Annotated in this window: 59 protein-coding genes and 1 other annotated feature (2 of these 60 running past the window's edge); of the genes, 29 read left to right on the top strand and 30 right to left on the bottom strand. The window is 53.9% G+C overall.

Annotation, left to right across the window (positions count from 1 at the left end):
* On the top strand, positions 1–881 hold the 3' portion of the coding sequence (oppF, locus tag RT644_RS03055; RefSeq protein ID WP_016495843.1) for a murein tripeptide/oligopeptide ABC transporter ATP binding protein OppF. 124 nt of this gene lie to the left of the window's left edge; only the last 881 of its 1,005 coding nucleotides appear in the window; its start codon lies beyond the left edge, outside the window; its stop codon occupies positions 879–881.
* Positions 882–939: 58 nt separating this feature from the next.
* Here the strand turns inward: oppF and RT644_RS03050 are convergent, their stop codons facing one another.
* Both RT644_RS03050 and cls read right to left on the bottom strand, forming a co-directional pair.
* Entirely contained in the window at positions 940–1,269 is a 330-nt protein-coding gene (locus RT644_RS03050; protein WP_016495844.1) for an HI1450 family dsDNA-mimic protein, read from the bottom strand.
* 30 nt (positions 1,270–1,299) lie between these two features.
* On the bottom strand, positions 1,300–2,760 hold the full coding sequence (gene cls / locus RT644_RS03045; protein ID WP_016495845.1) for a cardiolipin synthase: 1,461 nt from the start codon (positions 2,758–2,760) through the stop codon (positions 1,300–1,302).
* Between the two features lie 140 nt (positions 2,761–2,900).
* Here cls and RT644_RS03040 point away from each other — a divergent pair, with 140 nt between their 5' ends.
* The 3 genes from RT644_RS03040 to RT644_RS03030 all read left to right on the top strand — a co-directional run bounded on the left by RT644_RS03040 (position 2,901) and on the right by RT644_RS03030 (position 4,117).
* Positions 2,901–3,074, top strand: a complete 174-nt coding sequence (locus RT644_RS03040; protein ID WP_017457170.1) for a YciY family protein — start codon at positions 2,901–2,903, stop codon at positions 3,072–3,074.
* A 65-nt stretch (positions 3,075–3,139) separates the two neighbouring features.
* Positions 3,140–3,760 carry a LysE family translocator gene (locus RT644_RS03035; protein ID WP_045513480.1) on the top strand — a complete coding sequence of 207 codons (621 nt, stop codon included), beginning with the start codon at positions 3,140–3,142 and terminating at the stop codon, positions 3,758–3,760.
* Between the two features lie 18 nt (positions 3,761–3,778).
* Entirely contained in the window at positions 3,779–4,117 is a 339-nt protein-coding gene (locus RT644_RS03030) for an SMR family transporter (RefSeq protein ID WP_045513477.1), read from the top strand.
* 192 nt (positions 4,118–4,309) lie between these two features.
* On the opposite strand, the gene RT644_RS03025 is transcribed toward RT644_RS03030, so the two are convergent.
* Positions 4,310–4,606, bottom strand: coding sequence for a YciI family protein (locus tag RT644_RS03025; protein ID WP_016495849.1), 297 nt, complete (start codon positions 4,604–4,606; stop codon positions 4,310–4,312).
* Between the two features lie 219 nt (positions 4,607–4,825).
* Between RT644_RS03025 and tonB the strand changes: the two genes are divergently transcribed.
* A complete protein-coding gene (tonB, locus tag RT644_RS03020) occupies positions 4,826–5,545 on the top strand; it encodes a TonB system transport protein TonB (RefSeq protein ID WP_170956318.1) in 720 nt (239 codons plus the stop codon).
* A gap of 28 nt (positions 5,546–5,573) precedes the next feature.
* On the opposite strand, the gene yciA is transcribed toward tonB, so the two are convergent.
* The 4 genes from yciA to RT644_RS03000 form a co-directional block, all read right to left on the bottom strand.
* Positions 5,574–5,972: an acyl-CoA thioester hydrolase YciA gene (gene yciA, locus RT644_RS03015; RefSeq protein ID WP_017457174.1), complete on the bottom strand. Its 399-nt coding sequence runs from the start codon at positions 5,970–5,972 to the stop codon at positions 5,574–5,576.
* 100 nt (positions 5,973–6,072) lie between these two features.
* Complete coding sequence (locus tag RT644_RS03010) at positions 6,073–6,615, bottom strand: septation protein A (protein WP_016495852.1); 543 nt, start codon at positions 6,613–6,615, stop codon at positions 6,073–6,075.
* 51 nt (positions 6,616–6,666) lie between these two features.
* Positions 6,667–7,410 (bottom strand): YciC family protein, encoded by a 744-nt coding sequence (locus RT644_RS03005; protein ID WP_016495853.1) that lies wholly within the window; start codon positions 7,408–7,410, stop codon positions 6,667–6,669.
* A gap of 24 nt (positions 7,411–7,434) precedes the next feature.
* A complete protein-coding gene (locus RT644_RS03000; RefSeq protein ID WP_044489346.1) occupies positions 7,435–7,839 on the bottom strand; it encodes a YkgJ family cysteine cluster protein in 405 nt (134 codons plus the stop codon).
* Between the two features lie 281 nt (positions 7,840–8,120).
* On the opposite strand from RT644_RS03000, the gene ompW reads away from it, so the two are divergent.
* Entirely contained in the window at positions 8,121–8,756 is a 636-nt protein-coding gene (gene ompW, locus RT644_RS02995; protein ID WP_016495855.1) for an outer membrane protein OmpW, read from the top strand.
* A 259-nt stretch (positions 8,757–9,015) separates the two neighbouring features.
* On the opposite strand, the gene RT644_RS02990 is transcribed toward ompW, so the two are convergent.
* The 6 genes from RT644_RS02990 to RT644_RS02965 all read right to left on the bottom strand — a co-directional run bounded on the left by RT644_RS02990 (position 9,016) and on the right by RT644_RS02965 (position 16,945).
* Positions 9,016–10,278, bottom strand: coding sequence for a chloride channel protein (locus RT644_RS02990; RefSeq protein WP_044489638.1), 1,263 nt, complete (start codon positions 10,276–10,278; stop codon positions 9,016–9,018).
* A gap of 132 nt (positions 10,279–10,410) precedes the next feature.
* On the bottom strand, positions 10,411–11,220 hold the full coding sequence (gene trpA / locus RT644_RS02985) for a tryptophan synthase subunit alpha (RefSeq protein WP_313625564.1): 810 nt from the start codon (positions 11,218–11,220) through the stop codon (positions 10,411–10,413).
* On the bottom strand, positions 11,220–12,413 hold the full coding sequence (trpB, locus tag RT644_RS02980) for a tryptophan synthase subunit beta (RefSeq protein ID WP_016495858.1): 1,194 nt from the start codon (positions 12,411–12,413) through the stop codon (positions 11,220–11,222). Before trpB ends, trpA begins: the two co-directional genes overlap by 1 nt.
* A gap of 12 nt (positions 12,414–12,425) precedes the next feature.
* Entirely contained in the window at positions 12,426–13,784 is a 1,359-nt protein-coding gene (trpCF, locus tag RT644_RS02975) for a bifunctional indole-3-glycerol-phosphate synthase TrpC/phosphoribosylanthranilate isomerase TrpF (protein WP_160270038.1), read from the bottom strand.
* Between the two features lie 3 nt (positions 13,785–13,787).
* On the bottom strand, positions 13,788–15,383 hold the full coding sequence (trpD, locus tag RT644_RS02970; protein ID WP_313625561.1) for a bifunctional anthranilate synthase glutamate amidotransferase component TrpG/anthranilate phosphoribosyltransferase TrpD: 1,596 nt from the start codon (positions 15,381–15,383) through the stop codon (positions 13,788–13,790).
* Positions 15,383–16,945: an anthranilate synthase component 1 gene (locus RT644_RS02965; protein WP_045508047.1), complete on the bottom strand. Its 1,563-nt coding sequence runs from the start codon at positions 16,943–16,945 to the stop codon at positions 15,383–15,385. Before RT644_RS02965 ends, trpD begins: the two co-directional genes overlap by 1 nt.
* A 26-nt stretch (positions 16,946–16,971) precedes the next feature.
* Positions 16,972–17,066, bottom strand: a sequence feature (Trp leader region).
* Positions 17,067–17,226: 160 nt separating this feature from the next.
* On the opposite strand from RT644_RS02965, the gene rnm reads away from it, so the two are divergent.
* From rnm to rluB, 3 genes are all read left to right on the top strand, one after another.
* Positions 17,227–18,108: an RNase RNM gene (gene rnm, locus RT644_RS02960; protein ID WP_097405901.1), complete on the top strand. Its 882-nt coding sequence runs from the start codon at positions 17,227–17,229 to the stop codon at positions 18,106–18,108.
* Positions 18,105–18,725, top strand: a complete 621-nt coding sequence (locus RT644_RS02955) for an L-threonylcarbamoyladenylate synthase (RefSeq protein ID WP_313625556.1) — start codon at positions 18,105–18,107, stop codon at positions 18,723–18,725. The genes rnm and RT644_RS02955 overlap by 4 nt, the downstream gene beginning before the upstream one ends.
* 99 nt (positions 18,726–18,824) lie before the next feature.
* Positions 18,825–19,715 carry a 23S rRNA pseudouridine(2605) synthase RluB gene (rluB, locus tag RT644_RS02950; protein WP_016495864.1) on the top strand — a complete coding sequence of 297 codons (891 nt, stop codon included), beginning with the start codon at positions 18,825–18,827 and terminating at the stop codon, positions 19,713–19,715.
* A 206-nt stretch (positions 19,716–19,921) separates the two neighbouring features.
* On the opposite strand, the gene cobO is transcribed toward rluB, so the two are convergent.
* Together cobO and RT644_RS02940 are read right to left on the bottom strand one after the other, a co-directional pair.
* Positions 19,922–20,512: a cob(I)yrinic acid a,c-diamide adenosyltransferase gene (cobO, locus tag RT644_RS02945; protein WP_305735932.1), complete on the bottom strand. Its 591-nt coding sequence runs from the start codon at positions 20,510–20,512 to the stop codon at positions 19,922–19,924.
* A complete protein-coding gene (locus RT644_RS02940; RefSeq protein WP_269231087.1) occupies positions 20,509–21,264 on the bottom strand; it encodes a YciK family oxidoreductase in 756 nt (251 codons plus the stop codon). Before RT644_RS02940 ends, cobO begins: the two co-directional genes overlap by 4 nt.
* Positions 21,265–21,478: 214 nt before the next feature.
* On the opposite strand from RT644_RS02940, the gene sohB reads away from it, so the two are divergent.
* Positions 21,479–22,525 carry a protease SohB gene (gene sohB, locus RT644_RS02935; protein ID WP_313625552.1) on the top strand — a complete coding sequence of 349 codons (1,047 nt, stop codon included), beginning with the start codon at positions 21,479–21,481 and terminating at the stop codon, positions 22,523–22,525.
* A gap of 30 nt (positions 22,526–22,555) precedes the next feature.
* Here sohB and RT644_RS02930 read toward each other — a convergent pair whose 3' ends face one another.
* Positions 22,556–22,807 carry a YciN family protein gene (locus tag RT644_RS02930; protein WP_016495869.1) on the bottom strand — a complete coding sequence of 84 codons (252 nt, stop codon included), beginning with the start codon at positions 22,805–22,807 and terminating at the stop codon, positions 22,556–22,558.
* A gap of 397 nt (positions 22,808–23,204) precedes the next feature.
* Here RT644_RS02930 and topA point away from each other — a divergent pair, with 397 nt between their 5' ends.
* The 6 genes from topA (at position 23,205) to acnA (ending at position 30,694) form a co-directional block, all read left to right on the top strand.
* The gene (gene topA / locus RT644_RS02925) at positions 23,205–25,802 is read left to right on the top strand and encodes a type I DNA topoisomerase (RefSeq protein WP_045508058.1); all 2,598 of its coding nucleotides are present in this window, start codon (positions 23,205–23,207) and stop codon (positions 25,800–25,802) included.
* A 180-nt stretch (positions 25,803–25,982) separates the two neighbouring features.
* Positions 25,983–26,957 carry an HTH-type transcriptional regulator CysB gene (gene cysB, locus RT644_RS02920; protein ID WP_313625548.1) on the top strand — a complete coding sequence of 325 codons (975 nt, stop codon included), beginning with the start codon at positions 25,983–25,985 and terminating at the stop codon, positions 26,955–26,957.
* A 317-nt stretch (positions 26,958–27,274) separates the two neighbouring features.
* Positions 27,275–27,436, top strand: coding sequence for a YmiA family putative membrane protein (locus RT644_RS02915; protein WP_082071763.1), 162 nt, complete (start codon positions 27,275–27,277; stop codon positions 27,434–27,436).
* Between the two features lies 1 nt (position 27,437).
* A complete protein-coding gene (locus RT644_RS02910) occupies positions 27,438–27,608 on the top strand; it encodes a hypothetical protein (RefSeq protein ID WP_016495872.1) in 171 nt (56 codons plus the stop codon).
* 138 nt (positions 27,609–27,746) lie between these two features.
* A complete protein-coding gene (gene ymiC, locus RT644_RS02905; protein WP_228007861.1) occupies positions 27,747–27,845 on the top strand; it encodes a small membrane protein YmiC in 99 nt (32 codons plus the stop codon).
* Positions 27,846–28,018: 173 nt separating this feature from the next.
* Entirely contained in the window at positions 28,019–30,694 is a 2,676-nt protein-coding gene (gene acnA, locus RT644_RS02900; protein ID WP_313625545.1) for an aconitate hydratase AcnA, read from the top strand.
* Between the two features lie 46 nt (positions 30,695–30,740).
* Here acnA and ribA read toward each other — a convergent pair whose 3' ends face one another.
* Positions 30,741–31,328, bottom strand: coding sequence for a GTP cyclohydrolase II (gene ribA / locus RT644_RS02895; protein WP_016495874.1), 588 nt, complete (start codon positions 31,326–31,328; stop codon positions 30,741–30,743).
* 196 nt (positions 31,329–31,524) lie between these two features.
* On the opposite strand from ribA, the gene pgpB reads away from it, so the two are divergent.
* From pgpB to yciH, 5 genes are all read left to right on the top strand, one after another.
* Positions 31,525–32,289, top strand: a complete 765-nt coding sequence (pgpB, locus tag RT644_RS02890; protein WP_313625543.1) for a phosphatidylglycerophosphatase B — start codon at positions 31,525–31,527, stop codon at positions 32,287–32,289.
* A gap of 140 nt (positions 32,290–32,429) precedes the next feature.
* Positions 32,430–32,738 carry a LapA family protein gene (locus RT644_RS02885; RefSeq protein WP_016495876.1) on the top strand — a complete coding sequence of 103 codons (309 nt, stop codon included), beginning with the start codon at positions 32,430–32,432 and terminating at the stop codon, positions 32,736–32,738.
* A gap of 6 nt (positions 32,739–32,744) precedes the next feature.
* Positions 32,745–33,914, top strand: coding sequence for a lipopolysaccharide assembly protein LapB (lapB, locus tag RT644_RS02880; RefSeq protein WP_045508065.1), 1,170 nt, complete (start codon positions 32,745–32,747; stop codon positions 33,912–33,914).
* Positions 33,915–34,100: 186 nt separating this feature from the next.
* Entirely contained in the window at positions 34,101–34,838 is a 738-nt protein-coding gene (gene pyrF, locus RT644_RS02875) for an orotidine-5'-phosphate decarboxylase (RefSeq protein WP_313625540.1), read from the top strand.
* Positions 34,838–35,164, top strand: coding sequence for a stress response translation initiation inhibitor YciH (gene yciH / locus RT644_RS02870; protein WP_313625538.1), 327 nt, complete (start codon positions 34,838–34,840; stop codon positions 35,162–35,164). The genes pyrF and yciH overlap by 1 nt, the downstream gene beginning before the upstream one ends.
* A 111-nt stretch (positions 35,165–35,275) precedes the next feature.
* On the opposite strand, the gene osmB is transcribed toward yciH, so the two are convergent.
* From osmB to RT644_RS02855, 3 genes are all read right to left on the bottom strand, one after another.
* Positions 35,276–35,494, bottom strand: coding sequence for an osmotically-inducible lipoprotein OsmB (gene osmB, locus RT644_RS02865; protein ID WP_025263597.1), 219 nt, complete (start codon positions 35,492–35,494; stop codon positions 35,276–35,278).
* Positions 35,495–35,751: 257 nt separating this feature from the next.
* Positions 35,752–36,510: a DNA-binding transcriptional regulator YciT gene (locus tag RT644_RS02860; RefSeq protein ID WP_044489347.1), complete on the bottom strand. Its 759-nt coding sequence runs from the start codon at positions 36,508–36,510 to the stop codon at positions 35,752–35,754.
* Positions 36,511–36,603: 93 nt separating this feature from the next.
* Entirely contained in the window at positions 36,604–36,786 is a 183-nt protein-coding gene (locus RT644_RS02855) for a hypothetical protein (protein WP_097405909.1), read from the bottom strand.
* A gap of 193 nt (positions 36,787–36,979) precedes the next feature.
* Here RT644_RS02855 and RT644_RS02850 point away from each other — a divergent pair, with 193 nt between their 5' ends.
* A complete protein-coding gene (locus RT644_RS02850; RefSeq protein WP_313625536.1) occupies positions 36,980–37,846 on the top strand; it encodes a crotonase/enoyl-CoA hydratase family protein in 867 nt (288 codons plus the stop codon).
* Here the strand turns inward: RT644_RS02850 and pdeR are convergent.
* From pdeR to pspF, 10 genes are all read right to left on the bottom strand, one after another.
* Positions 37,843–39,834 carry a cyclic di-GMP phosphodiesterase gene (gene pdeR, locus RT644_RS02845; RefSeq protein WP_016495884.1) on the bottom strand — a complete coding sequence of 664 codons (1,992 nt, stop codon included), beginning with the start codon at positions 39,832–39,834 and terminating at the stop codon, positions 37,843–37,845. The two genes, RT644_RS02850 and pdeR, sit on opposite strands and share 4 nt — an antisense overlap.
* A 306-nt stretch (positions 39,835–40,140) precedes the next feature.
* Entirely contained in the window at positions 40,141–42,075 is a 1,935-nt protein-coding gene (locus tag RT644_RS02840) for an exoribonuclease II (RefSeq protein WP_313625533.1), read from the bottom strand.
* Positions 42,076–42,212: 137 nt separating this feature from the next.
* Positions 42,213–43,370: a CMD domain-containing protein gene (locus tag RT644_RS02835; RefSeq protein WP_313625531.1), complete on the bottom strand. Its 1,158-nt coding sequence runs from the start codon at positions 43,368–43,370 to the stop codon at positions 42,213–42,215.
* 177 nt (positions 43,371–43,547) lie between these two features.
* Complete coding sequence (gene fabI / locus RT644_RS02830) at positions 43,548–44,336, bottom strand: enoyl-ACP reductase FabI (RefSeq protein ID WP_016495887.1); 789 nt, start codon at positions 44,334–44,336, stop codon at positions 43,548–43,550.
* Between the two features lie 121 nt (positions 44,337–44,457).
* Positions 44,458–45,264 carry a putrescine export ABC transporter ATP-binding protein SapF gene (gene sapF / locus RT644_RS02825; protein WP_016495888.1) on the bottom strand — a complete coding sequence of 269 codons (807 nt, stop codon included), beginning with the start codon at positions 45,262–45,264 and terminating at the stop codon, positions 44,458–44,460.
* Position 45,265: 1 nt separating this feature from the next.
* On the bottom strand, positions 45,266–46,258 hold the full coding sequence (gene sapD / locus RT644_RS02820) for a putrescine export ABC transporter ATP-binding protein SapD (protein ID WP_016495889.1): 993 nt from the start codon (positions 46,256–46,258) through the stop codon (positions 45,266–45,268).
* The gene (gene sapC, locus RT644_RS02815) at positions 46,258–47,148 is read right to left on the bottom strand and encodes a putrescine export ABC transporter permease SapC (RefSeq protein ID WP_016495890.1); all 891 of its coding nucleotides are present in this window, start codon (positions 47,146–47,148) and stop codon (positions 46,258–46,260) included. Before sapC ends, sapD begins: the two co-directional genes overlap by 1 nt.
* Positions 47,135–48,100, bottom strand: a complete 966-nt coding sequence (gene sapB, locus RT644_RS02810) for a putrescine export ABC transporter permease SapB (RefSeq protein WP_269231082.1) — start codon at positions 48,098–48,100, stop codon at positions 47,135–47,137. The genes sapC and sapB overlap by 14 nt, the downstream gene beginning before the upstream one ends.
* Positions 48,097–49,737, bottom strand: a complete 1,641-nt coding sequence (gene sapA, locus RT644_RS02805; protein ID WP_016495892.1) for an ABC transporter substrate-binding protein SapA — start codon at positions 49,735–49,737, stop codon at positions 48,097–48,099. Before sapA ends, sapB begins: the two co-directional genes overlap by 4 nt.
* A gap of 98 nt (positions 49,738–49,835) precedes the next feature.
* Positions 49,836–50,831 (bottom strand): phage shock protein operon transcriptional activator, encoded by a 996-nt coding sequence (pspF, locus tag RT644_RS02800; protein ID WP_313625528.1) that lies wholly within the window; start codon positions 50,829–50,831, stop codon positions 49,836–49,838.
* 152 nt (positions 50,832–50,983) lie between these two features.
* On the opposite strand from pspF, the gene pspA reads away from it, so the two are divergent.
* The 7 genes from pspA to tyrR form a co-directional block, all read left to right on the top strand.
* Positions 50,984–51,652 carry a phage shock protein PspA gene (pspA, locus tag RT644_RS02795; RefSeq protein WP_016495894.1) on the top strand — a complete coding sequence of 223 codons (669 nt, stop codon included), beginning with the start codon at positions 50,984–50,986 and terminating at the stop codon, positions 51,650–51,652.
* Between the two features lie 53 nt (positions 51,653–51,705).
* Positions 51,706–51,930 carry an envelope stress response membrane protein PspB gene (gene pspB / locus RT644_RS02790; RefSeq protein ID WP_016495895.1) on the top strand — a complete coding sequence of 75 codons (225 nt, stop codon included), beginning with the start codon at positions 51,706–51,708 and terminating at the stop codon, positions 51,928–51,930.
* Entirely contained in the window at positions 51,930–52,289 is a 360-nt protein-coding gene (gene pspC / locus RT644_RS02785) for an envelope stress response membrane protein PspC (protein ID WP_160270064.1), read from the top strand. The genes pspB and pspC overlap by 1 nt, the downstream gene beginning before the upstream one ends.
* Positions 52,290–52,298: 9 nt before the next feature.
* Positions 52,299–52,535 (top strand): phage shock protein PspD, encoded by a 237-nt coding sequence (pspD, locus tag RT644_RS02780; protein ID WP_016495897.1) that lies wholly within the window; start codon positions 52,299–52,301, stop codon positions 52,533–52,535.
* A 39-nt stretch (positions 52,536–52,574) separates the two neighbouring features.
* Positions 52,575–53,972 carry a YcjX family protein gene (locus tag RT644_RS02775; RefSeq protein WP_313625592.1) on the top strand — a complete coding sequence of 466 codons (1,398 nt, stop codon included), beginning with the start codon at positions 52,575–52,577 and terminating at the stop codon, positions 53,970–53,972.
* Positions 53,969–55,018: a YcjF family protein gene (locus tag RT644_RS02770; protein WP_097405918.1), complete on the top strand. Its 1,050-nt coding sequence runs from the start codon at positions 53,969–53,971 to the stop codon at positions 55,016–55,018. The genes RT644_RS02775 and RT644_RS02770 overlap by 4 nt, the downstream gene beginning before the upstream one ends.
* 143 nt (positions 55,019–55,161) lie before the next feature.
* Positions 55,162–56,262: the 5' portion of a transcriptional regulator TyrR gene (gene tyrR / locus RT644_RS02765; RefSeq protein WP_097405919.1), read on the top strand. Its footprint extends 441 nt past the window's final position; 1,101 of the gene's 1,542 nt are visible here — the first part of the coding sequence; the start codon lies at positions 55,162–55,164; its stop codon lies off the right edge, out of view.

The following is a 56,262-nucleotide window of genomic DNA, read 5'->3' as shown; positions in this document are numbered from 1 at the left end:
GCGTTACGCTGCGTCTGTACGAAGGGGAAACCCTCGGTGTGGTGGGCGAATCCGGTTGCGGCAAGTCGACTTTCGCCCGTGCAATTATTGGCCTGGTGAAAGCCACCGACGGAAAAGTGGCCTGGCTGGGTAAAGATCTGCTGGGCATGAAGCAGGAAGAGTGGCGCGACGTGCGCAGCGATATCCAGATGATATTCCAGGATCCGCTGGCATCACTGAACCCACGTATGACTATCGGTGAAATCATCGCCGAACCGCTGCGCACCTATCATCCGAAAATGTCGCGCCAGGAAGTGCGCGATCGCGTTAAAACGATGATGATGAAAGTGGGACTGCTGCCGAACCTGATTAACCGCTATCCGCATGAGTTCTCCGGTGGCCAGTGTCAGCGTATCGGTATTGCCCGCGCGCTGATCCTCGAACCGAAACTGATCATTTGTGATGAGCCGGTTTCCGCGCTGGATGTTTCAATCCAGGCGCAGGTCGTTAACCTGCTGCAGCAACTGCAACGTGAAATGGGGCTGTCGCTAATCTTTATCGCCCACGACCTGGCGGTGGTTAAGCATATCTCCGACCGTGTGCTGGTGATGTATCTCGGCCATGCTGTAGAGCTTGGCACTTATGACGAGGTGTACCAGAACCCGCTGCATCCATATACCAAAGCGCTGATGTCGGCGGTGCCGGTTCCGGATCCGGATCGGGAAAAGAACAAGACGATACAGTTGCTGGAAGGGGATTTGCCGTCACCAATCAACCCGCCGTCGGGCTGCGTGTTCCGTACTCGCTGCCCGATTGCCGGGCCTGAGTGCGCGCAGACACGTCCGGTGCTGGAGGGCAGCTTCCGTCATGCGGTCTCCTGCCTGAAAGTCGACCCGCTATAATCCACACATATAAAAAGGGCTGACAACTGTCAGCCCTTTTTCTTTTCTCTTTCTGCGCTTATTCGCGCCAGAGAATATGGCAAAGTTTGTGATCTTTTTCGCGGCACAGTAAGACGCGTGCGAAGATGTCATTGATTTCGCCGCCATCGGTATCCGCAAGGCCAATGACCACCTCAGCGAAGAAGTCCGGGTTTAAATCGTAATCCACATGTTCCTGCCAGTCTTCGCCCGGATCAAACAACTCAGCGCCGCCACGCTCTTCAAACTGTAAGTTGAAAAGAATGATGTCCGCCGGGTCGAGATTATCCGCTGCCAGTTCGAGGAAGATGTCGTAAGCCTGCTCAAGGGTTTCGTCTTCGGTCAGGCGATTATTCAGATCCATTTCCATGATTACCTCTTCGCGTCTGTTGGGCACGTTTTACAGCAACGGACTGAAGAAGTAAAACAGTCGTTCAGCAATGCGGTGCCAGAACGGCCGTTTTACCCACAATCGCGCATCAAGTAAGCGGGAGCGGGAGATGTAATCATCCTGTACGGCCGCCAGATCGCCACCGAAACCGGCATCGTCAATCACCAGCGTGATTTCGAAATTCAGCCACAGGCTACGCATATCCAGATTTACAGTACCAATGAGGCTCAGTTCGCCATCCACCAGCACGCTTTTGGTATGCAGCAGACCGCCTTCGAACTGGTAAATCTTTACGCCTGCGGCCAGCAACTCGCCAAAAAATGCCCGACTGGCCCAGCCGACCAGCAGCGAATCGTTTTTGCGCGGCAGAATAATACTCACGTCCACACCGCGCTGAGCAGCCGTACAAATCGCATGCAGCAGGTCGTCGCTGGGTACGAAATAGGGCGTGGTCATAATTAAATATTCGCGCGAGGCGTAGACAGCGGTCAGCAATGCCTGATGGATCAGATCTTCCGGAAAACCAGGCCCGGAAGCAATGGTGTGAATGGTGTGGCCGCTGGCCTCCTCAAAAGGCATGATGTTGGCGTCCGGCGGCGGGGGGAGAATGCGTTTTCCGGTTTCAATTTCCCAGTCGCAAGAGTAAACAATCCCCATTGCCGTAGCGATCGGACCTTCCATGCGCGCCATCAAATCGACCCACTGACCGACGCCAGCATCTTGCTTAAAGAAGCGCGGATCAACCAGATTCATACTGCCGGTGTAGGCGATGTAATTATCTATCAACACGATTTTCCGGTGCTGGCGTAAATCCATGCGGCGCAGAAAAACACGCATTAAATTCACTTTCAGCGCTTCGACCACTTCAATGCCGGCGTTTCGCATCATGGTTGCCCACGGGCTGCGGAAAAACGCCACGCTGCCGGCAGAGTCCAGCAACAGCCGACAGTGTACGCCGCGGCGCGCTGCGGCCATTAACGATTCGGCCACCTGATCCGCCATTCCGCCGGGTTGCCAGATGTAAAACACCATCTCAATATTGTGGCGGGCGAGCTGGATGTCGCGGATCAATGCCTGCATGACATCATCGGTTGAGGTAAGTAGCTGCAACTGGTTGCCCTTAACCCCGGCGATCCCCTGACGTCGCTCGCAAAGCTTGAAAAGAGACGACGCCACACCGCTGTTTTCAGTGGCAAAGATATGCTTGAAATTTTTCAGATCATTCAGCCACTTGGCAGTTGAAGGCCACATAGCGCGGGCACGCTCGGCGCGACGTTTTCCAAGGTGCAGCTCACCCAAGGAAAGATAGGCGATGATCCCAACCAGCGGCAGGATGTAAATAATCAATAACCACGCCATCGCGGAGGTGACCGCGCGGCGCTTCATCAATATGCGCAGTGTTACACCAGCAATCAGTAGCCAGTAACCCAGGACAATCAGCCAACTCATTACCGTGTAAAAAGCGGACATAGATAAAAATCCTTTTTAAAAACCGTATTTCATGAGTGTACGCATCCGCATTCATCTGGCAAATAAAAACGCCGAAAAGCGCTGGCCTGGCGAAGTTGACGGACTATAATGGCGTTTCTGTTAAGTTTTGAGTTGTAAAAATGAAGCGTAGTCGAACGGAAGTGGGGCGCTGGCGTATGCTGCGGCAGATGAGCCGCCGTAAAGCGCGCTGGCTGGAAGCGCAATCACGACGCAATATGCGCATCCACGCCATCAGGAAATGTGGCGTAAACCGTCATCGTAATGTGCTGTTATTCGCTATTTACGATCTTTAATATCCGGGCACCGAACAGGTGCCCGCGATCGTTTCTGGACTTAGTGCTAAAGAGGGAGTTGTCGTATGTCGGTAATGGATAGTCTGCTGGCTTTTACCTTCGCCGCCACGCTTTTGACATTAACACCGGGGCTGGACACGGCGCTGATACTACGCACCGCGACCGTTGAGGGGCGCAAAGAGGCCTTCAAGGCACAGATGGGAATCAACACCGGTTGCCTTATCTGGGGCGCAATGGTGGCGTTTGGTCTGGGCGCACTGATCGCAGTCTCTGAGCTGGCGTACAATATCCTGAAATATTGCGGTGCTGCCTATTTATGCTGGTTGGGCCTGAACATGTTGCTGCGCCCGCGCAGATCGTTTGCGGCGGTAGACGCAAGTGATACGAAATCGCAGAACTGGTTTATCAAAGGGATGTTCGGCAACGTACTTAACCCGAAAGTGGGCATTTTTTATGTCTCATTTTTGCCGCAGTTTATTCCGCAGGGGCAACCGCCGATCGCGTGGACGTTTGGCCTGGTTTTTATTCATCTTTTACTGGGCACCTGCTGGTCGACGCTACTGATTTCTGCCACGCGCCCGCTGGCGTCATTCCTGCGTAAAGAAAAAGTCATACGCTGGATGGATCGTTGCACGGGCATGGTCTTTTTGCTGTTTGCCACCCGTCTGGCGCTGAGTAAACGTTAATATTGTCCGGTAACCCATATGAATAAAGAAGCCTTTATCTTTCTTAGTATTGCCATTGTGATGGAAGTGATTGCCACCACGGCGCTGAAATCTTCCGACAGCTTTACCCGTTTGTTACCCGGTATTATCAGTATCGCCGGGTATTGCATTGCATTCTGGTGCCTGACAATTACGATGCGCACTCTGCCTACCGGGGTGATTTATGCCATCTGGTCAGGTGCAGGTATTGTGCTGATAGGTCTTGCTGGCTGGCTTGTACACGGGCAAAAACTGGATATGCCGGCAATCATGGGGATGGGGTTAATTATCGCCGGGGTGGTGATTATTAATCTTTTTTCCAAAAGCGTTGGGCATTAAATAATAAAAACCCGACCAGGCGATCTGCCTGTCTATATATACCGCAGGAAGCAGGTATATGTTAGTCGCGGGCGATTTCGTTGATACGCCGCGATTTGCACAGGCGATCAACTCACCAGCCGGATGTGCAATGCTGCGGGTTTCTGAAGCCGCCTGTAATGTAAAAGACCCGCCATGGCGGGTCTTTTCTTTTTAGAATACTTTTTTGAACGGCTTCACCGTTACGTTCTGGTAAACCCCGGCAGCGACATAGGGATCGGCTTCTGCCCAGGACTTCGCCGCTTCCAGCGATTCAAACTCAGCAATCACCGTCGAGCCAGTAAAACCCGCCGCTCCCGGATCGTTGCTGTCAACGGCCGGCATTGGGCCAGCCGTCAGCAGGCGGCCTTCATCGTGCAGCAGTTGCAGTCTTGCCAGATGGGCAGGGCGCACGGACAAACGTTTTTCGAGCGAGTCAGCAATATCTTCAGCAAAAATAACGTACAGCACGGGCAGAACTCCTTACAGATAAGAAAGCCATACCCTATGTGAAAGGTGAAACGACTGCAATGTAAAGATGACAATGCGATAACAGCTATGCAAAGTATGCGGTTTTTTTACTCATTTACCCAACTAAATGGACTGCGCATGCGATGGCTTGTTGAATATGATTGCTATTTGCATTTAAAATCTAGCTCTGGTTTTTTAACTGACACGATTATGACTTCAATGACCCTCGATTTACCTCGCCGCTTTCCCTGGCCGACGCTATTGTCCATCGGTATTCACGGTGCTGTCGTGGCGGGTCTGCTCTATACATCGGTACATCAGGTCGTTGAACTTCCTGCGCCCGCGCAGCCTATTACGGTAACGATGGTTTCGCCTGCCGATCTGGAACCGCCTCAGGTCGCTCAACCGCCGGAGCCGGTGGTTGAACCGGAGCCCGAGCCGGAACCCGTTCCTGAACCTCCGAAAGAAGCGCCAGTGGTGATTGAAAAGCCCAAACCGCAGCCAAAACCTAAGCCAAAACCAAAACCGGAGAAAAAGGTCGAGCAGCCGAAGCGCGAAGTCAAACCGGTAACGCCGCAACCGGCCTCGCCGTTCCAGAATAACGCGCCCGCACGCCCGGTCGCGAATCCGACGCCGTCGGCAACAACCCAGCCAGCGCCGGCTGTTCCTGCCGGCCCGCGCGCGCTGAGCCGCAATCAGCCGCAGTATCCGGCCCGTGCGCAAGCGTTGCGTATCGAAGGCCGGGTAAAAGTGAAATTTGACGTCACCTCAGATGGCCGTGTTGAGAATGTTGAAGTATTGTCGGCGCAACCGGCGAATATGTTCGAGCGTGAAGTAAAAGCGGCAATGCGCAAGTGGCGTTATGAGTCCGGGAAACCGGGTTCGGGATTAATTGTGAATATTGTGTTCCGCCTGAACGGCGGTGCCTCAATGGAATAAAAAAAGCCTCCTTACGGAGGCTTTTTTCTTATGCCTGCGGTAACGGGCGCGGTTTACCTTCATTATCCACTGCGACGTAAATAAACAGCGCTTCCGTTGCTTTATAGCGCTGACCAATTGGCTCGGATGAGACCTTCTTCACCCACACTTCAATATTAATCGTCACTGATGTGTTGCCCCGTTTAACGCAGCGGGCGTAGCAGCACACCACGTCGCCCACCGCGACCGGGCGAAGAAAAGTCATGCCGTCAACGCGCACCGTCACCACGCGACCATGCGCAATTTCCTTGGCTTGTATTGCCCCGCCAATATCCATTTGTGACATTAACCAGCCGCCGAAGATATCGCCGTTGGCATTGGTGTCTGCTGGCATTGCTAATGTGCGTAAAACAAGATCTCCCTGGGGAGTGTCCTGAAGGGTTGTCATTGTTATCTCTTCTGCTATGAGGGATTTATGGCGGGATGCTACTACGAATGCGGGGCGTTCGGAAAGAAAAAAGCCAGGCGCGAGAGCCTGGCTTTCATTCTCAGGATTTGTCGTCCTGCGCGGGCATATGGCGGTAGATATAAACACCGCTCAGCACGGTGAAGAGCAGTGTCAGGGCGGTTAAGCCAAACACTTTGAAATTCACCCAGATATTTTGCGGCAGCCAGAAGGCAATGTAGATATTCGCCAGACCACACAAAATAAAGAACAGTGCCCATGCGATGTTCAGCTTGCCCCAAACGGCTTCCGGCAGCGCGATCTCTTTGCCGAGCATGCGCTGGATCAGTGGCTTTTTCATTACCCACTGGCTGAAGAGCAGCGCTGCAGCAAACAGGGCATAAATCACCGTCACCTTCCATTTAATAAACTCATCGTTATGGAAGAAAAGGGTCAGCCCGCCGAATACCGCGACCAGCACAAAAGTAATCAGCGCCATCTTTTCCACTTTGCGATAGCGCACCCAGCTGTATATCAGCACGATAGCGGTCGCGATGATCAGCGCAGTGGTCGCCGCATAGATATCGTACAGTTTGTAAAAGGCGAAAAAGACCACTAACGGCAGAAAATCAAGAAACTGCTTCATTCTACGATTCCATCATAAGGGGTAGCCCACAGACGCGGGCAACCGGAACAATCACGAACGCATCAACATATAGAGGCGGAACAGATAAACCAGCAGCGCTGCGGAAATCAGGTTGCTCAACGTATTGGCAATCACTTCACCGCCTTCTACAGTGAACACCGCAAAGTTATGTGCAAACAGCAGCAGGAATGTTTTCGCCAGTAACCAACCTAACACTGCCGGAGCGACAAGACGCATATTCGCCCAGGCAAGACGCATGCTGTTACGCATGGCAGCGAAAATCCCCGTTTTATCCTGCACCAGTATCACCGGGGCGAAAGCGAGCAGGATCGCCAGAATGACGCCCGGGACAATCACAAACATAATGCCGATTTGCACGATAAACGTGGTCAGCAGGATCAGTAAAAATAGCTTCGGCAACAGTGGGGCGCTGGCACCAATCGCCCGCAACGCGCTGATGCGCTGACCCGCAGAAATCATCTGGATCATCAGCAGCACGCCACCAGCGAGAATCGCATTGCCAACAAGGCCGGAAAACGTCGACGCCGCAGAGGCGCGGAGCAGCACTTGTTGCTGCTCCGGCGTCATATTTTGCACCAGTTCAAACAACCCGACGCTGCCTGCAAGATTATCCCCTTCACTTAAAATGGAGAGTTGCTCATCACTGGGCTTAAAGGCGCTCCCAAGTAAGAACGTGATAAACGCACAAAGCAGCGCGATCAGTAAAATGGTAACGAACTGATTACGAAAAAAATTCCCCGTGTCACGGTAAACGGACTTCGCCGTGATAGACATGCACTCTCCTTGAGTATAGCGGTGTTAAATTGCGGGCAATTGTACCCCGAATACACTCTCAGTGGCAGCATCGCTGCTTGTATGGAAAAGCATATCTTTGTAAAGAGGCGCTAAACCGTAGCGCGCGCGAGCACGATCGCAGGCTTCATTAACCTTTCCGTCTTCGCCGGACATCGCAAATTCCCGGCAGGGAGAGGGTCTGTTCGCATAAATACTGCAACTGGCCGACTCGCCGGGCGTACCCTGCAGCGCCGTACAGCGGCTCTGCTTTTGGTTGGTTCCGCTCATGCAGCGCAGAAAGGGGGTTAGCGGCTCGGTGAGTTGAGCCGGGACAGGGCCGCCAGCGTCATCCGCTTCAGCCCAATAGAAAGAGACTCGAAAATACGCACAACAGGCTCCGCACGACATGCACGGATTCACATCACTCATAGCACACCTGCACTTAACCACGCATCAACATAAATTGTCAGGCCAATAAATTATCGCTGCCGCAGAACGCGCACAAGATGGGCGAACAGGTATTTTTTTAACCGCCTCACAAAGCGGAAATTGATTTAAATACAAAAGTTAATGAGTGTAACGAGTAGTGAAAATTAACCCAGATCAATGAATGTTAAATTACGGGGTCAAGTGTGATCTGTGTTGGATCACTTTGTACTCAATTATAGGTATATTCACGGCGCGATAAAAACCTTAAACATGGAGTGGATATGAAGAAGTTAGCCGTGGCAGCATTGATCCTGAGTAGTCTTTCTACAGGTGTATACGCGCATGAAGCTGGCGAGTTTTTCATTCGAGCCGGTTCTGCGACGGTACGTCCGACGGAAGGTTCTGATAACGTTTTAGGCGCTCTGGGCAGTTTTAATGTCAACAATAACACCCAACTTGGTGTGACGATGAGCTGGATGGCGACCGACAACATCGGCGTTGAATTACTGGCCGCGACGCCGTTTCGCCACCGCGTTGGCACCGGGCCAACCGGCGACATCGCCACTGTGCACCACCTGCCGCCGACATTGATGGCGCAGTGGTATTTCGGTGATTCACAGAGCAAATTGCGCCCATATCTTGGGGCAGGCGTAAACTACACCACTTTCTTTGATGAGAAATTTAACGATACCGGGAAAGCGGCCGGGCTGTCGGATTTGAGTTTGAAAGACTCCTGGGGCGTGGCGGGGCAAGCCGGTCTGGATTACTTAATCAACCGCAACTGGCTGATTAACATGTCAGTCTGGTGGATGGATATCGATACGGATGTGCGCTTTAAAGCGAATGGTGAGCAACAAAGCGTACATACTCGCCTGGATCCGTGGGTATTTATGTTCTCTGCTGGTTATCGTTTTTAAGCGTATTGTGGAAACTGGTTTCACAATAACCAGTTTCCACGCACTTCTATGCCGTATCACCATGCGGATTTCTTTTAGCGTATGTAACCGCTCCCCAGCGCCATCACGCTACGCGCACCAACCACAAAGATCACCGTAAGCCGCGGGATAAACCCTCGTTTGTCCAGACCTCATGGTGCGCGGCCAACTGCGAGATGACGCATTACGAATGTCAGCGTTTAATATTTTTCCCGCAGCTATCAGAAACCTGATGGCGCTTTCAGCGCCGTAAACGAACGCGCGACTCGCAATAGCGGCACGTCATATACGCACCTGCAACACAGAGGGTCAACGGCACAAAAAAGCTGAAATCCATGCCGGTGAATTCCATCAGCAGCACAATGGCAGTGAGCGGCATTTGCATCGACGAGGCGAGAAAAGCCGCGCCACCGGTCAGCGCGAATTCCGCCATACTGCCACCGGGGAAAAATTGCCCAACCAGCAGGAACATCAGCGCTCCCAGCAGGGCACCGATCGCCAGACCTGGCGTGAGCAGGCCGCCTTCGGCTCCGCTGCGCAGCACCATCCAGATACTCAACACTTTCAACCCGATCAACATTGCCGCCAGCGGCAGCGTAACGCCTCCGCCAAAACTGAGTTGCACCGGACCGCGTCCGTTGCCTGGTAATTGCGGAAACCAGATAGCGAGCAAGCCGAGACAGGCAAAAGCGATAAAACAGAAGACCGGCATCTGCCAGTTGGTTTTCACCTGTGCGCGCGCGTTTTTGGTCATCCGCCGGAACAGACTGGCGGCATAGCCGAACAACGGGCCGGACAAGGTAGCCCAGATAATCAAGGACAGGTGCGCGGCGGGGGCGGTAAAAAGATATTGTCGCTCGTTGCCCAGTACCAGCGATGCCACGAACGCAGCGAGAGCGGAGGTGACAATGGCGGCAATGACCGCATCCCAACTGATCGTGACCAGCAACACCTCGAGGGTAAAAATCGCGCCCGCCAGCGGGACGTTATATACCGCCGCCAGCCCGGCACCTGCGCCGCAGGCGATCACCAGCCTCGTCTCTTGCGCATTTAAGCCGATATGCCGCGCGATCCCACCGCCAAACAGGGCACCAACTTCTCGCGGTGCGCTTTCACGCCCGAGCGGCGAGCCCATCGCCACGGTAACAACTTGCAAGAGCGCATGAGTTAAGGTGGTGAAAGCAGGCATCGGGCGCTGAACATCTTTTAGCGCAGCGACCACACCGACACGTTTTTTTGCATAGCGCGCCAGGAGCCACCAACCCCAGCCTGCCACCACACCCGCGGCAGCAAGAGAAGCAAAACGGCGCAGAGCGCTGGCATCCGTTACGCCCTGCAGAAATGGTGCGCCGCCGATCAGCGATTGCTGGCTATAACCAAAAGCGAGGTGCTGGATGGCATGCAGCAGAAGGGCGATCAACATGCCAGCCGCGCCGGAAAGCAGCCCGGTCAACAACAGGGCCAGCCAGCGACGTTGCCAGCAAGAATCAGGGGTCTCACGCATGGTGTTTTTATCGGTGTCATAATTTTTAGGATTATTATTCCACAGAAAATATGAACCTTTTAACAATGCGTCAGGAAAACATGGGGATAAACAGGAAAGCGCACCGCCTGAATCAACAGGCGGTGCGGGAGGTTAACGCGGTAAAGTAGCGCCTTTCAGGCTTTGCACAAAGGCTTTCAGTTCAGCCAGCATAGCCGTTGGGTTGGCGAGATTTTTCTCGATGATTTTCACGATCGCTGAACCGGAAATCGCCCCGGCGGCACCTGCTTCTACGGCAGCGCTAACCTGATCCGGCGCGGAAATACCGAAGCCCTGCAGCGCGGGCGCAGCGTGATACTCGGTAAGTTTTTTCACCAGATGGTGCAGTGGCAGCGCCGCACGGTTTTCCGCGCCAGTGACTCCAGCGCGCGAAAGCAGGTAGGTGTACCCCCGGCCATAAGAGGCAATCTGGCGCAGCAGATCGTCGTCCGCGTTTGGCGGGCAGATAAAAATGGGCGCGATATTATGGCGCAAAGCCGCCTGGCGGAACGGTGCGGACTCTTCAATCGGCACATCCGCCACCAGCACAGAATCGACGCCGACTTTTGCGCACTGGGCATAGAATTCGTCAATTCCCCGACTGAAAACCAGGTTGGCGTACATCAGCAAGCCAATGGGGATGGTCGGATGCTTCTGGCGAATGGTTGCCAGCATTTCGAAACATTGTGACGGTGTCACGCCTGCGGCAAAGGCGCGCAGCGTGGCGTTCTGGATGGTCGGGCCATCCGCCAGCGGGTCGGAAAAGGGGATCCCCAGCTCAAGCGCATCCGCACCCGCTTCAATCAGCGTATCAATGATTTTTAACGACTGTTCCGGGGACGGATCGCCCAGCGTGACGAAGGGAACGAATGCACCTTCTTTGCGCGCGCTCAGCTGTTTAAATAAATTGTCATAGCGTTCCATCAGATTTCCCCTCGCGCTTTCAGGATGTCATGTACGGTAAAAATATCTTTGTCGCCGCGTCCGGAAAGGTTAACCACCAGCAACTGTTCTTTGTCCGGGTTCTCGCGCATCATTTTTAGCGCATGGGCGAGGGCGTGCGAGGATTCCAGCGCCGGAATGATCCCTTCATGGCGGCACAGGGTTTTGAAGGCTTCCAGCGCCTCGTCATCGGTGATCGAAACATAGTCGGCACGCCCCGTACTGTTGAGGTACGCATGCTGTGGTCCGACTGACGGGAAATCGAGACCCGCAGAAATAGAGTAAGACTCTTCAATCTGGCCTTCTTCTGTCTGCATCATCGGCGATTTCATACCAAAATAGATGCCAACGCGGCCATGTTTCAGCGGTGCGCCGTGCTCGCCGGTTTCAATACCGTGACCCGCCGGCTCGACACCAATCAGGCCGACAGAGGTTTCGTCGATAAAATCGGCAAACATACCGATCGCGTTAGAACCACCGCCCACACAGGCGATAACTGCATCCGGCAGACGCCCCTCTTTTTCGAGGATCTGCGCTTTGGTCTCTTCACCAATCATGCGCTGGAACTCGCGCACAATGGTCGGGAAAGGGTGCGGACCTGCCGCAGTTCCCAGCATATAGTGCGCGGTTTCATAGCTACCAGACCAGTCGCGCAGCGCCTCGTTACAGGCATCTTTCAGCGTGGCGGAACCGCTGTGTACCGGGATGACTTCCGCGCCCATTAAGCGCATGCGGAACACATTTGGCGACTGGCGTTCAACGTCTTTTGCGCCCATATAGATGCGACATTTCAGGCCCAGCAGGGCGCTCGCCAGCGCCGAGGCCACGCCATGCTGACCCGCTCCCGTTTCGGCGATAATTTCGGTTTTGCCCATGCGTTTTGCCAGCAACGCCTGACCCAGCACCTGGTTGGTTTTGTGCGCGCCACCATGCAGCAAATCTTCACGCTTGAGGTAAAGCGTGGTGCGCGTACCGGCAGTAATGTTCTGGCATTTGGTCAGCGCGGTCGGACGTCCGGCGTAGTTTTTCAGCAGATCGTTAAACTGTTGCTGAAATTCGGCATCGCTCTGTGCACTGACAAAGGCTTCTTCAAGCTGGCGCAATGCCGGCATCAGGATTTGCGGAACGAACATTCCGCCAAACTCGCCAAAATAGGGATTCAGTAGTGTCGTCATTATCTTCTTTCCTTAATAAGCGCGCAGTGTGCGGAAAACCGAGGCCAGTTTGCTGGCATCTTTGATACCCGGTTCCGACTCCACGCCTGAATTAAAATCGAGTCCGGCACAGCCGGTTTTGGCCGCCTGCACGCAATTATCTGCGCTCAGGCCACCAGCAAGAATCACGTTATCCAGCGGTTCGCCTGCCAGCAGCGACCAGTCGAAACGTTTACCGCTGCCGCCCTGGCCGTTATCAAACACATATTTATCGACCTGCCGGAAGCGCCGCGCGGGCAGGCTGTCGCCAACGCTGAGCGCTTTCCAGATTTGCGTCTTCGCCGGCAGACGTTCACGCAGCGTATCGATATAGGCCTGGTCTTCATCACCGTGCAGTTGGACGGCTACCAGATTGAGCGCGTTAACTTTAGCCACCACGTCTTCGGGCGCGGCATTACGGAACACACCAACATATTGCAGCGGCGCGGCTTGCATCACCGTTTGTGCCTGCACTTCCGTTACGGCGCGCGGGGAGCTGGCCACGAAGATCAAACCACCGTAGATGGCACCGGCCTGATGGGCCGCCTGCGCGTCCTGCGGGCGGGTCAGTCCGCACACTTTGTTTTCACCCAGCAAAACGCGTTTTACCGCCGCATCGAGATCGTCATGGGACATCAGCGCGGAGCCAATCAGGAAACCATTGGCAAAATGGCTGAGCTCACGCACCTGAGCATAAGTATTGATGCCAGATTCGCTGATGACCGTCACACCTGTGCCAAGGCGCGGAGCAAGCTCACGGGTGCGGTTCAAATCGATGGACAAGTCGCGCAGGTCGCGGTTGTTGATGCCGACGACTTTCGCTTCCAGCGCGATAGCGCGTTGCAGCTCTTCTTCATTACTGACTTCCGTCAGCACGCCCATATTCAGACTGTGCGCGACGGCGGCAAGCTGGCGGTACTGCTCATCGTCGAGTACCGAAAGCATCAGCAGGCACGCATCTGCCTGGTAGTAACGCGCCAGGTAAATCTGATAAGCGTCGATAATAAAGTCTTTGCACAGGATTGGCTGCGGCGCGATGCCGCTGACAATCGGCAGAAAATCAAAACTGCCCTGGAAATATTTCTCATCCGTCAGCACGGAAATTGCCGACGCATGATGTTTGTAGATAGACGCAATGCGCGCCGGGTCAAAATCATTGCGGATCACGCCTTTGGAGGGCGAGGCTTTTTTGCACTCCAGGATAAACGCTGTCCGCGTGCCTTGCAGGGCATCGTAAAAGCGACGCGTGCTTGGCACGACCTCGTTCTGAAAACTGGCCAGCGGTTGTTGCTCCTTGCGCGCCGCTACCCATACGGCTTTATCGGCGACGATTTTCGCTAAAACGGTCTGCATTTTTTACCCTCTTGCCGCAAGTGCGGTGACTTTGTCGTAGGCTGCTCCGCTGTGCAGCACATCCAGAACTTTCTGCGCGTTGGCCTGTAAATCCTCTTCGCCGTGCAGACGCATCAGCATGGCGACATTGGCAGCGACGGCGGCTTCATGCGCGGCCTCACCTTTACCCTGGAGTAAGCGTGTCAGAATGTCACGGTTTTCTTCCGGTGTCCCGCCAGCCAGCGCCTCCTGATGGTACGGCGTCAGGCCAAAGTCGGCAGCGGTGAGTTGGTAACTTTTGATTTCGCCATCGTGCAGTTCGGCAACCAGTGTAGGCGCATGCAGTGACACTTCGTCCATGCCGCCGCTATGTACGACTGCCGCACGCTGATAACCGAGGACGCGCAGGGTTTCGGCAATCGGCAGCACCAGCTCCGGGCTATAGACGCCGATCAGCGCCAGCGGTGGGTGCGCCGGATTAATCAACGGGCCGAGCACGTTGAACAGCGTGCGGGTTTTCAACTGCTGACGGACCGGCATTGCGTGGCGAAAACCGGTGTGATACTTCGGCGCAAACAGAAAACAGACACCCAGCTCATCGAGCGCGGTACGCGATTTATCTGCGTTCATATCCAGATTGATACCAAATGCCGCCAGTAAATCCGATGAGCCGGAACGGCTCGACACGCTGCGATTGCCGTGTTTGGCAACTTTCAGTCCGCACGCAGCAGCGACAAAGGCACTGGCGGTGGAAATATTAATGCTGTTGCTGCCGTCGCCACCGGTGCCGACGATATCGGCAAAAGCATAGTCCGGGCGCGGGAACGGCGCGGCATTCTCCAGCAGTGCGGTGGCCGCTCCGGCAATTTCGTTGGGATGCTCACCGCGAATTTTCATACTCACCAGCGCGGCCGCCAGTTGTTCCGGCTTCAGCTCGCCGCGTACCACCGCAGAGAAAAGCTGGTGGCTCTCCTGCTGGCTGAGTGTTTGAGCCTGATACAGTTTTTCCAGAATCGGTTGCAGCGTATTCGTCTGCTCCAGTTTTTGCAGCGCCCGGGCCAGCGTTTGTTCCAGCAGACGTGCGCCTTGCGTGGTCAAAATCGACTCCGGGTGGAACTGGAAACCGCAAACGCGATCGGCGTCGTGACGCACCGCCATCACCATGCCGTTAAAATGGGCATTGATGGTTAATCCTGCCGGGATGTTGCTGCCCACCAGTGAGTGGTAACGCGCTACGGGAAGCGGGTTGCTTAACCCCGCGAACATCGCCTGGCCATCGTGTTCGATACTTGAGGCTTTGCCGTGCAGGATTTCACCCGCCTGGCCGACGTAGCCGCCATAGGCTTCAACAATCGCCTGGTGACCGAGGCAGATACCGATAATCGGTAACTTGCCGCGCAAGCGCGTAAGCAGCTCCGGCATGCAGCCCGCTTCAGATGGTGCACCTGGACCTGGAGAAAGCATCAGCACCGGGTTTTGCATTGTCTGAAGGCGGTCGATCAAGGTCTGCGCCGGAACATGGTTACGGTAAATCACCACGTTGTGTCCGCTCGCACGCAGCTGATCCGCCAGGTTGTAAGTAAAGGAATCGATGTTATCAAGCAGCAGAATGTCAGCCATCAGAAAGTCTCCTGAGCGTGGTGTGCGGTAGCGATAGCGCGCAGAACCGCGCGAGCTTTATTACGGGTTTCATCGGCTTCGGATTGCGGAACGGAATCCAGCACGACACCCGCGCCTGCCTGTACCGTTGCCACACCGTCCTCCACCCACGCAGAACGAATCACGATGCAGGTATCCAGATCGCCATGGGCGGTGAAATAACCCACCGCGCCGCCGTAACTACCGCGACGTGTGCCTTCCGCTTTAGCAATTAACTGCATTGCGCGCACTTTTGGCGCACCGCTCAAGGTGCCCATGTTCATGCAGGCGCGGTAGGCGTGCAGAACATCCAGATCCTGACGCAGCTCACCCACCACGCGTGAAACCAGGTGCATCACGTAGGAGTAGCGATCGACTTTGGTTAAATCAGCGACATAGCGGCTACCCGGTGTGCAGATGCGCGCCAGATCATTACGCGCCAGATCCACCAGCATTAAGTGTTCTGACAGTTCTTTGTGGTCGGTACGCATCTCCAGTTCAATACGGCTGTCGAGATCGCGATCCAGTGAACCATCCGGACGGCGTCCACGCGGACGGGTACCGGCGATAGGGTAGATCTCAATCTGGCGGTTGCTGGCGTCGTATTTCAGCGAGCTTTCCGGTGAGGCACCGAACAGGGTGAAATCGTTATCCTGCATAAAGAACATGTACGGGCTGGGGTTGCTCTTTTTTAACACTTCGTAAGCCGCCAGCGGTGAAGGGCAAGGCAGGGTGAAGCGACGAGACGGTACTACCTGAAAAATCTCGCCCGCGCGAATCGCTTTTTGCATTTCGCGAACCACTGCGCCGTACTCTTCATCACTCTGGTTGCAGTCGCAGCGCATATGTTCAACTTTCTCCACCGGCAACGCCCCGGCCGGGTGATCCAGCTGCTGGCGCAGGGTGTCGATTCGCTGGAGCAGGCGGTCTTTTTCCTCTGCTGAAGGCGTAAACAGGCTTGCCTGGATACGGGTTTGCTGTTTCTGGTGGTCGATCACCAGTAAGGTTTCGGCGAGGTAAAAGCAGTAGTCCGGGCAACGGCGATCGTGCGTAAGCTGCGGTAAATCTTCAAAACCGGCTACCAGGTCATACGCGAACAAGCCGCCGAAGAACATGGCTTCGCGTTCATCGCAAGGGACGTCGACCAGGTTTTGTAATAAGCGAAAAGCATCAAACACAGAGAGCGAACAGAGGCGGGCGTCTTCATCCAGCAGGCTGCTGACCGGCGGGAATCGTAGCTCGCGCCCATCGGGCAGCAGGGTGTTTTCAACACCGGCTGGAAGGGCGTTATCCAGCAGCGCCAGGAGTGCTGCTCCATTTTCAGTTAATGCTGTAATGGTGACAGTGTCACCAAGCGCGGTGATACGCAATGCGCTATCAACCAACAGCAGGCTTTTTAAGTCACTTTTACTATCAATATCCGCTGATTCCAGCAGCAGAGTTGCCGGGCGGGCAGCGCATAATTGATGGAACAACGCCGTCGGGTTACTGCGGTAGCTGGCGTTGCTGGTCAGAAGTTCGAGTGCTGGTTTTTGCGTTTGCATAGTCGCTCTCATTATTTATTTTGTTCAAAAAAAAGCCCGCTGGGTGAGCGGGCCTGGTATCGATATGCTGAATGCGCACGTGATCTCACAGCCCTTGTCAGGGAGTGCGCCACCAGCGAGTAACAGAGAAATGGGCATTCATGTTTGCGATACCTTGTCGTGTGAACTTGCGTACTAGTTAACTGGTTCAGGAAAAGAAAGTCAACCTCGAATTCAGAAAATATTCTCTGGACTGTATGATAGGCGACAAACCGACGTCCAGATGAATTAGCGGAGCCGCTTTGAGCGACACGAATTACGCCATTATTTACGATCTTCACAGCCATACGACGGCCTCTGACGGTCTGCTTTCCCCGGAACAACTGGTGCATCGCGCGGTAGAAATGCGCGTCGGTACGCTGGCGATAACCGACCACGATACCACCGATGCCATTCCTGCAGCCCGTGCGGAAATTGTCCGTGCCGGACTGGATTTGCAGCTTATCAGCGGTGTGGAGATCTCCACCGTCTGGGAAAACCACGAAATACATATTGTTGGTCTGAATATTGATATTGACCACCCGACGCTGCGTACTTTTTTGCAGGCGCAATCTGAACGCCGGGTCCAGCGGGCGAAACTGATTGCTGAGCGTTTAGAAAAAGCGCACATTCCCGGTGCCTGGGAAGGCGCTCAACGGCTGGCGCAGGGGGCGAATGTAACGCGCGGACACTTTGCCCGTTTCCTGGTGGAACAGGGCAAAGCAAGCAATATTGCCGATGTGTTTAAAAAGTATCTGGCACGGGGCAAAACGGGATACGTTCCTCCCCAGTGGTGTACAATAGAACAAGCTATTGATGTGATTCATCATTCTGGCGGAACGGCGGTAATGGCCCACCCTGGTCGCTATAACCTTTCTGCTAAATGGCTGAAAAGGCTGCTGGCGTATTTTGCACAGTGCGGCGGTGAGGCGATGGAAGTCGCCCAATGCCAGCAGGCTCCCAACGAGCGAACGCAGCTCGCCGCGTATGCCTGTCAGTTTGGTTTACTGGCGTCGCAAGGTTCTGATTTCCATCAGCCTTGCCCATGGATTGAACTGGGGCGCAAACTCTGGCTTCCGGCCGGTGTTGAGGGCGTATGGCTGAAATGGGAGCAGCCGCAACAGAACAGAGAGAGGGAAGTATGAGTCAATTTTTTTATATTCATCCGGAAAACCCCCAGCCGCGGTTGATTAACCAGGCGGTAGAAATTGTGCGTAAAGGCGGCGTCATCGTGTACCCCACCGATTCCGGTTATGCGTTGGGCTGTAAAATTGAAGACAAAGGGGCGATGGAGCGTATTTGCCGCATTCGTCACCTGCCGGATGGCCACAACTTTACGCTGATGTGCCGCGATTTATCGGAGCTGTCGACGTATGCCTTTGTCGATAACGTGGCTTTTCGTCTGATTAAAAATAATACGCCCGGCAATTACACGTTTATTCTGAAAGGGACAAAAGAGGTGCCGCGCCGTTTATTGCAGGAAAAACGCAAAACGATTGGTCTGCGCGTACCGTCGAACCCGATTGCGCTGGCGCTGCTGGAAACGCTCAACGAACCGATGCTCTCTACCTCGTTAATGCTGCCGGGCAGTGATTTTACCGAATCTGATCCGGATGAAATTAAAGATCGGCTGGAAAAAATGGTGGATTTAATCATCCACGGTGGCTATCTCGGCCAACAACCGACGACGGTGGTCGATTTAACGGAATCGACACCCGAGGTTATTCGCGAAGGGGTTGGCGACGTTAAGCCTTTCTTATAGTGGCGCAAGCCGCTATACTACGCGGCCATTTCAGCAGCGGCTTCGCCGACCTGATGACCCTATTCGACGCCTGTGAAGGCGACACCTGAAGGAAGCTCTATGAGCGAGAAACTACAGAAAGTGCTGGCGCGAGCTGGCCACGGTTCCCGCCGTGAAATCGAATCTATTATTGAGGCTGGCCGCGTAAGCGTGGACGGCAAAATCGCCACACTGGGCGATCGCGTGGAAGTAACGCCTGCGCTGAAAATCCGTATCGATGGCCACCTCATTTCAGTGAAAGAGTCCGTGGAGCAGATCTGCCGCGTGCTGGCGTACTACAAACCGGAAGGCGAACTCTGTACGCGTAACGATCCGGAAGGACGCCCGACAGTTTTTGATCGTCTACCGAAACTGCGCGGCGCGCGCTGGATCGCGGTAGGTCGCCTCGACGTTAATACCTGCGGTCTGTTGCTGTTTACCACCGATGGTGAACTGGCGAATCGACTGATGCACCCGAGCCGTGAAGTTGAGCGTGAATACGCGGTACGTGTTTTTGGCGAAGTTGATGACGCGAAGTTGCGCGATCTGTCGCGCGGTGTGCAGCTGGAAGATGGCCCGGCGGCGTTTAAAACCATCAAGTTCAGCGGTGGCGAAGGCATTAACCAGTGGTATAACGTCACCCTGACCGAAGGGCGCAACCGTGAAGTGCGTCGTCTGTGGGAAGCGGTTGGCGTACAGGTTAGCCGCCTGATCCGCGTACGTTACGGTGATATTCCGCTGCCAAAAGGTTTGCCTCGCGGTGGCTGGACGGAACTCGATCTGGCGCAAACTAACTACCTGCGTGAGCTGGTGGGGCTGGATGCGGAAACGCAATCCAAAGTGGCCGTGGAGAAAGATCGCCGTCGCATGAAAGCGAACCAGATCCGCCGCGCGGTGAAACGCCACAGCCAACCGGCTGGTAAGTCCGGTGGTGGTCGTCGTCCCGGCAGTTCGCGTAATAAAAACGACTGATCTTAATAAAGAATAAGAGAAAGGGGCGAAAGCCCCTTTTTTGTTGCTCACCAAAGAACCATGTCAGTGGATGTGGAACTGATTTGGTTCAGCCCGATCGCTTGCGTGAAATCTCACGCGGTGGCTGTAGCTGCTTGCTAATATCTGCGGCCCGGTCTCCAGGGGCAAAAAAGCGCTACCTGCAATGACGGCAGCCTTACGTTGCGTCAGTAATCGATACCTTGTTGCGCTTTCACGCCTGCTTCAAAAGCGTGTTTCACCGGTCGTAATTCGCTGACGGTATCCGCCAGGTCAAGAATATCGCGGTGGCAGCCGCGTCCGGTGATAATCACCGTCTGGCTTGCCGGGCGTTTGCGTAACGCGTCAAGTACCGTTTCCAGCGGCAGGTAATCATAGGCCACCATATAGGTCAGTTCATCCAGCAGCACCATATCCAGCGCGGGATCGGCCAGCATTCGTTCGGCATGTTGCCAGACCGCCAGACAGGCTGCGGTGTCGCTTTCGCGGTTTTGCGTGTCCCAGGTAAAACCGGTTGCCATTACCTGAAATTCCACGCCCAGCGGTTCCAGCAGGTTGCGTTCGCCATTCGGCCACGTCCCTTTGATAAACTGAATGGCGCCCACTTTTTTACCATGGCCGACTGCGCGTGTTGCTGTGCCGAATGCGGCGGTGGTTTTCCCTTTACCGTTTCCGGTAAAAACAATAATGATCCCGCGTTCATCCTGTGCGGCAGCGACGCGCGCATCGACACGCTCTTTTACGCGCTGCTGGCGTTGCTGATATCGTTCTTCGCTCATTGTGAAATTCCTGGTTTGCGACCCGGTTGGGCATCAAAACTCATACCGGTTTTACGGCGACTGTCATCGCCCATCAGCCACAGATAAAGCGGCATAATATCGGCGGGGGTTTTCAGTTTGTCTGGATCTTCGGTCGGAAAGGCGCTGGCACGCATTTTGGTGCGCGTACCGCCTGGGTTAATACAGTTGACCCGCACCCGGTTTTGATACTCTTCGGCCAGCACCTGCATCATCCCTTCGGTGGCAAATTTCGACACAGCATAAGCGCCCCAGTTAGCACGTCCCTGGCGGCCAACGCTCGAGGAGGTGAAAACCAGAGAGCCGCAGTCCGATTTAAGTAATAAAGGAAGAAGCGCCTGGGTGAGATAAAAGGTGGCGTTCACGTTGACCTGCATCACCTCGTTCCAGACTGCCGGAACCTGCTCGATCATTGGCGATACATCCCCGAGTAAACCGGCATTGTGCAATACACCGTCCAGACGTGGCACGGTGGCCGCAATGGTATCAGCCAGTTGCTGGCACATTTCCGGGGTGCAGCTTGCCATATCCAGGGTAAACCACTGCGCTTGCTGGCCTTCTTGTTCAATATCGCGCGCAACCTGCTGTAATTTCGCGTCGTCTCGCCCCAGCAGAATGAGGCGCGCGCCGTAGCGGGCGTAGGTCAGCGCCGCTTCTTTGCCGATGCCGTCGCTGGCACCGGTCACCAGAATGATGCGATCGTTTAACAAATCGCGTTGTGGCTGATAATGCACACTCTCTCCTCAGGCCGGAGCCTGTTATCGCCTTCACATGTTGGCTTTATGCCTTAAACAGAGGGCTATTTCAATCAGCCTGCGGGAAGGTTGCGCAACCTTTACGAAAAAATTCAGCAACATGGCACATTGTACCAATGGCTTACGCGAGACGTGCCAGCATCGCTCATGTACACTGGTGCGATTGTCGAGTGGTGTAATCGAGGTGGTATGCATGGAATTACTGTCTGAGTATGGCCTGTTTCTGGCCAAAATCGCGACTGTCGTCGTGGCGATTGCTGTTGTGGCCGTGCTGATTGTTAATTTGACACAGCGCAAACGCCAGCGGGGAGAACTGAAAATCACCCGTTTGAGTGAGCAATATAAAGAGATGCAGGAGGAGATGTCGGTCTCCTTGCTGGATGATCACCAACAGAAACACTGGCACAAAGCGCAGAAGAAAAAACTGAAGCTGGAAGCGAAAGCGGCAAAAGCGAAGGCGAAGGCCAGCGAACAGCAAGACAAAGGCGCGCCGCGTGCCTATGTGCTCGATTTCAAAGGCAGTGTGGACGCGGGCGAAGTCAACGCATTGCGTGAAGAGATTACAGCAGTGCTGGCGGTGGCAACGCCGCAGGATCAAGTCGTTGTGCGGCTGGAAAGCCCGGGAGGCGTGGTGCATGGCTACGGTCTTGCCGCTTCCCAGTTACAACGTTTGCGCGACAAGCATATCCCGTTGACCATCGCCGTCGACAAAGTGGCTGCCAGTGGCGGCTATATGATGGCTTGCGTGGCCGATAAAATTGTTGCGGCACCGTTCGCGATCATCGGGTCTATCGGCGTGGTAGCGCAGATCCCCAACTTTAACCGCTTCCTCAAAGGCAAAGAGATCGACATTGAGCTGCACACAGCGGGTCAGTTCAAACGTACGCTGACACTGCTTGGTGAAAACACGGAAGAAGGGCGGCAGAAATTTCGCGAGAGCCTGAACGAAACTCACGATCTGTTTAAAGGTTTTGTTCACCAGATGCGGCCTGAACTGGACATTGAAAGCGTGGCGACGGGTGAGCACTGGTACGGCTCCCAGGCGCTTGATAAAGGACTGATCGACGCCATTGGCACCAGCGATGATCTGCTGCTGGGGCTTATCGAAGATCACGAAGTGATTGGTGTGCGCTATCAGCAGCGTAAAAAGCTGATGGAACGTTTTACGGGCAGTGCGATGGAGAGCATCGATCATTTGCTGATGCGCTGGTGGCAGCGCGGGCAAAAACCGATGATGTAAAAACGCGAGGCTTCGGCCTCGCGTTTTCTTTTAGTCGATCAGATGATATTTTTCAGAAAGCTCATGCGCTAAGTATTTGAACATGTTGAATACCGCTGTACTTTTCGCCGTCGGCAAGCCTTGCTCATCAAGAAAATACTCGCCGCTGAAAACCAGTACGCCGTTACGCTGGCTGACGCCGGTCGCGACGATACCGGATAGCGTGTCATCATGCTCACTGATCATTTTATTAGCCAGTTCAAGCAGAGACTGGCGATTGATTGGCTGAGATGTCTCTTGCATTTTTCTACTCCTCAAAAAATTTCGTCAGTTTACCGCTGGCCCGGTTCCCGGGCAAATTTTCCCTGTTTTTGCAAGGGCTTTGCCTGGGCGTTGTGCTGGCGTGATCCGCTTTTGCATGCTAATAAAGTTGCGTAACAAATTTTATCAGGTACAGTGTGACGCTTTCGTCAATCTGGCAACAGATTTGCTTGACATTCGACCGTTATATCGTTGTGCTACTCCGCCCTGGCGCGAAAAAGCCTGTAAACTCAGTCACCTGAACGCTCCGTTTTACGCGCTTTGTTAAAAAAAGGGTTGATATCCATTGACGCCGCCGCAATATTGAATGCTCGTCGCCGGTGGGTCTGAAGCGACATGCGACGAATTTCTGGAAGAATTTAATTAGGTAAAGGTGAATATGGGTAAAGCTCTCGTTATCGTTGAGTCCCCGGCAAAAGCCAAAACGATCAATAAATATCTGGGTAATGACTATGTGGTTAAATCCAGCGTTGGTCATATCCGTGATTTGCCGACCAGTGGATCAGCACCCAAAAAGAGCGCAGACTCAGCCTCCGCCAAAACGGCTAAGAAGCCTAAAAAGGATGAACGCGGCGCTCTTGTCAATCGCATGGGGATCGACCCATGGCACAACTGGGATGCACATTATGAAGTGCTGCCCGGTAAAGAGAAGGTGGTTTCCGAGCTGAAATCGCTGGCGGAAAAAGCCGACCACATCTATCTCGCAACCGACCTTGACCGCGAAGGGGAAGCCATTGCGTGGCACCTGCGGGAAGTGATCGGTGGCGACGAGAAACGCTACAGCCGTGTCGTGTTTAACGAAATTACCAAGAATGCGATTCGTCAGGCCTTCGAAACGCCGGGCGAACTGAATATTGACCGTGTGAATGCTCAACAGGCACGCCGTTTTATGGACCGCGTGGTGGGCTACATGGTGTCTCCACTGCTGTGGAAGAAAATTGCCCGCGGCCTCTCCGCTGGTCGCGTACAGTCGGTCGCCGTGCGATTGGTTGTTGAGCGCGAACGCGAAATTAAAGCGTTTGTGCCGGAAGAGTTCTGGGAGATCGACGCTGCTACAGCGACGCCTGGTGGCGATACGCTGCCGCTGCAGGTGACGCATGAAGGGGATAAAGCCTTCCGTCCGGTTAATCGCGAGCAAACCATGGCGGCGGTCAGCCTGCTGGAAAAAGCGCGTTATACGGTGCTGGAGCGGGAAGATAAGCCGACCAGTAGCAAACCGGGTGCACCATTTATTACCTCTACGCTGCAACAGGCCGCCAGTACGCGTCTGGGTTTTGGCGTGAAGAAAACCATGATGATGGCGCAGCGCCTGTATGAAGCCGGCTACATCACTTATATGCGTACCGACTCGACAAACCTGAGCCAGGACGCCGTGTCGATGGTGCGCAATTACATTGCTGATAACTTCGGTAAAAAATACCTGCCGGAAAACGCTAATCAGTACGCTAGCAAAGAGAACTCTCAGGAGGCGCACGAAGCTATTCGTCCTTCCGATGTCGCGGTGTTAGCTGAATCGTTAAAAGACATGGAAGCCGACGCGCAGAAGCTTTATCAGCTGATCTGGCGCCAGTTTGTTGCCTGTCAGATGACCCCTGCTCAGTATGATTCCACCACGCTGACGGTGGGCGCAGGCGATTTCCGTCTTAAAGCTCGTGGTCGTATCCTGCGTTTCGATGGCTGGACAAAAGTGATGCCCGCGCTGCGCAAAGGTGATGAAGATCGTACGTTGCCTGCGGTGAATAAAGGCGATGTTCTTTCGCTTGTAGAGTTAACGCCGGCACAGCACTTTACCAAACCACCTGCGCGTTTTAGCGAAGCTTCGCTGGTAAAAGAGCTGGAAAAACGCGGCATCGGCCGCCCGTCTACCTATGCGTCGATCATCTCGACCATTCAGGACAGGGGGTATGTGCGTGTTGAAAGCCGCCGTTTTTATGCGGAAAAAATGGGTGAAATTGTTACCGATCGTCTGGAAGAGAATTTCCGCGAGCTGATGAACTACGATTTTACCGCACAGATGGAAGACAGCCTCGACCGCGTGGCGAACCACGAAGCGGAATGGCGCAAGGTGCTGGACAGCTTCTTTGGCGATTTCTCTCGCCAGCTGGAGCAAGCTGAACAGGATCCTGAAGCGGGCGGTATGCGTCCGAATCAGATGGTACTGACCAGCATCGACTGCCCGACATGTGGGCGTAAAATGGGCATTCGTACCGCCAGTACCGGGGTTTTCCTTGGCTGTTCCGGCTATGCGTTACCGCCGAAAGAGCGCTGCAAAACCACCATTAACCTGGTGCCGGAAAACGAAGTGCTCAATGTGCTGGAAGGCGAAGACGCGGAAACCAACGCGCTGCGCGCTAAACGTCGTTGCCAGAAATGTGGTACGGCGATGGACAGTTACCTGATTGATCCGAAGCGTAAACTGCATGTCTGTGGGAATAACCCAACCTGCGATGGCTACGAGATCGAAGAGGGTGAATTCCGCATCAAAGGGTATGACGGCCCAATCGTTGAGTGTGAAAAATGCGGTTCTGAAATGCACCTGAAAATGGGGCGTTTTGGTAAGTACATGGCTTGCACCAACGACGAGTGTAAAAATACGCGTAAGATCCTGCGTAACGGTGAAGTTGCACCGCCGAAGGAGGATCCGGTACCGTTGCCGGAGTTGCCGTGCGAAAAATCGGATGCCTATTTTGTTCTGCGTGATGGCGCAGCAGGGGTGTTCCTCGCGGCGAATACCTTCCCGAAATCTCGCGAAACACGTGCACCGCTGGTAGAAGAACTGTACCGCTTCCGTGACCGTCTGCCGGAAAAACTGCGCTATCTTGCGGACGCCCCGCAGGAAGATCCGCAGGGCAACAAAACCATTGTGCGTTTTAGCCGCAAGACCAGGCAGCAATATGTTGCTTCGGAAAAAGACGGGAAAGCGACCGGGTGGTCAGCGTTTTATATCGACAATAAATGGACTGAAGCTAAAAAGTAGTTTTTTCAGCCATATACCTTTAGGGGCCGGTTTTCCGGCCCTTTTTATTTGCGCGTTATTATTCTTTGTTCGCTGCTATACACGGAAGCTATAAATGATATAGTTGTTATAGCTAACCGCTTTTTTATTATCAAATCGTATTAAGCGATAACCCCGTTTGCGTACTTCGGATGGTCTGTTATGAAACTACAGCAGCTTCGTTATATCGTCGAGGTGGTGAATCACAACCTCAACGTCTCTTCCACGGCGGAAGGGCTCTATACCTCTCAGCCTGGCATCAGTAAACAAGTCCGCATGCTGGAAGATGAGCTCGGCATACAAATCTTCGCCCGCAGTGGCAAACATCTCACTCAGGTGACGCCCGCCGGGCAGGAAATCATCCGCATTGCGCGTGAAGTATTGTCCAAAGTTGACGCAATTAAATCGGTGGCGGGGGAACACACCTGGCCGGATAAGGGCTCGCTGTATGTAGCCACCACGCATACCCAGGCGCGGTATGCCCTGCCGAATGTGATTAAAGGGTTTATCGAACGCTATCCGCGCGTTTCATTGCACATGCACCAGGGATCGCCAACGCAGATTGCAGAAGCGGTTTCTAAAGGCAATGCTGATTTCGCCATCGCCACTGAAGCGCTGCATCTTTACGATGATCTGGTGATGTTACCGTGCTACCACTGGAATCGCTCGATCGTGGTGACACCCGATCATCCGCTGGCGTCTAAGCAGTCCGTCAGTATTGATGAGCTGGCGCAATACCCGCTGGTGACTTACACCTTTGGCTTCACCGGACGTTCAGAGCTCGACACGGCGTTTAATCGAGCAGGGTTGACGCCACGAATTGTTTTCACCGCGACAGATGCAGACGTTATCAAAACGTATGTCAGACTCGGGCTGGGAGTAGGGGTTATTGCCAGCATGGCGGTGGATCCGATCTCCGATCCGGACCTTATTAAACTGGATGCTCACGAAATCTTCAGCCACAGCACCACAAAAATAGGTTTCCGTCGCAGCACGTTCCTGCGCAGCTATATGTATGATTTTATTCAGCGCTTCGCGCCACATTTAACGCGCGATGTGGTCGATGCCGCCGTGGCGTTGCGTTCTAATGAAGATATAGAAGCGATGTTTAAAGATATTAAGTTGCCGCAGAAATAATGCCGTAGGGTATCTTATCGCCCGAAAAGATACCCATAATGTCTCCTAAAGCCAAATTAGAATTATCTTCATCTTTGATACAATCACCTTTCCGGGTGATTGCCTTCACAATTTTAAACCCGACACTGTCACTATTTAGCGACAAAAATAGAAACTAAATTGCCGCTCTGCAAATTTATTACTTCAATAATTTATTTCGGGTCAAAAGATTAAATATTTCTTTGGAATTGGTGAGTAAATTCACTGGATTTTCGGCTAAAGTTCTTTTAGGATTTGTCTCATCTCATGATTAATTACACCGATTGTTGGTACCCAAAATGATAAGTGATGTCGATTGTACGAGGTTAGCAATGCCATCAGGAAGTGAAGAGCCGCAAAGGGACCCTGAGCTTAAGCGTAAAGCCTGGCTGGCGGTATTTCTTGGCTCTGCCGTGTTTTGGGCAGTCGTCGCGTTATTGATCTGGAAATTCTGGGGTTAAAATGGCTATAGCGGGTCGATTCGAACCGGTTAAGCAAGTATGTCAACTGCATGACACACCAGCTAAAGCGAAAAAGAAACCTGTGACCTCTATTCCGGCTTCCTGGAAGCTGACGCCGCAGCAACAAGCTTTTATTGATGCCTTCTCTGAAGACGACATCAAAAAACAATAAAAATATCATCAGAATAAACGTGGGAAATTATCCCGGCTATTCATTGATGCGTTCTTTTGTACTCTTTAATTAATACACAGCATAAATGAATTGAGTAATGACTCAGTTTTAATGAATAGATTTTCTGGTAATAAATTTATGAGTAATGATTGCGGAATGAAATACTGGTCGTGGTTAGCTGCTTTTTCTGTTTCCATTCTTTTCTGGGGACAGATTGTCTGGGCTGCCCTTCGCTAATGAATTGAAAAACCTCGCATCAGCGAGGTTTTTTTATTTCCCTTCTCCTGAAAGATTTTCCCTTTTGTAGCAATTTTGGTTGTTATCAAAACGTTACGATATGTTTGTGTTATCTTTAATACAGACCCTGAAGAGCATCAGGGTAAGCAATCCCTGTAATTAAGGAGGAGCACATGTCGTCAACCCTACGCGAAGCCAGTAAGGACACGTTGCAGGCAGAGAACAAAACTTATCACTACTACAGCTTGCCGCTGGCCGCTAAACAACTTGGGGATATCGCACGGTTACCCAAGTCGCTAAAAGTTTTACTCGAAAATCTCCTGCGCTGGCAGGACGAAGAATCTGTCACTGAAGAAGATATCCGTGCTCTGGCCGGTTGGCTCGACAATGCGCACGCCGATCGCGAAATCGCTTATCGCCCTGCAAGGGTCCTGATGCAGGACTTTACCGGTGTTCCCGCCGTCGTTGACTTAGCGGCGATGCGTGAAGCGGTGAAACGTCTTGGTGGCGATACCGCTAAAGTGAACCCGCTATCCCCGGTCGATCTGGTGATTGACCACTCTGTGACCGTTGATCACTTCGGTGATGATGACGCCTTCGAAGAGAACGTCCGTCTTGAAATGGAACGTAACCATGAGCGTTATGCTTTCCTGCGCTGGGGCCAGCAGGCTTTTAGCCGTTTCAGCGTGGTGCCGCCGGGAACAGGAATATGCCACCAGGTAAATCTCGAATACCTCGGCAAAGCGGTCTGGAGCGAATTGCAGGGCAAAGAGTGGGTTGCCTATCCTGACACGCTTGTCGGCACCGACTCTCATACCACCATGATTAATGGCCTCGGTGTATTGGGCTGGGGCGTGGGCGGGATTGAAGCCGAAGCTGCGATGCTCGGGCAGCCGGTCTCTATGCTGATCCCTGATGTTGTCGGTTTTAAACTGAGCGGTAGATTGCAAGAAGGGATCACGGCAACCGATCTGGTGCTGACGGTCACGCAAATGCTGCGCAAACACGGCGTTGTCGGTAAATTTGTTGAGTTTTACGGCGATGGCCTTGATTCGCTGCCGCTTGCCGACCGCGCCACCATTGCCAATATGGCCCCGGAATATGGCGCAACCTGCGGCTTTTTCCCTATCGATGGCGTGACGCTCGATTATATGCGCCTGAGTGGTCGTAGCGAAGAGCAAGTCGCGTTGGTGGAGGCTTATGCGAAAGCTCAAGGTATGTGGCGTAACCCGGGCGATGAACCCGTCTTTACCAGCACGCTTGAACTGAACATGCACGACGTTGAAGCGAGCCTCGCCGGGCCAAAACGCCCTCAGGATCGGGTCGCGCTGAGCGATGTGCCTAAAGCCTTTGCAGCCAGCTCAGAACTTGAACTGAACACGGCGCAGAAAGATCGCAAACCGGTCGAGTACGTGCTGAACGGGCAGAAATATGAATTGCCGGACGGTGCGGTAGTGATTTCTGCGATCACTTCTTGTACTAACACATCAAACCCCAGTGTGTTGATGGCCGCCGGGCTGCTGGCCAAAAAAGCGGTCACCGCCGGGCTCAAACGACAGCCATGGGTGAAAGCATCGCTGGCGCCTGGTTCGAAAGTGGTTTCTGACTATCTGGCGCAGGCGCGATTAACGCCTTATCTGGATGAACTGGGTTTTAACCTTGTCGGTTACGGTTGTACTACCTGTATCGGTAACTCTGGACCGTTACCTGAGCCTATTGAACAGGCGATCCGTGAAGGCGATCTTACCGTTGGTGCGGTGCTTTCAGGCAACCGCAATTTCGAAGGACGTATTCACCCCCTGGTTAAAACGAACTGGCTTGCTTCACCGCCGCTGGTGGTGGCTTATGCGCTGGCGGGCAATATGAATATCAACCTCGCCACTGACCCGCTCGGTCATGACCGAAAAGGCGATCCGGTCTATTTGAAAGATATCTGGCCAACAAGTAGTGAGATCGCCCGTGCGGTTGAGCAAGTCTCAACTGAAATGTTCCGCAAGGAGTATGCCGAGGTGTTTGAAGGCACGCCGGAGTGGAAGGCGATTGAGGTTGAGCACTCCGATACGTATAGCTGGCAGAATGACTCGACTTACATCCGGTTATCGCCATTCTTTGAAGATATGCAGGCGCAGCCAAAACCGGTGGAAGATATTCATGGGGCGCGGATCCTGGCGATGCTCGGTGATTCGGTCACGACCGACCATATTTCGCCAGCAGGCAGTATCAAAGCGGACAGTCCGGCGGGCCGGTATCTGCAAAGCCATGGCGTCGAGCGCCGGGATTTTAACTCCTATGGTTCGCGACGTGGCAACCATGAAGTAATGATGCGCGGGACATTCGCCAATATCCGTATTCGCAACGAAATGGTGCCGGGCGTTGAAGGCGGCATGACGCGTCATTTGCCGGGCAGCGAAGTGGTCTCTATTTATGATGCCGCGGTACGCTACCAGCAAGAGGGTACGCCGCTGGCGGTGATTGCCGGCAAAGAGTATGGTTCAGGCTCCAGCCGCGACTGGGCGGCAAAAGGGCCGCGCTTGTTGGGAGTTCGGGTGGTAATTGCTGAATCTTTCGAGCGTATTCACCGTTCCAACCTGATTGGTATGGGGATCCTGCCGCTTGAGTTCCCACAAGGCGTGACGCGAAAAACGCTGGCTTTGACGGGGGAGGAAAAGCTGGACGTTGTCGATCTGCAAAATATCACGCCCGGTGGAACCTTATCGGTGACATTAACCCGCGCCGATGGCAAGCAGGAGACGCTGGCGTGCCGCTGTCGCATTGATACCTCAACGGAGCTGACCTATTACCGCAACGATGGCATTCTGCATTACGTGATCCGTAATATGTTGAATTAAAACAAAGGCCTGCATCTGCAGGCCTGTTTCATCACCGATGGGGCGCTTATTTCAGCAGGTGCCCCATTTTTTCTGCTTTGGTATCGAGATAGTGCGCGTTTTTCGGGTTACGCCCGACGATCAGCGGTACGCGCTCTACAATATTGATTCCTGCCTCGGTAAGGATCTCAACTTTTTTTGGATTATTGGTCAGCAGACGAACTTCGTCTACCGCCAGCAATTTAAACATATCCGCGCAAAGCGTGAAGTCGCGTTCATCGGCAGCAAAACCCAACTGATGGTTCGCTTCAACGGTGTCATAGCCCTGATCCTGCAGCGCATACGCGCGGATTTTATTCAGCAAACCGATGTTACGGCCTTCCTGACGATGATAAAGCAGTACGCCGCGTCCTTCTTCTGCGATGTGATTGAGCGCCGCTTCAAGCTGAAAACCGCAATCACAGCGCAGGCTGAACAAGGCATCGCCGGTCAGACACTCGGAGTGAACGCGCGCAAGTACGGGCAGTTGCCCGGAAATATCACCGAAAACAAGAGCGACATGATCCTGCCCGGTTGCCAGTTCTTCAAAACCCACCATCAGGAAGTCGCCCCATGGGGTTGGCAGTTTGGCTTCTGCCACACGTTTAAGTTGCATGTGAATCTCCGGATTTTTAGTGGTGCACTGCGCACCTTTAGCCTGTTGGCCTTCTGTATAACCTCATTTTGCCACAATGCATTACGCATCGCCTACTGGTGACCCACGCATTGCCGTTTAAACGCACAAATGCGCAGGTTTCAGCGGAAATGTTATTTTTCAGTTATATTGGTTCGCGAAATCAGAAGGAGAAAAGATGCTTTCCATTGCAATGCGAACAACAGCAGGTGCGGCGATTTTATTGATCATGCCGCTGATAATGTGGATTTCCGGCTGGAACTGGGAGCCGGGGCAAACCCGCTGGTGGCTGCATTTTTTATACTGGTTAACAGAAACCGTTACCCAACCGTGGGGAATTATCACGCATGTCTTGTTGTGCGCGTGGTTTCTCTGGTGCCTGCGTTTTCGCCTCAAGGCTGCAGTGATGCTGTTCGTTATTCTTGGCTGCGCGATTCTGGCAGGACAGGGGGTTAAATCTTTTGTCAAAGAGCGTGTGCAGGAGCCGCGACCTTTCGTCCTGTGGCTGGAACAAACGCACGATGTTCAGGCCGAACAGTTCTACACTTTGAAACGTAAGGACCGGGGAGAGTTAGTGAAAAAACAACTCTCCAGCCAGCATGATATTCCTGGGTTTTTACGTAAACACTGGCAAAAAGAGACGGGTTTCGCATTTCCCTCCGGACATACCATGTTTGCCGCAAGTTGGGCATTATTAGCCGTGGGGTTGCTGTGGCCACGCAGACGCACATGGACGATTGCTGTGCTGCTTGTGTGGGCGACAGGCGTGATGGGGAGCCGGCTGCTGTTAGGCATGCACTGGCCGCGCGATTTGGTGGTTGCGACGTTGATATCCTGGCTGCTTGTGACGTTGGCGACCTGGCTTGCCCAGCGTATTTGCGGCCCGCTCACGCCGCCTGCGGAAGAAGTACCGGAAATTATTGCTCGCGATCAAGAGGGTTGATTTCCGCTGTTTCGCCCGCAAATCAGAATTTAACATCATGCATTTCCATTTCGCGCCGGGCGCTAAAATGGTAGTTTATAGGGCTGAATGCAGTCGTTGCATATAAATTCATCGCTCGGCAGCAAATAACGGGACGTAATGTGAAATATTTACTCATTTTCTTACTGGTGTTAGCGATTTTTGTTGTGTCGATTACCCTTGGCGCGCAAAACGATCAGCAAGTCACATTCAACTATTTGCTCGCACAGGGTGAATACAGGATTTCCACGCTGCTGGCCGTGCTGTTTGCTGCTGGTTTTATTATCGGCTGGCTGATTTGTGGCCTTTTCTGGCTACGCGTTCGCGTTTCTCTGGCGCGCGCCGAACGTAAAATCAAACGTCTTGAGCACCAGCTTACTCCTGCCACAACTGTTACGGTTGCAACCGGCGCAACGGCAGTGAAGGAATAATATTTTATGCTGGAGTTGTTGTTTCTGTTGTTACCTGTCGCGGCTGCCTATGGCTGGTATATGGGGCGCAGAAATGCTCAACAGACGAAACAGGATGAGGCTAACCGGCTGTCACGTGAATACGTCGCCGGGGTTAACCTTTTACTGAGTAATCAGCAAGATAAAGCAGTTGATCTGTTCCTCGATATGTTGAAAGAGGACACCGGCACCGTTGAAGCGCACCTCACTCTCGGCAACCTTTTCCGCTCGCGCGGTGAGGTTGACCGTGCAATCCGTATTCATCAGACATTGATGGAAAGCGCGTCCCTCTCTTACGATCAGCGCCTGCTGGCGGTGCAGCAACTTGGCCGCGACTACATGGCGGCCGGCATGTACGATCGCGCGGAAGATATGTTTAACCAATTGGTGGATGAAACTGATTTTCGGGTCGGTGCGCTCCAGCAATTGCTGCAAATTTATCAGGCGACCAGTGAGTGGCAAAAAGCCATCGATGTCGCTGAGCGGCTAGTGAAACTCGGCAAAGATAAGCAGCGGGGCGAAATCGCGCATTTCTACTGTGAGCTGGCGTTGCAGCAGATGGGCAACGAAGAGATGGGGCGGGCGATGGCATTGCTGAAAAAAGGCGCTGCCGCCGATCGTGACAGCCCGCGCGTCTCTATCATGATGGGCCGTGTGTTTATGGCCGATGGCGATTATGCAAAAGCGGTGGAAAGCCTGTTACGCGTTATCGATCAGGATAAAGAACTCGTCAGCGAAACGCTGGAAATGCTGCAAACCTGCTATCAGCAATTGGGTAAAAATGACGAATGGGCAGCATTTTTACAGCGTTGCGTGGAAGAGAACACCGGTGCGACTGCCGAATTGATGTTGGCAGATATTATGGAGCGCCGCGATGGGCCTGACGCGGCGCAGAGTTATGTTACGCGACAACTGCAGCGGCATCCCACCATGCGCGTTTTCCATAAGCTAATGGATTACCACCTCAACGAAGCCGAAGAGGGGCGCGCCAAAGAGAGCCTGATGGTGCTGCGTGAAATGGTGGGCGAGCAGGTGCGCAGTAAACCCCGTTATCGCTGCCATAAATGTGGATTCACCGCGTTTACCATGTACTGGCATTGTCCGTCTTGCCGGGCGTGGTCGACCGTTAAACCGATTCGCGGCCTGGATGGCCAGTAATTTTTAAAAACATCATCATTAGTTACAACATACTAGTGATGTTTTTTTGACTATGCGGCATCTGCGCTGGTCTTCGCTTAGCAGCAAAAAAATCGAACCTGTTATTTCTACGCGCTCGCGGGTAGAATGCTCGCCGTTTATTCTTCTCGCGCCTGAGCGGGTGCCCTCATTTCAGAAGGTCTGATCATGACGTCTACTGTTTTATCGACTTCCCGCACCGTTACTGCTTCCCCGATTGTAGTAGCACTTGATTACGATAACCGCGACACGGCCATGGCGTTTGTTGACCGTATCGATCCGCGTGATTGCCGCCTGAAAGTTGGCAAAGAGATGTTCACCTTATTCGGCCCGCAACTGGTGCGCGATCTGCAACGGCGAGGTTTCGATATTTTTCTCGATTTGAAATTCCATGACATTCCCAACACGACAGCGCATGCGGTGAAAGCGGCAGCAGATTTAGGTGTCTGGATGGTGAATGTGCATGCTTCTGGCGGCGCGCGGATGATGACGGCTGCGAAAGAGGCGCTGCTTCCGTTTGGTAAAGATGCGCCGTTACTGATTGCGGTCACCGTATTGACCAGCATGGAAGCGAGTGATTTACAGGATCTTGGCATCAACGCATCGCCTGCAGAGCATGCGGAGCACCTGGCTCGCCTTACGCAGCAATGTGGCCTTGATGGCGTTGTTTGCTCCGCCCAGGAAGCTGTCCGTTTTAAAAACGCATTAGGCAAAGCATTCAAACTGGTCACGCCGGGCATTCGCCCGGTCGGCAGCGAATCTGGCGATCAGCGCCGCATCATGACGCCGGAACAGGCGTTTGCGGCAGGTGTAGACTATATGGTGATTGGCCGTCCGGTTACGCAGTCTGCCGACCCGGCGAAAACCCTTAAAGCGATTAATGCATCGTTGGGTATGGGGGAATAATGAAAGACGACAACAACCGTCTGGTCTATTCGACCGAAACCGGGCGCATTGACGAGCCAAAAGAGCAACATATACGCCCGAAAGGTGATGGTGTTGTACGTATCCTGCGCCAGACCAGTGGCCGCAAAGGCAAAGGCGTGTGCCTGATAACCGGCATTGATGAAGATGATGAAGCACTGGCTAAGCTGGCCGCAGAATTAAAGAAAAAATGCGGCTGCGGTGGTTCGGTGAAAGAGGGCGTCATTGAGATCCAGGGCGACAAACGTGATTTACTCAAATCATTGCTGGAAGCCAAAGGGATGAAAGTGAAATTAGCGGGTGGTTAAACCTGAATACAGAAAGGCCGCGGTTATTACCGCGGCCTTATTATTTACACTGTGAAACGTAGACCTGAAAAAGAAAGTATTATTTTTTATTGTCGCCGTTTAAATGACCAATTACTTACCAACCTGGTGACCGATGATACCGCCGACAGCTGCACCGCCCAGCGTACCGAGCGTGCTACCATCCGTCAGCACAGCACCACCAAGCGCACCCGCACCCGCACCGATTGCGGTATTACGATCGCGTTTAGACCAGTGACCACAAGCGCTCAGAGACATTGCCAGGGTAACTGCCAGTACTGCTGCGGCCATTTTTTTGCTTGTTAACATCATCATACTTTCTCCTGAATAATCGATTCACGGAAGAATGTTCTCTTTAAGTATAGTGCTTGTGAGCGGACCTAAAGATTTCCCGTGAAACCTTGCTGCGCAGGTGTAATTCAATCACGTCAGTGATAGTCACTTCCTGTTATATCGCTAATAATAATTTTACGCGCAGACCGGTAACAAGACAGGTAAATAGTCTTAATCGAAACGTCAGAATAGTCTCAGATATGAGGGAGATAGCCCGCGCCGGCGGGCTAACAGGATTAGCGAAACCCGCCAGTGTTAACGATATCGACAATCAGGCCTTTTTGCTGCAGTTGAAGATGTGCTTCCGGCTTAAGGGCTGAATCGGTGATCACCCGCTGAAAGCGTTCATCGGGGCCAAGCGTATAAGGATGGACTACGCCAAACTTGGAGCTATCAGTGAGCACAATCGCTTCGCTGCCTTTTTCCAGCACGGCATTGACCACGTCAGTACGCATCATGTCGCGCCCGGTAAAACCCGTTTCCGGTTGCCAGCCATCGATCCCGATAAAGGCTTTGCTGAAATGCACCTGCTGAATGTACTGGCGCGTCAGCGGGCCGACCATGCTTTCACTCTTTTTCTGATAAATGCCGCCAAGCAGGATCACTTCACACAACGCTTCTTTGAGCAGATGAGCTATATAGCTGCTCACAGTGATAATGGTGATATCACGCTGTTCGCCCAGTTTACGGGCGAGGAGGGCGTTACTGCTGCCATTCTCAATAAACACGGTTTCACCTGAACTCACCAGCGATGCTGCAAAATCTGCCAAATCACGCTTCACGGTGTAGTTGTTCATCATGCGTGTTTCTACATCGTCACTGTCCAGCGGCACAGCAAAACCATGCGTACGGCGCAAATAGCTTTGTTTTTCGAGCGTATTCAGATCCTGACGAATCGTGACTTCAGATACCCCGGTCATACGCGCGAGGTCTGTAACACTCATTTGGCCCTTGTCGATGACCGTCTGCAAAATAAGTTGTTGTCGGGAATTCATAGCCACATATTTCGAATAATGGTTTGAAGAAAGAGAATCGCCAGTACGCGCGTCGCATTCCCGGCTGCCGCGTCATGGCGAAAATAAGGGTAGTTAAATTTCCCAGGGCGTTTTCGGCGCACCAGAAGGGGCCGCTTTATCGTTGTTATCGAGATCCAATAATTCCGCCTTCAAAATTTCCAGGTTACGAATGGCGGATTGGTAATCCCCCGCAACCAGAATATCCAGAACGGTATCTATCCGGCCGGCAAGGTGTTTCACGTCGATGTCTGCCATACCTTAACCTTTATGTCGAAAAACGAATGAATTCAATGATGCAGAAAACAGTTTAAAAAGAGAAGGAAAAAAAGGAAATCTCAAAAACTTATAAGCGCCAATTATATATTCATTACGCAACAAAGAGCTGGCTCTGGCGGTGGATTAGTCTTGCAGTGCGCGCAATGCGCTTTTATTACCGGAGGATAAAGCAATGACGATTATCAACCAGACCACCTGCAAACTGTTTACTGACGAAGAACGCTTTACGCAGCTTTCTGGCTATTACGAGGAGGAGCGCCGTACCGTGTGGATGATGCTGCGCGCCAGGCCAAGACCTTGCTTCAACCATGCGTTAATTGAGGAGATCATGAATATTTCCTGGCTTGTCCGACAAGCGGGATTTGCCGTTGATTTTTGGGTAACCGGATCGTTCGTCCCCGGCATGTTCAACACCGGCGGCGATCTACAATTTTTTGTTGATTGTATCAAGAATGGTCGACGCGAAGCCCTGCGCGCCTATGCCCGCGCCTGTGTGGATTGTGTTCACGCCGCGTCAAGAGGGTTTGATACGGGAGCCATCTCGCTGGCGATGGTCGAAGGCAGTGCGCTCGGAGGCGGTTTCGAAGCCGCGCTGGCGCACCATTTCGTGCTGGCGCAGCGCGACGCACGACTCGGTTTCCCGGAAATTGCCTTCAATCTTTTTCCCGGTATGGGCGCGTACTCACTGGTAGCGCGTCGTTCGGGAATGAAACTGGCGGAAGAGCTGATCTACAAAGGGGAGTCGCACGCGGCAGAGTGGTATGAAGCGCAAGGGCTGGTGGATGTCTCTTTCGAATCCGGGCAGGGGTTCCTTGCGACACGTACCTTTATCGATACCCTGCAACCCCGGTTAAACGGTGTGCGGGCAATGCTGCGCGCCCGCCAGCGCGTTTTGCAGTTACCGCGCAGTGAACTGATGGACATTACCGAAGACTGGGTGGACTCGGCTTTCTGTTTGCAACCGAAAGATATTGCTTATATGGAACGTTTAGTCCTGTTACAGGATCGCCACGCTGCGGTGGCACTGAAAGCGGGCTAACGCGATTTACGTGCCTGATAACGCCTGAACCACCGCTCGAATACGGCAGCGGGCATTGGTTTGGCAAATAAAAAACCCTGCCGTTCATTGACGCCATTCTTTGTAAGAAAGGCGTCTTCTTTTGCATTCTCCACACCTTCAGCAATCACCTGCAAATTAAGCGCTTGTGCGACGGCGACAATCGCCCGCACTAGTGATTGCGATATTGGCTGCTTGTGCACTTCGCGGACAAAAGATTGATCGAGTTTGATAGCGTCCAGCGGAAAACGCGCCAGTTGTGACAGGGACGAGTAACCTGTACCGAAGTCATCAAGATGCACCTGCGCGCCCAGCGCACTGAATTGCTGAATAACCGACAACGCCAGCTCCTCGTTTTCAATCAAGCAGCTCTCGGTCAGCTCCACATCAATTGGGCAATATTCAAATTTAAGATCCAGCAGCGCTTGTTTCAGATCGCTGAAAATTGTCTGATCCGCCAGTTGGCGCGCAGAGACGTTTACCGCTACGCGCACAAATATGCCTTTGTCGCGCCATTTCGCCACTTGCCGCACCACATCCAGCATGACCCAGCGCCCCAGCGGCACAATCAAACCTGACTCTTCAGCATAGGAGATAAAGTCCAGCGGCGGGATCAGGCCGCGCTCCGGCGATTGCCAGCGGACCAGCGCTTCAAGGCTACGTACTTCGCCGCGCCAGGTGATCTTCGGCTGGTAATGGATCACCAGTTGCTCTTTTTCCAGCGCTTTACGCAGATTGGTATCGAGCCATAAATATTCAAATACGCGTTGATTCATTTCCGGCGAGAAGACGCAAAACTTGCCGCGGCCACTCTCTTTAGCGGTATACATCGCCGTGTCGGCGTTGCGGATCACGCTTTCCCGGTCATTACCGTGCTGCGGAGCCAGCGAAATGCCCAGCGAACAGCCGGTGTAAACTTCAATAAGGCCGATACGGAAAGGCTGGCGTAAACGGGTCAGAATGCGCGATGCCATCGCTTCCAGCAGGCTCTGCGAAGTGTCTGTTGCCAGTACGATAAACTCATCGCCGCCGAGCCTTGCGAGCACCTGGCCTTCGTCCAGACAACTCAATATGGCCAGCGCGACTGCCTGCAAGAGTTGATCGCCGAACATATGCCCATAGGCATCATTCACTTTTTTAAAATTATCCAGATCAAGATAGACAATGCCGACCTGCGTTTCCCCGCGTGCGCTTATCGCATCGCTAATTAACTCATGAATAGCGTTGCGATTGGGTAAACCCGTCACCGTATCGGTGTTGGCGAGAACCCGCAAACGCTCTTGCGCACGCCGCTCTTCGGTAATATCCGTACCGGAGCAGATGAGGTAAATTTCATTTTTACCGCTGCCGCTGTGAACAAACTTATTGCGAAACAGAAATAAACGCTGGCCTTTACGGGTTTTAACCCAGCGTTCCACTTCATATGGCCTACCGTCACGAAAAAAACCGCTGATATTGCGTTTTGAAGCCACCGCTTCGCTGCGGCTCATAAACAGTTTAAAAACGTTTTGCCCGATGACCTCTTGCTCTTTCATGCCGGTGTATTCTTCGCTCAGGCGATTAAAACGCTGAATATTCCCGTGCTTATCGAGGATCACAATCACTGAATTCGCTTCGGAAACAACTTGCTCTGCGAAGGAGAGGCCTTGCACCAGATCGCGGGCTACTGACTTGGTATCGTGCCAGGCCGATGCGCTACCCGCCCAGGCTTTGCGGGATATTTTCCTGCCGACAAGGTGCACGGCAACGTCCTCGCCGAATAAAGAGAGATGCATCGTGAGGCTGGACGTGATGACCGTCATTTCGCGGATCCGCGCTGCTTGCTCGTCGCTCAGCGCAACAACCTGGCTGACATCGGCGTTTTCGTCCGGAGCAAAGTGCAGTGCGTTACTGTCGGCGGTTAAACGCCAAAAGGGGCTTGTCGAACCCAGATAGCGAAACAGCAGGTTCTGTTCCTGAAAGTCTTTCATGCAATCTCCCAACCCACATAAAAGCGCAACGGGTACACAATTTATTGACGGATAACCGCCTTTTTAAAGGGGGTAATCAGGCATGAACGTGTTGTTTCTTCTTGGAATGTTTTGTTAAAACCCGGCCTGGTAGCGAAAAAAGATCTGTCATAAATAGCATAAAGCCGCAGTAAACAAACAGTTGCCTGAGGTTTTATTGTGGCCGTTTTTGCAGGATTGTGTGAAGAATTCAGAAAAAAATGCGCGTGGCATCGCAACAGAAATTTGGCGCTTCCCAGGGCTGGAAAGCGCCATGATTAAAAAACGTTACAGCACCGGGCGGGCAATAACGCTGCGGGTTTCCATACGGACTTCCGCAATCGTGACATCAATAACGTCGGTCACTTTAAAGACGGTTTCACCTTTAATTTGCACGGTGCCATTTTCCTGGCTGCACACCAGTTCGTCGCGCACGGCATGAATAAACGGAGCCGGAATAAAGGCAACGGCACCATTATCCACCAGCCGTACGCGCATACCGCCGCGGCTGACATCAATAATTTCTGCCGCGAAACGGGTATCGGTACCGGCTTTGTTTTGCAGGAAACGGGCGTAGAGCCAGTCGCCGACATCGCGTTCCGCCATGCGGTTCAGGCGACGGCGCTCAGACATTTGCACCGTGGCATCGTCCTGTGGGCGCTTCGGCGTTTCGCCTTTGATAATCGCTTTCAGCAGGCGATGGTTGATCATGTCGCCGTACTTACGAATAGGCGAGGTCCAGGTCGCGTACGCTTCCAGGCCAAGACCAAAATGCGGGCCAGGTTCAACGCTGATTTCCGCGAAAGACTGGAAGCGGCGAATGCGGCTATCGAGGAAGCCTGAAGGCTGCGCATCCAGCTCGCGACGCAATTTGCAGAAACCTTCCAGCGTCAGCACTTCTTCGGCATCAACATGTATACCGTGCGTTTTCAGCATCGCGGCCAGTTGTTCGCTGTTCGCCGGGTCGAAACCAAGGTGCACGTTATAAATGCCAAAGCCGAGCTTGTCGCGCAGTACGCGTGCAGCGCAGATATTGGCGGCAATCATTGACTCTTCAACAATGCGGTTAGCAACGCGGCGTGGCTCGGCAACGATATCCAGCACTTCGCCTTTCTCGCCAAGCACAAAGCGGTAATCCGGACGGTCTTTAAATACCAGCGCGTGGTTCTGGCGCCATTGGGCGCGCAGCTGGCTGACGCGCTGCAGCAGACGGATCTGCGCCGCGATGGCATCGTTTGTTGGCTGCCAGTTACCGGTGTTTTCCAGCCAGTCGGAGACATCGTCATAAGCCAGTTTGGCTTTCGACTCAATGGTCGCCGCGAAAAATTCGATATTGTCTTTGATAGCGCCGTCTGCATCCAGCGTCATCCGACAAACCAGCGCCGGACGGACTTCGTTGGCGCGCAGAGAGCAAAGATCGTCAGACAGCTCGCGCGGCAGCATCGGGATATTGAAACCCGGCAGATAGTTGGTGAAAGCGCGAATCTTCGCAGCCTCATCGAGCTTGCTGCCTTCGGCAATCCAGGCCGTAGGATCGGCAATTGCCACGGTCAGTTGCAGTTCGCCTTCAGCGGTCTGCGCAACATACAGCGCATCGTCCATATCTTCGGTGCTGGCGCTGTCGATGGTGACAAAATCCAGCGCGGTTAAATCCACACGCTGCAGGCCGTCATCCAGCATTTCGGTCGCCACGCCATTTGGCGCTTCTTTTTCCAGATTGTGGCGCGCCAGGGTGACCCACCACGGCACAAAGTGGTCTTCAGCGAAGGTGATAAACTGCGTCAGTTCAGCGTAAAAACCGCGATCGCCTTTCAGCGGATGGCGACGCATTTCAGCGACGGCCCAGTCGCCCTCTTTGAAATCATGCTCAACGCCACGGGCGGCGCGGCAGGGGATAGCATCTTTTAGCAACGGATGATCCGGCACGATAGAGAGACGATCGTCTTTCTTTTGCACTTTGCCAACAAAACGGGTCAAGAACGGCTCGACCAGCTCTTCAGGCTCCGCGCTTTCACGGTCTTTATCGCTGTGGATGACGGCAATAATCTTGTCGCCGTGCATCACTTTCTTCATCTGCGGTGGCGGAATGAAGTAGCTTTTTTGCGCGTCGACTTCCAGAAATCCAAAGCCTTTTTCAGTGCCTTTTACAACACCTTCCGCACGCGGAGTTTGGGAATGAAGTTGCTGTTTAAGCTGCGCTAGCAGCGGGTTGTCCTGGAGCATAATTATGTATTTTCGTGGCTAAAAGAGCGGCTGACAGTTTTACGCGATTCTTCCTGCTGCGGCAAGCGCTGTTTCAGCAAAATCATGCTGCGCAACCAGTGGCAAGAGCACTTACGCTGCGCTATACCCGCCTGCGGCTACACGCTTTGCCCGAGGGCGATATGCAGCCGGTTTAACCAGCCATTTAGCGCACAAGCGACAAGCAAGCTCATTGCCGCCTGGCGGCTGTAGCCATGTTCCTCAAGCTGTAAAAATTGCGCGGGGCTGAACCTGTCCGGCGCGCAGGTAAGCATCTGAACGGCTTGCACCAGAGCGCTCTCTTTGTTTTTCCCTGCCAGCACACGATTGAGCTCGCGGCTGCCGGCGCGCAGCGCCTGCGCCAGTAACTCATCGTCACTGCCACGTTGCACTTGTTGGGTAAAACAGCTCGTGCTGCCGTTGAGGCGCGCGGTGTAGGCCGCCACCAGCCAGCTCTGCTGTTTATTGGGGCTGATTTTAGCCACCTGTTCGCTCATTTCGCCAAGCTCATTGAGCAGCAGATGTTCATGGGCCAACAAGGGGGCAAGCAGGCGTAGTTCCGGCAGCGGTTGCCAGCGCGCAAGTGACTCCATTTGCGGCGCATTTGCAGTACGTAAATCGACACTCTCGATACCGGGCTGCCATTCAGTGGCAGTATCGCTAAAAAGCGCGGCGTCCGCTTCTTGCTGGGTTTCCATACCGGGTATAAACCGCACCGGCTGGCCGAGCGATGCCTGCAGGGCGGCGACAACGCGCGCCTGGAAAGCAACAAAGCCGATAATCTGATTGATGATCACCAGGTCATACAGCGTTAATCCTACGTCTTCTAACTGTTGTCGCGCACGAGCGTCAATAACCGAGGGAGAGGCGGCAAGCTGCCGCGCATGTTGGGTAATTTGCGCCAGTCGGTAGTTGCTTTCCCGTGACGAGTCCGGGCCGGATAACGGCGCCAGCCGCGCGGCGTAGTGATTGCATAACCGTTGAACGCCGAAAACCTGCGCCGCCGTAAGGGCGGTGCTGAGGCGATCATAGGCGCTGAAAGTGCGTAAACGGCTGGTGTTTACACGCTGCGGAAATAGCAGGGCATAGATTTTTCGTGCGGGCGAAACAATGCCTTCAAGGTCGGTTTTTTGTTTCTCCGGCAGGGCGAGGTCGAGCAGAAAAGGGTCGTTTACTGTGGCCGCTTCGGGAACTAACGGTAGCGCATGTGCCCGTCTGGCACTCGACTGGGTCTCATGATACCAGTGGCTTTTGCCTTCAATCCGGCGTTGTTCCATGGTCGTTCCTTGGTCTGAAAGTGGCGATCCGGATACGACGGCATATCATTGTCGCCGGATCTTTTTTGCTGCTTAATCCTGGCGTAATGACGGAGAGGGATGAAAGATTGTTAGGTGATAATAAATATCAGAATGGCATATCGAAAAACGCCCCTTCAGAAGAAGGGGCGGTGGGGATTATTTAATTTCCAGCTCGTTCATGGCGGCGATATTGAAACCACCGTCAACATGAACCACTTCACCGGAGATACCGGCAGAGAGATCGGAGCACAGGAACGCGGCGGAGTTACCGACGTCCTCAATGGTCACAGTGCGGCGAATCGGGGTAACCGCTTCGCAATGTGCCAGCATTTTACGAAAATCTTTAATGCCGGAAGCGGCCAGTGTGCGGATCGGACCGGCGGAGATACCGTTGACACGCACGCCTTCCGGACCCATCGCGTTCGCCATATAGCGGACGTTTGCTTCCAGAGAGGCTTTTGCCAGACCCATTACGTTGTAGTTCGGGATCGCACGCTCAGCGCCCAGATAAGAGAGCGTCAGCAGCGCTGAACCCGGGTTCAGCATTTCGCGGCAGGCTTTCGCCATCGCCACAAAGCTGTAGGAGCTGATGTCGTGGGCGATTTTAAAGCCTTCGCGGGTTACCGCGTTCACGTAGTCGCCATCCAGCTGATCGCCCGGTGCGAAACCAATGGAGTGAACGAAACCGTCAAACTTCGGCCAGCTTTTCGCCAGGTCGGTGAACAGGGCGTCGATGCTTTCATCTTTAGCGACATCACATTCCAGAACGATGCTGGAACCCAACTGGGCGGCAAACTCTTCAACGCGGCCTTTCAGCTTGTCGTTCTGGTAGGTGAATGCCAGCTCAGCGCCTTCGCGGTGCATAGCCTGTGCGATGCCGTATGCGATGGACAGTTTGCTGGCGACGCCAGTAACCAGAATGCGCTTACCGGAAAGAAAACCCATAGCTCTAATCCTTATATTCATTGTTGTGGCGAGCGCCATTATATGGGGCGATCGTCGTTAAAACGCGGCGATTCTATCATGAGTCGCCGGATGAGTTAATCCGACCACTGAAACTATTGAATCAGCGGTCTTTTCGCCAGGCATCGGCTGTTAACGCTTCGCCAAAATGCCCGGCAATTAAACGTTTTGTTAAATCGTGCAGCGGCGAGGCGAGCACATCGGCGGTGCTGCCGCGCTCAACGACTTCACCCTGATGCATAACCAAAACCTGATCGCTGATATGTTTCATCATGCCGATGTGCTGGGTGACATAAATATAAGAGATACCCTGTTTTTCCTGTAATTCCAGCATCAGATTAATTAACTGCGAACGCATCGACATATCCAGCGACGCCAGCGCTTCGTCAGCAATAATCACTTTCGGACGCAGGATTAACGCCCGCGCCAGCCCCAGGCGTTGTTTTTGCCCCGGTGCCAGCATATAGGGGTAATAACTGACATGATCCGGCAACAGGCCGACCATGCGCAGCGTTTCAAGAATGCGCTTCTGGCGGACTTCCGGCTCAAGATCCGTATTCAGACGCAACGGGAAATCAAGGATTTGCGACAGTCGCTGGCGCGGGTTCAGCGAGGTGGTTGGATCCTGGAAAATCATGCGAATGTGTTGGCTGCGAAACGTGTAATCGCCGTAATGCAACGGTTTATCGTCTATCACCAGTTCGCCGGAAGACGGTTCAACCATTCCGGCCAGCATTTTCGCCAGCGTCGATTTACCGGAGCCGTTCTCACCAATAATCGCCAGCGTCTGTTTTTCCCGCAGGGTAAAGCTCAGCGGTTTAACCGCTTCAACCGTCTGGCGGCGGAACCAGCCGGTGCGATAACGGAAGGTTTTGCTCAGATTGCGCACTTCAAGCAAGGTTTCGACCATCTCACTCACTCTCCATATTCAGCGGGAAATGGCAGGCGAAGAGATGATTTCTTGCACCGGCTAACCGCGGCGTTTCCACACATTTACGCTGGGCGTAAGGGCAGCGCGGCCCCAGGCGGCAGCCGATCGGCAACTGCTCCAGCAGCGGGATCGCGCCGGGCAGGGTATTCAGGCGGCTTTTGTGCGGCATCGCGCTGCCGAAATCCGGGATCGCGCGAATCAACGCCTGCGTATAAGGGTGATGAGGCGTTGCGATCAACTCTTCGCTTGGCGCGGTCTCCACGGTCTGGCCGCAATACATCACATTGATGCGATCCGCCCATTTGCTCAGCATCTGCAAATCATGGCTGATCAGCATAATGGTGGTGTTGTTGTTCTGATTGAGCCTGTCGAGCAGGCGAAAGATTTGCGCCTGGGTGGTCGGTTCCATCGCGTTCGTCGGCTCATCGGCAATCAGCAATCGCGGTTGGTTAGCCAGCGCGATAGCAATCATCACTTTCTGGCATTCACCTTCGGTCAGCTCATAAGGGAAGCTGCGCATCGCATCTTTATGATCTTTAATGCCAACACGGTGCAGCAGCTCAATGGCGCGGCGTTTCCGCCAGCCAAAACGTTGCCACAAGCTGCCTTTCCACGTCCAGCCGGGAATATTCTGCATCAGCTGTTTGCCAACGCGCTCGGAGGGATCGAGACAGGATTGCGGTTCCTGAAAAATCATCGATACGTTGTGGCCCAGCAGCTTGCGGCGCTCACGTGAGGAGAGGCGCAGCAGATCAACATCATCAAAGCGCATACGGTCTGCGGTGACGCGCCAGTTGTCTTTGGTAACGCCGCAAATCGCTTTAGCAATCAAGCTCTTACCGGATCCGGACTCGCCAACCAGCCCGCGAATTTCACCTTCTGCCAGCGTCAGGCTGACGCGATCGACGGCTTTTACCCAGTCTTCACCGGTTTTCACTTCGATGGTGAGATTACGAATATCAAGAAGCGGCATTATTCCACCCCCGCTGTGATCGCGCGGCGGATACCGTCGCCAAGAATATTAACCAGCAATACGCTCACCATAATTGCCGCGCCCGGCAGCATTACTGTCCACGGTGCAACATAAATCAGCTCCAGCGCGTCACCAAGCATGGCACCCCATTCCGGAGAGGGCAGTTGCGCGCCCAGATCGAGAAAACCGAGTGCCGCAATATCGAGGATCGCCATCGACAGCGCGCGGGTAATTTCTGTCACCATGCCTGCGGTAATGTTCGGCAACACGGCAAACCAGAGAATATTCATGGTTGACGCACCATCAAGCCGCGCGGCAACAACATACTCTTTTTCCAGTTCGTCATGCACCAGGCTGTAAACGGAACGCACCATGCGCGGCAGCAGCGCCAGCCAGACGGCGAACATTGCGTGCGAGAGATGCGGGCCGGCGAACGCCACCACAATAATCGCCAGCAGCAGTGTCGGTAGCGACAGTAGCGTGTCGAGAATATGGTTCAGCACCGCCGAGCGCAGGCCGTGGGTACAACCGGCGAAAACGCCAAGCGCCAGCCCGCAAAGCGTTGCCGCCAGCGTAACGACAAAGGCACCGCCCACCGTTGGCGCTGCACCGCTCAACAACCGGCTTAATACATCGCGCCCTAAATCATCTGTGCCGAGAAAAAACGAAACATCGCCGTAGCGCGACCAGGAGGGTGGCAGCAACTGATAACCAAGAAATTGCTGGTCAATGCCGTAAGGGGCAAACCAGTGACCGAAAATACACAGCAGCACTAACGCGCCACAGCCATACAGGCCGATCATCGCGGTGGTATCGCCGTAAAATTTGCGCCACGCGGTTCGCAGCGCGCCAGGCGGGCGTTTTTCGCTGTAGACGCTATCGTAAGGCATACCATTCCTTATGTTTCAACGGATTAGCCAGCGCGCCGAGAATATCGGACAGCACGTTCACAATAATAACCAGTGAGCCTATCACCATCACACCTGCGGAAATCGCCGCATAATCCTGCTGGCGAATCGCATTGATCAACCAGCGCCCCAGCCCAGGCCAGCTAAAGACCATTTCGGTGATCATCGCCAGCGTCAGCATGGTCGAAAATTGCAGGCCGAGACGCGGGATCACCGGTGGCAGGGCGTTATGCAAAACATGGCGGCGCAGGATCGTCAGCCGCGAAAGGCCGCGCGTCGCCGCCGCTTTGATGTAGTTTTTATCGAACACGTCAATGGTGCTGATGCGCATCAGACGAATAACTTCGGTGGTCGGTGCCACCGCCAGCGTTAACACCGGCAACACGACATGACGTAAGGCGCTGATAATCATCTCTTCGCGCCACGGCGAATCGGAGAGCCAGGCATCAATCAGCGAAAAACCGGTCACCGTTTTGACTTCGTATAACAGATCAAAACGACCCGACACCGGTAGCCAGCCTAAATTCAGCGAGAAAAACAGGGTTAAGAGCAGTGCCAGCCAGAACACCGGGATTGAAAAGCCCAGCAGCGCAAAGGCGCTGATCATTTTATCCTGCCACTTGCCGCGCATCACACCAGCCAGCATGCCGACCGGGATACCCACTAACAAAGCGGAGCCAAACGCCAGCAGGCATAGCTCCATAGTGGCCGGAAACACCTCTTTAAGCTGTTCTGAAATTAACTGGCCATTGATGCTGGAAACACCAAAATCCCAGTGCAGCAAACCGTTAAACCAGAACACCCAGGCATTCCACAGCGACGCGCCCTGAAGCGGAGCGTGGGGCGTAAAATAGCTCAGGCTAAAGCCGACAAAGGTCAGTAAAAAAAGCGTGACCAGCAGTAATAACAGGCGGCGCAGGGTAAAGATAATCATTGTGGCGATACCTCTTGTTTTTCCCGCGAAACACCGGCAAAGGAGGCGCTACCAAACGGGCTCAGCACCAGGCCTTTGATGTCATAGCGATACGCCTGCAAACGCAGGGAAGATGCCAGCGGCAACACCGGCAATTCGCGCGCCAGTATCTGCTGCGCCTCGTCATAATCATCAATGCGCGCCGCAAGTTGCTGTGAAGCCAGCGCTTTTTGTAACACCTCGTCGAACTCACGGTTGCACCAGTGCGCAAAATTGGTCTGTGAGTTGATTGCCGCGCAACTGAGCATCGGGCGGAAGAAACTGTCCGGATCGTTACTGTCCGTTGCCCAGCCGGCAAGGGTTAAATCGTGATTCATATCCATCAGCCGCGCTTCCTGGAAACGGCCTTCCACCGGAACAATCACCACTTTAACACCGACCTGTGCCATATCTGCCTGAATCAGTTCGGCGGTTTTCAACGGGCTTGGGTTCCACGCCTGTGAACTGGTCGGCACCCACAATTGCAGCGTCAAATTTTCCAGCCCCAGCGCTTTCAGACGTTCGCGAGCCTGCGCCGGATCGTACTCGGTGATCTTCGCTTCGTTGTCATAGGCCCAGGAGGCGCGTGGCAATATTGAAGCGGCGGTTTCAGCGGTTCCGTAATAGATCGACTGCATCAGACGCTGATTATTAATGGCCAGCGCCAGTGCATGGCGCACTTCCGGGTTATTCAGCGGCGGTTTGTTGGTGTTAAACGCCAGGTAGGCGATGTTCATACCCGGGCGCAACGTGAGCCGCAAACGCGGGTCATCACGCAAAATCGTCAACTGGCTGGCGGCAGGCCAGGCCAGCACATCGCACTCGCCGGTTAACAGCTTCGACAAGCGCCCGGTGCCGCCGGATCCGAGATCGACCACCACTTGTTGCATCAATGGGGTACCACGCCAGAATTTTTCGTGACGTTGTAACCGAATATATTGCCCGGCACGATATTCATCCAGTTGATAAGGCCCGGTGCCGACCGGCTGTCGGTCAAGCAACTCCTGGCGATCGCTTTTCTCTAACTGGGCGGCGTATTCCGCCGACATCACCGAAGCATAGTGTGTCGCCAGATGCCATAAAAAGGAGGCATCCGGTTTTTTCAGGCGAAATTCAACCGTGCGGTTATCGAGCTTGCGCACGCTGTCGACAGAATCGGCAAACTGCAAGCTGTCGAAATAGGGGAAGTTACCGCCGTTGACGTTATGCCAGGGATGATTGCGCGAGAAAATGCGCTGGAAGGTGAAGACCACATCATCAGCGTTCAGGGTGCGGTGCGGCGTAAACCAGGCTGTTTTCTGGAAAGCCACGCCGTCGCGCAGGCGAAAACGGTAGGTCGCGCCGTTATCGAGCACTTCCCAGCTTTCCGCCAGCTCCGGAACCAGCCGGTAGGTATAAGGATCGACATCCAGCAGGCGATCATAAAGCTGTGCCGCCAGCGTATCGACTATCAGACCGCTGCTGACTTTTTGCGGGTTAAAGGTATCGACCTGGCCATTGACACAATAGACAAAGCCGCTGTCGCGAATATCCGCTTGCTCAGAAAGCGGTGTCGCCGCTTGCGCAAAACCCGTTGCCAGGCTTGCGGTCAATAGCAGGGAAGAGAAAACCAGACGCATGATTTTTTCAACGATTTTAAATTCATGTGCAAAGTGTATCGCACTTGCTATGGCTTCGTACAAATGTCTGCTTACGACTGCTGTTATTGTCGGCGATTTCAGCTGATTTGGTGCTTTTTCAGCAGTGCGCGCAGTTGGTGGTAAGTGAGCCCGAGTAACTCCGCCGCGCGTTTCTGGTTAAATTTCGCCTGTTGCAGGCTGGTTTGCAGCAGCGCTTTTTCTTGATCGAACTGGAATTTGCGTAAATCCAGCGGCAACGCTGGTAACCCGGCTGCTTCCCGCCCGGTTGGTGGTTGGGGAGTGATATCACGGTTGAAAGGATCAAGGATGATGTCATCAAGCGGCGTATCGATGCTGCCGTGGCGGTAAACCGAGCGCTCCACCACGTTTTTGAGTTCGCGAATATTACCCGGCCATGAATAGCCCATCAGCACGTCGCGCGCGTGATCGGTAAAGCCAGGGAAGAGCGGCAATTTCAGTTCCCGACACATCTGGATAGCGAAATGATCCGCCATCAGCATGATATCGCTCTGGCGCTGGCGCAGCGGCGGCAGGAGCACGACATCAAAGGCCAGCCGGTCGAGCAAATCCGCGCGAAATGTGCCGTCCTGTACCATTTGCGGCAGATCGGCGTTAGTGGCGCAAACCAGCCGCACATTGACCTGTAGCGGCTGGCTTCCGCCGACGCGCTCCAGCTCGCCATATTCAATCACTCGCAGCAGCTTTTCCTGTACCAGCATTGGTGCGGTGGCCAGTTCATCAAGAAACAGCGTCCCACCATCGGCACGTTCAAACCGGCCCGGATGGCGTTTTTGCGCGCCAGTAAACGCGCCCGCTTCATGGCCAAAGAGTTCGGTATCAAGCAGGTTTTCATTCAGCGCCGCGCAGTTGAGCGAAATGAACGGTCCTTGCCAGCGCGAAGAGAGAAAGTGCAAACGGTTTGCAATCAGCTCCTTACCGGTACCGCGCTCGCCGATGATCAGCACCGGCTTATCGATGGGCGCGAGGCGCGAAACCTGTTCCAGCACCTCAATAAAGCTGTTGGCCTCGCCGAGCAAGTTATCCTTTTGTTCCGACATGATGAAATTCACCACTAGTTAGTGATATTAACTACTCTAGCCTAAGTTATCGTTGCGGTAAAACTATTCATTTGCTTTATATTCAATGGGATAAAAAGTTGGCACGGCGTTTGTAATAGTCCAGCAGCAGGGCTGAGCCCGATTACAGAAATCAAGAGGAACAGATTATGGGTATTTTTTCTCGTTTTGCCGACATCGTGAACGCCAACATCAATTCACTGCTGGAAAAAGCCGAAGATCCGCAAAAGCTGGTGCGCCTGATGATCCAGGAGATGGAAGATACGCTGGTGGAGGTTCGTTCAACTTCAGCGCGTGCGCTGGCGGAGAAAAAACAGCTGACGCGTCGCATTGAACAAGCGAGCGCGCAGCAGGCCGAGTGGCAGGAAAAAGCCGAACTGGCGCTGCGGAAAGATAAAGACGATCTGGCGCGTGCGGCGCTGATTGAAAAGCAAAAACTCACCGCGCTGATTGAAACGCTTGAGCAGGAAGTGACGCTGGTGGATGAAAGTCTGACGCGGATGAAAAAAGAGATCGGCGAGCTGGAAAATAAACTCAGCGAAACCCGTGCCCGCCAGCAGGCATTAACGTTACGTCACCAGGCGGCCAGCTCATCGCGCGATGTCCGCCGTCAGCTCGACAGCGGCAAACTGGATGAAGCGATGGCGCGCTTTGAATCGTTCGAACGCCGTATCGACCAGATGGAAGCCGAAGCGGAAAGCCACGGTTTTGGAAAGCAGAAATCGCTGGATCAGCAATTTGCAGAACTGCGTGCCGATGACGAAATCAGCGAGCAACTGGCGCAGTTGAAAGCCAAAATGAAACAAGACAACGAATAATAATAACGGCGGCATCAGAAGATGCCGCTCCTCATCCGCTGTAAGGAGTACACATGAGCACGCTGTTTCTGGCTATACCCCTGACACTTTTCATCCTGTTTGTGTTGCCGGTCTGGTTATGGCTGCATTACAACAATCGCACTTCACGCGGCGAACTTAACCAGAACGAGCAGCAGCGCTTACTCCAGCTTTCCGAAGAGGCCACGAGGATGCGCGAACGTATTCAGGCGCTGGAAGATATTCTTGATGCTGAGCACCCGAACTGGAGAGACCGCTAATGGCAACCCTCGATCTAAATAAAAAGTTATGGCGTATCCCGCAGCGCGGAAAAATCGGTGGTGTCTGTGCAGGCATCGCGCAGTATCTGGATATTCGCGTCAAAGTCGTGCGTATTCTTGCCATTCTGGCGATGTTTTTCGGGCTGTTTTTCTTTGTTGTGGCGGCGTATATCGTGCTGTTTTTTGTGCTGGATCCGCTACCGGACAATTATGCCGAGAGCGAAAACGTACCGGGCAGCAGCGAATTGCTGGACGCGGTAGACGCTCAACTCGCCGCGGGAGAAGCCCGTTTGCGCCAGATGGAACGTTATGTCACCTCAGATACGTTCTCGCTGCGCAGCCGTTTCCGTCAGTTGTAGGAGAAAAATATGAATCAACGCTGGCAACAGGTTCATCGTAACGTAAAACCCGGTTTGCAGATTGTCGGAAAGCTGGCGTTGCTGACCGCGCTGCGCTTCGGCCCGGCAGGTGTTGCGGGCTGGGCGGTGAAATCCGTCGCCCGACGCCCGGTTAAGTTGCTGCTGGCGTTCGCGCTGGAGCCGTTGTTGAAGCGAGCTGCGAATAAATTTTCTCGCCGCTTCCTGTCCCAAAACGAGATAAAATAAGGGATTACGGCTAACGCTCTAAGGCAAAACGCAATGGCGATGGATCGATTTCGTAACGAATTGAATGCGCTGGTTAACCGCGGAATGGACAGGCATTTGCGTCTGGCGGTGACCGGCCTGAGCCGCAGTGGCAAAACCGCATTTATTACCGCACTGGTTAATCAATTACTGAACATTCACGCAGGTTCACGTCTGCCGTTGCTAAGCGCCGTGCGCGAAGAGCGGCTGCTTGGCGTGAAACGCGTGCCGCAGCGTGATTTTGGTATTCCCCGTTTTACCTATGATGAGGGGCTGGCGCAGTTGTATGGATCGCCGCCGGTCTGGCCGACGCCGACGCGCGGCGTCAGCGAAATCCGCCTTGCGCTGCGTTTTCGCTCCAACGATTCGCTGCTGCGCCATTTCAAAGAGACCTCCACGCTTTATCTGGAAATTGTCGACTATCCTGGCGAATGGCTGCTGGATTTACCGATGCTGGCACAGGATTACCTGAGCTGGTCGCGGCAAATGACTGGCTTGTTGCAAGGGCAGCGTCAGGCGTGGTCGGCACAATGGCGCGCCCTGTGCGCGGGGCTTGATCCACTGGCACCAGCGGATGAAAACCGGCTGGCCGAAATTGCTGCGGCGTGGACGGACTATTTGCATCAATGCAAACGAGAGGGGCTGCACTTTATTCAACCTGGCCGCTTTGTTCTGCCCGGTGATATGGCGGGCGCGCCCGCGCTGCAATTCTTCCCGTGGCCGGACGTTAACGGCACCGGGGAAGCGAAACTGGCGCAGGCCGGTAAACACACCAACGCCGGGACGCTGCGTGAACGTTACAACTATTATTGCGAGCATGTCGTCAAAGGTTTCTATAAACACCATTTCCTCAAGTTTGATCGCCAGATTGTACTGGTCGATTGCCTGCAGCCGCTGAACAACGGCCCGCAGGCGTTTAACGATATGCGGCTTGCGCTCACACAACTGATGCAAAGTTTCCACTACGGTCAGCGCACGCTGTTTCGCCGCCTGTTTGCGCCAGTTATCGACAAACTCTTATTTGCCGCCACCAAAGCCGATCATATTACGGTCGATCAGCACGCCAATATGGCGTCGCTGTTACAGCAACTGATCCAGGACGCCTGGCAAAACGCGGCGTTTGAAGGCATCAGTATGGATTGTCTGGGGCTGGCTTCTGTGCAGGCGACGCAAAGCGGCATCATCGATGTGAATGGCGAGAAGATCCCGGCGCTGCGCGGGCATCGTCTGAGCGATGGCGCGCCGCTAACCGTTTATCCCGGCGAAGTGCCCGCGCGGTTGCCGGGGCAGGCATTCTGGGACAAGCAAGGTTTTAATTTTGAGGCGTTCCGCCCGCCAGTGATGGATGTTGATATGCCGCTGCCGCATATCCGCCTGGATGCGGCGCTGGAGTTTTTGATTGGAGATAAATTGCGATGACCGAGCCGCTAAAACCGAGAATCGATTTCGCAGGCCCGCTGGAAGCGGAAAGCAGCGCGCAGTTTAAGCGGGCGCAGACCTTTAACGATAAGCAAGCGGAAAACTTTGCTCCCGCCGTGGTTGATGAACTGCCGGAAGAGGGGCAAGCCGAGGCGGTGGTCGAGGCTGCGCTGCGGCCAAAACGGAGCCTGTGGCGCAAAATGGTCACCGCCGGGTTGACGCTGTTTGGCGTAAGCGTGGTCGGACAAGGTGTGCAGTGGGCAATGAACGCCTGGCAAACTCAGGACTGGGTGGCACTGGGCGGCTGCGCCGCCGGCGCGTTGATTGTTGGCGCAGGTGTCGGTTCGGTTGCCAGCGAATGGCGACGGCTTTGGCGTTTACGCCAGCGTGCGCAGGAACGCGATGAAGCGCGTGATTTATTGCACAGCCACGCCACCGGGAAAGGGCGGGCTTTTTGCGAAAAACTGGCGCGGCAGGCAGGTATCGATCAGGCACACCCGGCGCTACAGCGCTGGTATGCGGCGATCCACGAAACGCATAACGATCGAGAAATTGTCAGCCTGTATGCGCATCTGGTTCAGCCCGTGCTGGATACTCAGGCCCGGCGTGAAATCAGCCGCTCGGCGGCGGAATCCGCGCTGATGATCGCCGTCAGTCCGCTGGCGATGGTTGATATGGCTTTTATCGCCTGGCGCAATCTGCGGCTGATCAACCGTATCGCCACGCTGTACGGTATTGAACTCGGTTACTACAGCCGTCTGCGTTTGTTCCGCTTAGTGCTGCTGAATATCGCTTTTGCGGGTGCCAGCGAACTGGTGCGTGAAATTGGCATGGACTGGGTCTCGCAGGATTTGGCGGCCCGGCTTTCGGCGCGTGCGGCGCAGGGGATTGGCGCCGGGCTGTTGACGGCGCGCCTCGGTATTAAAGCGATGGAGCTGTGCCGTCCGCTGCCATGGCTTGACGACGATAAGCCGCGCCTTGGCGATTTCCGCAGGCAATTGATTAGCCAGTTGAAAGAGACGCTTCAGAAACGCTCCGCTGACTAAAAAACCGGCGCTGCGCGCTTACCTTTACGCCGCAGTGCCGCTTTTCTCCGCAAACTGTCAATATTTGTTGACAGATATCTTCCTGCCAACCGCGAACTGGCTTATCATCCTTTCATTACGTGAATGAATAAGGGCGAATTCCCATGCGTCTTGAAGTTTTTTGTGAAGACCGGCTTGGTCTGACTCGCGAATTACTGGATTTACTGGTGCTGCGCGGTATCGACTTACGCGGGATAGAAATTGACCCTGTCGGGCGAATCTACCTGAATTTCGCCGCGCTCGAATTTAACACCTTCAGCAGCCTGATGGCTGAAATTCGCCGCATCCCCGGCGTGACGGATGTACGTACCGTGTTGTGGATGCCATCCGAACGCGAACACCGCGCGATGAGCGCGCTGCTCGAAGCGCTGCCGGAGCCGGTATTGTCGCTGGATATGAAAAGCAAAGTGGAACTGGCGAACCCGGCCAGCTGCCAGCTTTTTGCCCTGGATGCCGATAAACTTCGTAACCACAACGCGGTACAGCTAATTGCAGGGTTTAATTTCCAGCGCTGGCTCGATGGTAACCCGCAAAATTCGCATAACGAGCACGTCGTTATCGCCGGGCAAAATTTCCTGATGGAGATAACGCCGGTACACCTTGAAGGCGAGACCGGCGAACCGGTGCTGACCGGTGCGGTGGTGATGCTGCGTTCGACTATTCGTATGGGTCGCCAGTTACAAAACCTGAGCCAACAGGATCTCAGCGCGTTCAGTCAGATCGTCGCCGTGAGCCAGAAAATGCGTCAGGTGGTGGAGCAGGCGCGGAAACTGGCGATGCTCACCGCACCGCTGCTGATCACCGGCGATACCGGCACCGGTAAAGATTTGCTGGCGCATGCCTGCCATCTTGCCAGTCCGCGCGCGGCGAAACCTTATCTGGCGCTGAATTGCGCCTCCATTCCGGAAGAGTCCGTCGAAAGCGAGCTGTTTGGCCATGCGCCGGAAGGGAAAAAGGGCTTTTTCGAGCAGGCGAACGGCGGCTCGGTGCTGCTTGATGAGATTGGCGAAATGTCGCCGCGTATGCAGGTGAAACTGCTGCGTTTTCTTAACGATGGTACGTTCCGGCGTGTCGGCGAAGATCATGAAGTGCATGTGGATGTGCGCGTGATCTGCGCAACGCAGCGCAATCTGGTGGAGCTGGTGCAAAAAGGGCTGTTCCGTGAAGATCTTTATTATCGCCTGAATGTGCTGACGCTGAACTTA

The organism is Kosakonia sp. (genome assembly GCF_032104925.1).
Taxonomy (GTDB): Bacteria; Pseudomonadota; Gammaproteobacteria; order Enterobacterales; family Enterobacteriaceae; genus Kosakonia.
Note: the sequence above shows the minus strand (reverse complement) of the source record. Positions and strands in the feature narration are given on the sequence as shown.

Bases quoted from the DNA above. Each gene is read 5' to 3' on its own strand.
- RT644_RS03050 (WP_016495844.1), bottom strand. From the start codon at position 1,269: ATGGAAATGGATCTGAATAATCGCCTGACCGAAGACGAAACCCTTGAG.
- cls (WP_016495845.1), bottom strand. From the start codon at position 2,760: ATGTCCGCTTTTTACACGGTAATGAGTTGGCTGATTGTCCTGGGTTAC.
- RT644_RS03040 (WP_017457170.1), top strand. From the start codon at position 2,901: ATGAAGCGTAGTCGAACGGAAGTGGGGCGCTGGCGTATGCTGCGGCAG.
- RT644_RS03035 (WP_045513480.1), top strand. From the start codon at position 3,140: ATGTCGGTAATGGATAGTCTGCTGGCTTTTACCTTCGCCGCCACGCTT.
- RT644_RS03030 (WP_045513477.1), top strand. From the start codon at position 3,779: ATGAATAAAGAAGCCTTTATCTTTCTTAGTATTGCCATTGTGATGGAA.
- tonB (WP_170956318.1), top strand. From the start codon at position 4,826: ATGACCCTCGATTTACCTCGCCGCTTTCCCTGGCCGACGCTATTGTCC.
- yciA (WP_017457174.1), bottom strand. From the start codon at position 5,972: ATGACAACCCTTCAGGACACTCCCCAGGGAGATCTTGTTTTACGCACA.
- RT644_RS03010 (WP_016495852.1), bottom strand. From the start codon at position 6,615: ATGAAGCAGTTTCTTGATTTTCTGCCGTTAGTGGTCTTTTTCGCCTTT.
- RT644_RS03005 (WP_016495853.1), bottom strand. From the start codon at position 7,410: ATGTCTATCACGGCGAAGTCCGTTTACCGTGACACGGGGAATTTTTTT.
- RT644_RS03000 (WP_044489346.1), bottom strand. From the start codon at position 7,839: ATGAGTGATGTGAATCCGTGCATGTCGTGCGGAGCCTGTTGTGCGTAT.
- ompW (WP_016495855.1), top strand. From the start codon at position 8,121: ATGAAGAAGTTAGCCGTGGCAGCATTGATCCTGAGTAGTCTTTCTACA.
- RT644_RS02990 (WP_044489638.1), bottom strand. From the start codon at position 10,278: ATGCGTGAGACCCCTGATTCTTGCTGGCAACGTCGCTGGCTGGCCCTG.
- trpA (WP_313625564.1), bottom strand. From the start codon at position 11,220: ATGGAACGCTATGACAATTTATTTAAACAGCTGAGCGCGCGCAAAGAA.
- trpB (WP_016495858.1), bottom strand. From the start codon at position 12,413: ATGACGACACTACTGAATCCCTATTTTGGCGAGTTTGGCGGAATGTTC.
- trpCF (WP_160270038.1), bottom strand. From the start codon at position 13,784: ATGCAGACCGTTTTAGCGAAAATCGTCGCCGATAAAGCCGTATGGGTA.
- trpD (WP_313625561.1), bottom strand. From the start codon at position 15,383: ATGGCTGACATTCTGCTGCTTGATAACATCGATTCCTTTACTTACAAC.
- RT644_RS02965 (WP_045508047.1), bottom strand. From the start codon at position 16,945: ATGCAAACGCAAAAACCAGCACTCGAACTTCTGACCAGCAACGCCAGC.
- RT644_RS02955 (WP_313625556.1), top strand. From the start codon at position 18,105: ATGAGTCAATTTTTTTATATTCATCCGGAAAACCCCCAGCCGCGGTTG.
- rluB (WP_016495864.1), top strand. From the start codon at position 18,825: ATGAGCGAGAAACTACAGAAAGTGCTGGCGCGAGCTGGCCACGGTTCC.
- cobO (WP_305735932.1), bottom strand. From the start codon at position 20,512: ATGAGCGAAGAACGATATCAGCAACGCCAGCAGCGCGTAAAAGAGCGT.
- sohB (WP_313625552.1), top strand. From the start codon at position 21,479: ATGGAATTACTGTCTGAGTATGGCCTGTTTCTGGCCAAAATCGCGACT.
- RT644_RS02930 (WP_016495869.1), bottom strand. From the start codon at position 22,807: ATGCAAGAGACATCTCAGCCAATCAATCGCCAGTCTCTGCTTGAACTG.
- topA (WP_045508058.1), top strand. From the start codon at position 23,205: ATGGGTAAAGCTCTCGTTATCGTTGAGTCCCCGGCAAAAGCCAAAACG.
- cysB (WP_313625548.1), top strand. From the start codon at position 25,983: ATGAAACTACAGCAGCTTCGTTATATCGTCGAGGTGGTGAATCACAAC.
- RT644_RS02915 (WP_082071763.1), top strand. From the start codon at position 27,275: ATGATAAGTGATGTCGATTGTACGAGGTTAGCAATGCCATCAGGAAGT.
- RT644_RS02910 (WP_016495872.1), top strand. From the start codon at position 27,438: ATGGCTATAGCGGGTCGATTCGAACCGGTTAAGCAAGTATGTCAACTG.
- ymiC (WP_228007861.1), top strand. From the start codon at position 27,747: ATGAGTAATGATTGCGGAATGAAATACTGGTCGTGGTTAGCTGCTTTT.
- acnA (WP_313625545.1), top strand. From the start codon at position 28,019: ATGTCGTCAACCCTACGCGAAGCCAGTAAGGACACGTTGCAGGCAGAG.
- ribA (WP_016495874.1), bottom strand. From the start codon at position 31,328: ATGCAACTTAAACGTGTGGCAGAAGCCAAACTGCCAACCCCATGGGGC.
- pgpB (WP_313625543.1), top strand. From the start codon at position 31,525: ATGCTTTCCATTGCAATGCGAACAACAGCAGGTGCGGCGATTTTATTG.
- lapB (WP_045508065.1), top strand. From the start codon at position 32,745: ATGCTGGAGTTGTTGTTTCTGTTGTTACCTGTCGCGGCTGCCTATGGC.
- pyrF (WP_313625540.1), top strand. From the start codon at position 34,101: ATGACGTCTACTGTTTTATCGACTTCCCGCACCGTTACTGCTTCCCCG.
- yciH (WP_313625538.1), top strand. From the start codon at position 34,838: ATGAAAGACGACAACAACCGTCTGGTCTATTCGACCGAAACCGGGCGC.
- osmB (WP_025263597.1), bottom strand. From the start codon at position 35,494: ATGATGTTAACAAGCAAAAAAATGGCCGCAGCAGTACTGGCAGTTACC.
- RT644_RS02860 (WP_044489347.1), bottom strand. From the start codon at position 36,510: ATGAATTCCCGACAACAACTTATTTTGCAGACGGTCATCGACAAGGGC.
- RT644_RS02855 (WP_097405909.1), bottom strand. From the start codon at position 36,786: ATGGCAGACATCGACGTGAAACACCTTGCCGGCCGGATAGATACCGTT.
- RT644_RS02850 (WP_313625536.1), top strand. From the start codon at position 36,980: ATGACGATTATCAACCAGACCACCTGCAAACTGTTTACTGACGAAGAA.
- pdeR (WP_016495884.1), bottom strand. From the start codon at position 39,834: ATGAAAGACTTTCAGGAACAGAACCTGCTGTTTCGCTATCTGGGTTCG.
- RT644_RS02840 (WP_313625533.1), bottom strand. From the start codon at position 42,075: ATGCTCCAGGACAACCCGCTGCTAGCGCAGCTTAAACAGCAACTTCAT.
- RT644_RS02835 (WP_313625531.1), bottom strand. From the start codon at position 43,370: ATGGAACAACGCCGGATTGAAGGCAAAAGCCACTGGTATCATGAGACC.
- fabI (WP_016495887.1), bottom strand. From the start codon at position 44,336: ATGGGTTTTCTTTCCGGTAAGCGCATTCTGGTTACTGGCGTCGCCAGC.
- sapF (WP_016495888.1), bottom strand. From the start codon at position 45,264: ATGGTCGAAACCTTGCTTGAAGTGCGCAATCTGAGCAAAACCTTCCGT.
- sapD (WP_016495889.1), bottom strand. From the start codon at position 46,258: ATGCCGCTTCTTGATATTCGTAATCTCACCATCGAAGTGAAAACCGGT.
- sapC (WP_016495890.1), bottom strand. From the start codon at position 47,148: ATGCCTTACGATAGCGTCTACAGCGAAAAACGCCCGCCTGGCGCGCTG.
- sapB (WP_269231082.1), bottom strand. From the start codon at position 48,100: ATGATTATCTTTACCCTGCGCCGCCTGTTATTACTGCTGGTCACGCTT.
- sapA (WP_016495892.1), bottom strand. From the start codon at position 49,737: ATGCGTCTGGTTTTCTCTTCCCTGCTATTGACCGCAAGCCTGGCAACG.
- pspA (WP_016495894.1), top strand. From the start codon at position 50,984: ATGGGTATTTTTTCTCGTTTTGCCGACATCGTGAACGCCAACATCAAT.
- pspB (WP_016495895.1), top strand. From the start codon at position 51,706: ATGAGCACGCTGTTTCTGGCTATACCCCTGACACTTTTCATCCTGTTT.
- pspC (WP_160270064.1), top strand. From the start codon at position 51,930: ATGGCAACCCTCGATCTAAATAAAAAGTTATGGCGTATCCCGCAGCGC.
- pspD (WP_016495897.1), top strand. From the start codon at position 52,299: ATGAATCAACGCTGGCAACAGGTTCATCGTAACGTAAAACCCGGTTTG.
- RT644_RS02775 (WP_313625592.1), top strand. From the start codon at position 52,575: ATGGATCGATTTCGTAACGAATTGAATGCGCTGGTTAACCGCGGAATG.
- RT644_RS02770 (WP_097405918.1), top strand. From the start codon at position 53,969: ATGACCGAGCCGCTAAAACCGAGAATCGATTTCGCAGGCCCGCTGGAA.